This window comes from Actinoallomurus liliacearum (genome assembly GCF_039542035.1).
In the GTDB taxonomy this organism is placed as follows: Bacteria; Actinomycetota; Actinomycetes; order Streptosporangiales; family Streptosporangiaceae; genus Actinoallomurus; species Actinoallomurus liliacearum.
On record NZ_BAABHJ010000040.1, the window covers coordinates 57,672 to 115,342 of the forward strand.

Consider the following 57,671-nt stretch of genomic DNA (forward strand, 5'->3'; position numbering starts at 1 on the left):
CAGGTGGCCCGGACCCCGGACGCGATCGCGCTGGTGTACGAGGGCGCCGCACTGACCTATGCGGAGTTCGACGCGCGGGCGAACCGGCTCGCGCACTACCTCCTCGAGTGCGGCATCGGCCCGGACACCCGCGTTGCCCTGGCCCTGCCCCGCTCCCTCGACCTGCTCGTCGCCATGTACGCCGTCGTCAAGGCCGGCGCGGCGTACGTGCCGGTCGACCCCGACCACCCCGCCGACCGCATCGCGTACGTGCTCACCGACACCCGGCCCGCCGTCGTCATCACCACGACCGGGATCGCGGGCCGGCTGCCGGGCGAGACGCCGCTGCTGATCCTCGACGACCCGGAGGTGGACGAGGAACTGGCCGGGTTCGCCGACACCGCCCCGGCCCGTACGACGACCCCGGACGACGCCGCGTACGTGATCTACACGTCGGGCTCCACCGGACGGCCCAAAGGAGTCGTCATCCCGCACGCGGGGATCGTCAACCGACTGCTGTGGGCGCAGAGCGAGTACGGGCTGGGACCTGGTGACCGGGTGGTGCAGAAGACCCCGGCGACGTTCGACGTGTCGGTGTGGGAGTTCTTCTGGCCACTGCAGACAGGCGCCACGCTCGTCATCGCCCGGCCCGACGGCCATCGCGACGCGCGCTACCTCGCCCGGCTGCTCCACGACGAGCAGGTCACAACGGCACACTTCGTGCCGTCGTTGCTGGCCGCGTTCCTGACCGAACCGGAGGCCGCGGACTGTACGGGGCTGCGCCGGGTGCTGTGCAGCGGCGAAGCGCTGCCACCGGAACTGGCCGCACGGTTCCACGAACTGCTCCCCGACGTGGAGCTGCACAACCTGTACGGGCCGACCGAGGCATCCGTGGACGTCACCTCATGGCGCTACGAACCGGGCTCCGAGAGCGTGCCGATCGGGCGGCCGGTCTGGAACACCCGCGCCTACGTCCTCGACGCAGCCCTACGGCCCGTCCCGCCCGGCGTACCCGGAGAGCTGTACCTCGCCGGGGACCAACTCGCCCGCGGCTACCACGACCGCCCCGCCCTGACCGCCGAACGGTTCATCGCCAACCCCTACGGGACCGGACAGCGGATGTACCGCACCGGAGACCTCGCACGCTGGAACCACCACGGCCACCTCGAATACCTCGGACGCACCGACCACCAGGTCAAAATCCGCGGCGTCCGCATCGAACTCGGCGAGATCGAGAACATCCTCGCCGGTCACGAGGACGTCGCCCACTGCGCCGTCGCCGCCCGGCCGTACGGCACGGACGGGGTCCGGCTGGTCGGGTACGTCGTGGCGCGGGCGGCCGAGACCGATCCCGCCCGGCTGAGAGCGGACCTGCGTGCGCATGCCGCTCGCAGCCTTCCCGAGGCCATGGTCCCGGCCGCGCTCGTGGTCCTCGACGAGTTGCCGCTGACCCCCAGTGGCAAGCTGGATCGCCGGGCCCTGCCCGAGCCCGAGTTCTCCGCCTCCTCCTCGCGGGCGCCCCGGACGGCGACCGAGGAGATCCTGTGCGGGCTGTTCGCCGAACTGCTGACGGTGGACCGCGTCGGCCCGGAGGACGACTTCTTCGCCCTCGGCGGCGACTCGCTCCTGGCGATCCGCATGGTCAGCCGGATCCGTGCCGTGCTCGACGTCGAGGTCGGCGTGCGGACCCTCTTCGACGCCCCGACCGTCGCCGCGCTGGCCGAGCGGCTCGACGATGCCCGCCACGGCTCGCAGCCGAAGCTCGGGCCCGCGTCCCGGCCGGATCGGCTTCCGCTGTCGTACGCGCAGCAGCGACTGTGGTTCCTCGACCAACTGGAGGGCCGCAGCGCAACGTACGCGATGCCGCTGGCGCTCCGGCTGACCGGCGAGGTGGACGTCGACGCGCTACGGTCGGCACTGGCCGACGTGGTCGCCCGGCACGAGGTGTTGCGGACCGTCTATCGGCAGGTCGACGGCGAACCCTGCCAGGTGATCCTTGATGACGTGCGGCCCGGGCTACGGGTCGCCGAGGTCGATGGCCTGTCGGCCGCGCCGGTCCGGGACGCGGCCGCAGGCTTCGATCTGTCGGCGGAGATCCCGATCCGCGCGCATCTGTACGCGGCCGGACCCGGTGAGCAGGTGCTGCTGCTGGTGCTGCACCACATCGCCGCCGACGGCTGGTCCTTCGCGCCCCTGGCCCACGACCTGATCACCGCCTACGCCGCCCGCACCGAAGGACGACCACCCACCTGGCAACCGCTGCCCGTGCAGTACGCCGACTACGCCCTCTGGCAGCGGAACCTCCTCGGCTCCGAAGACGACCCCGACAGCCTCATCTCCCGGCAGATCACCTACTGGCGCGACACCCTCGCCGACCTCCCCGACCAGCTCGACCTGCCCACCGACCGTCCCCGCCCCGCCCAGGCCTCCTACCAGGGCGGAAGGGTTCCGGTGGACATCGATCCGGAGGTCCGCGCCGGGATCGCCGCGTTGGCCCGGAGCGCGCACTGCAGCGTGTTCATGGTCGTGCAGGCCGCCCTCGCCGCACTGCTCACCCGCCTCGGGGCCGGGACCGACGTCCCCATCGGCACGCCCATCGCCGGGCGCACCGACCAGGCCCTCGACGACCTCGTCGGCATGTTCGTCAACACCCTCGTCCTGCGCACCGACACCGCCGGAAACCCGACCTTCCGGGAACTCGTCGACCGCGTCCGCGACACCGACCTGGCCGCCTACCAACACCAGGACCTGCCCTTCGAACGCCTCGTGGAGATCCTCAACCCACCCCGCAGCATGGCCCGCCACCCGCTCTTCCAGGTCATGCTCGCCTTCCAGAACAACCCGCGCGCGCGGCTCGACCTCCCCGGACTCGCCGCCGAACCCCTGCACGCGGACACCGCGACCGCCAAGTTCGACCTGCACTTCGTGCTGGAGGACGGTGACGGGCTGAGCGGGGTGCTGGAGTACGCGACCGACCTGTTCGACGAGGCGACCGCCGAGACGATCGTCACGCGGTTCGTCCGGCTGCTCCGCGCGGTCGTCGCGGATCCGGACGTCGCGCTGCGCGACCTCGACGTCCTCGACGAACGCGAACGGCATCGGGTCCTGGAGGAGTGGAACGCCACGGCCCGTCCGGTCCCCGACGTCACGCCCGTCGAACTCTTCGAGGCGCAGGTGGCCCGGACGCCGGACGCCCCGGCCCTGGTCGCGGGCACGCTCGACGACCCGGCCGCCCCGGTGACGTTCACGTACGCGCGACTGAACGAGGAGGCGGACCGGCTGGCCCGCCACCTGGTCGAGGAGCACGGCGCGGGCCCCGAACGGCTCGTCGCCCTGGCCCTGCCGCGTACCGCCGAGCTCGTCGTCGCGCTGCTCGCCGTGCACAAGACGGGCGCGGCCTACCTGCCGATCGACACGCGCTTCCCCGCCGACCGCATCGCGATGATGATCGAGGACGCTCGGCCGGTCGCGGCGGTGACCTGCGAGGCGACGGCGCACGTACTCCCCGGCGGGCTGAGCGAGGTCCGGCTGCCGCTGCGACCCGACGCGCCCGCCGGGCCCGTAGCCGCGTGGGACTCGCGGCCGGACCACCCTGCGTACGTGATCTACACGTCCGGGTCGACCGGGCGGCCGAAGGGCGTCGTCGTGCCGCACGGCACCGTCACGAACCTCCTGCTCACGATGGCCGAGCAGGTTCCGCTCACGCCGGACGACACGCTCGTCGCGGTGACCACGGTCGGCTTCGACATCTCGGTGCCGGAGATCTACTCGCCGCTGCTGGCCGGGGCCCGGATCCGGCTCGCGCGCGAGGAGGAGGTCGCTGAGCCTGCGCGGCTCGGCCGGCTCCTCGCGGACGCCACCATCATGCAGGCCACGCCGACCCTCTGGCAGGAGCTCACCGAGCTTCCCGAGCCTCCCGACCTCGGCGGGCTCCGGGTGCTCGTGGGCGGGGAGGCGCTGCCCGCCGGGCTCGCCCGCGCCCTGGTCGAGCGCGGCTGCTCGGTCCGCAACCTGTACGGCCCGACCGAGACGACGATCTGGTCCACCGGCGTGGAGATCGACGAGGCTTCGGCGGCCCGGCCGCCGATCGGGCGTCCCCTCGCGAACACACGGGTCTACATCCTCGACGCCGCGCTGCGGCCGGTGCCGCCGGGCGTCCCCGGCGAGCTGTACATCGCCGGGGCGGGGCTGGCTCGCGGGTACCTCGGCCGCCCGGACCTGACGGCCGAACGGTTCACGGCCGACCCGTACGGGCCCGGCCGCATGTACCGCACCGGCGACCTGGCGCGATATCGCGCCGACGGGCGGATCGAGTACCTCGGCCGGGTCGACCACCAGGTGAAGGTCCGGGGGTTCCGCATCGAGCTGGGCGAGATCGAGACCGTGCTGACCGCGCACGAGTCCGTCTCGCAGGCCGTCGCCGTCGTGCGGGAGGACCGGCCCGGCGACCGGCGCGTCACCGCGTACGTCGTCGGGGCGGCCGACCCGGCCGAGCTGCGGAAGTTCGCGGGGCAGAGCCTGCCGGACTACATGCTGCCGTCCTCGATCGTGGTCCTGGAGGCGCTGCCGCTGACGCCCAACGGCAAGCTCGACCGCCGGGCGCTGCCCGCGCCGGAGGTCGGGTCGTCGTCGCGCGGTCCCCGGACGCCGGTCGAGGAGGTGTTGTGCGGGGTCTTCGCCGAGGTGCTGGGCACGCCGGTCGTCGGGGTCGACGACGGGTTCTTCGAACTGGGCGGGGACTCACTGCTGGCCACCCGCGTCGTCGCCCGCGTCCGCGCCGTCCTCGGCGTCGAGATCCCGGTCCGGGCGCTGTTCGAGACGCCCACCGTCGCCGGCCTCGCCGAGGTCGCCGAGGGGGCGGACACGGGCCGACCGCCGCTCACGCCATCTCCCCGTGCGGCGGCCGCCCCACCGCTGTCGTACGCGCAGCGACGCCTCTGGTACCTGGCCCGGCTCGAGGGCCGCAGCGCAACGTACGCGATGCCGCTGGCGCTCCGGCTGACCGGCGAGGTGGACGTCGACGCGCTGCGGGCGGCACTGGCCGACGTGGTCGCCCGGCACGAGGCGCTACGAACGATCTTCCCGGAGTCGGACGGCGCCCCGTACCAGGTGATCCTGGAGGACGAGCGGCCCGAGCTCCGGGTCGAGGAGACCGACGATGTCGCGGCGGCCCTGGCGCGGGACGCGGCGTACGGCTTCGACCTCGCGGTGGAGATCCCGATCCGCGCCCGCCTGTACGTGACCGGGCCCGGTGAGCAGGTGCTGCTGCTGGTGCTGCACCACATCGCCGCCGACGGCTGGTCGTTCGCGCCCCTGGCACGGGACCTGATCACCGCCTACACCGCCCGCGCCGAACGACGACCACCCACCTGGCAACCGCTGCCCGTGCAGTACGCCGACTACGCCCTCTGGCAGCGGAACCTCCTCGGCTCCGAAGACGACCCCGACAGCCTCATCTCCCGGCAGATCGCCCACTGGCGTGACACCCTCGCCGACCTGCCCGACCAGCTCGACCTGCCCACCGACCGTCCCCGCCCCGCCCAGGCGTCCCACCAGGGCGGACAGGTGCCTGTACGGCTCGACGCCGAGCGGGTCAGGGCGCTGGCCCGGCGGACGAACGCCAGCGTGTTCATGGTCGTGCAGGCGGCCCTCGCCGCACTGCTCACCCGCCTCGGCGTCGGGACCGACGTGCCCATCGGCACGCCCATCGCCGGGCGCACCGACCAGGCCCTCGACGACCTCGTCGGCATGTTCGTCAACACCCTCGTCCTGCGCACCGACACCGCAGGAAACCCGACCTTCCGGGAACTCGTCGACCGGGTCCGCGACACCGACCTGGCCGCCTACCAGCACCAGGACCTGCCCTTCGAACGCCTCGTGGAGATCCTCAACCCACCCCGCAGCATGGCCCGCCACCCGCTCTTCCAGGTCATGCTCGCCTTCCAGAACAACCCCTCGGCCGAACTCCGGCTCTCCGGCGGCGGCACCGCCGAGCCGCTGCCGCTGCACGCCGGAGTCGCCAAGTTCGACCTGACGCTGAGCCTGGAGGAGAGCCTCGAGGGGGTGCTGGAGTACGCGACCGACCTGTTCGACGAGGCGACCGCCGAGGCCATCGCCGCGCGCCTGGACCGTCTCCTGACCGCCGTCGCCGCCGACCCCGACACCCGCATCGGCGCGATCGACCTGCTGGACGAGCCCGAACGCCACCGGATGCTGGCGGAGTTCAACGACACCGCTCGGCCGGTGCCGGACGCGACGCTGGCCGAGCTGTTCCGGGCGCAGGCGGCCGCGACGCCGGACGCGACGGCGGTCGTCTTCGAGGACGAGGAGCTGACGTACGCCGACCTGGCCGCGCGGGCGGAGGAGCTCGCGGACCGGCTCGCCGAGCTGGGCGCCGGGCCGGAGCGGATCGTGGCGATCGCCCTGCCCCGGTCCGTCGGCCTCGTCGTGACGGAGCTGGCCGTCGCCATGACCGGCGCGGCGTACCTGCCGATCGACATCACCTATCCGCCGGACCGCGTCGCGTACCTGCTGGCGGACGCCGGCCCGGTGTGCGTGGTCACCGAGGAGGGCGTCGAGACACCCGACGGCCCGCCGAACGCCGTGCTCTCCCGGAGCGGTCGGGTCGACGGCGCGGCGTACGTGATCTACACGTCCGGGTCGACGGGACGGCCGAAGGGGGTCGTCGTCACCCACCGGGGGATCGCGAGTCTGGCGGCGACGCAGCGCGAACGTCTGGGGATCGGCCCGGGGAGCCGGGTGCTGCAGTTCGCGTCGCCGGGCTTCGACGCGGCGTTCTGGGAGCTCGTCGCGCTCCTGTCCGGGGCGACTCTCGTGCCGGCGCCGGCCGACCGTCTCGTCCCCGGCGCGCCGCTGGCCGAGCTGGCCGCCGAGCGGCGCGTCACGCACGCGACGCTGCCGCCGGCCGCGCTCCCCACCCTCGACGGACTGCCGCCGGGACTGACGCTGGTCGTCGCCGGTGAGGCGTGCCCGCCCGAGCTCGTGGAGCGCTGGTCGCGCGACCACCGCATGATCAACGCGTACGGGCCCACGGAGACGACGGTGGCCACCACCGTCAGCGCGCCGCTTTCCGGCCGGATCGTCCCGCCGATGGGCACCCCGGTGGCGAACACCCGCGTGTACGTGCTCGACGAGTACCTGCGGCCGGTCCCGCCCGGCGTGCCCGGCGAGCTGTACGCCACCGGTCTCAGCCTGGCCCGCGGCTACCTCGGCCGGCCGGGCCTCACGGCGGAACGCTTCGTCGCCGACCCGTACGGCGCGCCGGGCGAGCGGATGTACCGCACCGGCGACCTCGTCCGGCACCGCGCCGACGGGCGGCTGGAGTACCTCGGCCGTACGGACCACCAGATCAAGATCCGCGGCTTCCGGGTGGAACCGGGTGAGGTCGAGTCCGCGCTGACCGGACACGAGGCCGTGTCCCAGGCCGCCGTGCTCATCCGGGAGGACCCGCCCGGCGGGCGGCGCCTCGTCGCGTACGTCGTGGGCGACGCCGACCCGGCCGAGCTGCGGGCGTTCGTCCGCGACCGGCTGCCGGAGTACATGGTCCCGGCGGCCGTCGTCCCGCTGCCCGATCTGCCGCTCACCGCCAGCGGGAAGCTCGACCGCGCGGCGCTGCCCGCGCCCGAGTTCCGCGCGTCGGGCCGCGCGCCGCGCACGCCGGAGGAGGAGCTGCTCTGCCGGCTGTTCGCCGAGGTCCTCGGCCTGGACGGCCCGGTCGGCGCCGACGACGGCTTCTTCGACCTGGGCGGGGACAGCATCGTCGCGATCCAGCTCGTCGCGCGGGCCCGGCGCGAGGGCCTCGTCGTCACGGCGCGGGAGGTGTTCCGGCACCGGACGCCGGGGGCGCTGGCGGCGGTCGCGCGGCCCGCCGGCCGGGACGGCACGGCACCGGAACCGGAAGGGGCGGGCGTCGGGCCGGTGCCGCTCACACCGATCATGAGCTGGTTCGCCGGGCTGGGCGGCTCACTGCACCAGTCGGCGCTGCTCACCGTGCCGCCCGGCCTGGGCCTGGACCGGCTGACGCGGGCGGTCGAGACGCTCGTGGACCACCACGACGCGCTGCGCCTGCGGTTCGACGGGCGGCACGCCGAGATCACGCCGCCCGGTACGGGGCGGCCGCACGTCATCCGGGTCGAGGGCCTGGACGGCATCGCGGAGCACGTGGACGCGGCGCGGCGGGCCCTGGACCCGGCGACGGGCGCGACGGTGCGGGTGGTCTGGTTCGACGCGGGCGACGCGCCGGGCCGGCTGCTGCTGACGCTGCACCACCTCGTGGTCGACGGCGTCTCGTGGCGGATCCTGCTCCCCGACCTCGTGCTGGCTCTGGAGGATCATCCGCTCGACCCGGTCCCGGCATCGTTCCGCGGGTGGGCGCGGCGGCTCGTCGCGGCGGCGAACGATCCACAGCTTGTGGACGAACTCCCGCACTGGGCCGCGCTGGAAGACGATCCGCCGCTGGCCCGCCGGGCGCTGGACCCGGCGCGGGACACCGCCGAGACCGTACGGCACGTGCGGGCGAGCCTGCCGCCCGAGGTCACCGAACCGCTGCTGACGACCGTTCCGGCGGCCTTCCACGGCACCGTGAACGACGTCCTGCTCACCGCGCTGGCCCTGGCCGTGCGCCGCCGGCACGGGCGCGACGGGCTGCTCGTCGACCTGGAGGGCCACGGCCGCGCCGACCTGGGCGCGGACCTGTCCCGCACGGTCGGGTGGTTCACCGCCCTCTACCCGGTGCGGCTGGCCCCCGGCACCGACGAACCGGGCCCTGCCCTGAAACGCGTCAAGGAACAGCTGCGCGCCGTCCCCGGCGAGGGCCTCGGGTACGGGCTCCTGCGCCACCTCACCCCGGCGACGCGCGGCACGCTCACCGTGACGCCGCAGCTCGGCTTCAACTACCAGGGCCGGGTGAACCCCGGACAGGGCGACTGGTCCACCGCACCGGAGTCCGACCTGCTCGGCATGGGCCACGGTCCGGGCACGCCGCTGCCGCACGGCATCGACGTCAACGCGGTCACCCACGACCTGCCGGACGGTCCGCACCTGAAGGTGACCTGGTCGTACGCGTCCGGCCTGTACGACGAGGACGACGTGCGGGCGCTCGCCGAGGCGTGGTCGGCGGCGCTGCGGGAGCTGGCCGTCACGGAGGACGGCGGGCACACGCCGTCCGACCTCCCCCTGGTCGACCTCGGCCAGGACGAGATCGACGAGTTCGAGGCGGAGCTGGAGGAGCTGTGACCACCGGACGCGGGCGGCTGGAGGACGTCCTGCCGCTGTCCCCCCTCCAGCAGGGGCTGTACTTCCACGCCGCGCTGGACGACCGGGACCTGTACGCGACGCAGCTCGTGCTCGACCTGGCGGGCCCCCTGGACGTCGGGGCGCTGAAGGGCGCCGCGTCCGCGCTGCTCGCCCGGCACGCGAACCTGCGGTGCGGCTTCCGGCAGCGCAAGAACGGCGAGCCGGTCCAGCTCGTGCACCGCGAGGTGCCGCTGCCCTGGGAGGAGGCGACCGGCGACCCCGACGTGGTCGCCGAGCGCGAGCGGACCCGGCCGTTCGACCTGGCGCGGCCGCCGCTGCTGCGGTTCACCCTCGTGCCGGAGGGGCCGGAGCGGAACCGGCTCATCGTCACGAGTCATCACATCCTCCTGGACGGCTGGTCGATGCCGGTCCTGGCGGAGGAGTTCTTCACGCTGTACCTCGGCGGCGAGCCCGCTCCCGTCACGCCGTACAAGCGGTACCTCGAGTGGCTGGCCGGCCGGGACCGTACGGCGGCCCGCGAGGCATGGGGGAAGGCCCTCGACGGGGTGGCGGAGCCGACGCTGGTCGCCCCCGCGACGGCGGCCGGGCCGCCGCTGCCGCCGCGGCGGGTCACCACGGAGGTCGACCTGGACCTGTCCGCCGTCCGGCGGCACGGCCTCACGGCGAACACGCTCGTCCAGGGCGCGTGGGGATTGCTGCTGTCCCGGCTGACCGGCCGCGACGACGTCGTGTTCGGCGCGGCGGTGTCCGGGCGGCCACCGGAGATCCCCGGCGTCGAGCGGATGGTCGGGCTGTTCGTCAACGCCGTTCCCGTGCGGGTCCGGATCGAGGAGGAGCGGTCGGTCGCGGCCCTGCTGACCCGCCTGCAGGAGGAGCAGGCCGAGCTGTTCCCGCACCAGCACGCCGGGTTGACCGAGGTCAGCCGGACGCCGCTGTTCGACACGATGACCGCGTTCGAGAACTATCCCCAGCCTGGGGATATCACACTCGGCGACGTACGGCTGACCCGCGTGGACCTCTTCGACGCGACGCACTACCCCCTCGCGCTGGTCGCCGCGCCGCTCGGCGGCGACCGGCTGTGGCTGCGCCTCGACCACCGGCCCGACGCGTACGACGACGCGGAGGCCGGGCTGCTGCTCGCCCGCGTCGAACGGCTGCTGCGCGCGATGGCCGCGCGGCCCGACGCCCCCGTCGCGGACCTGGACGTCCTCCTCCCGGGCGAACGCGCCCGGATCCTGGGCGGCTGGGCGGCCGGCCCGCCCGCCGCACCGCCCCGTACGCTCCCGGAACTGGTCGAGACCTGGGTCGAGCAGACCCCCGACGCCCCCGCCGTCACGACCGTCGGGGGCTCCGAGACGCTCACGTACGCGGAGCTGTGGGCGCGGGCCGGGGCGCTCGCCGGCGAGCTGGCCGGGCTCGGTGCCGGCCCGGAGACGGTCGTGGCGATCGCGCTGCGGCGATCGGCGGAGTTCGTCGTCTCGGCCCTCGCCGTCAGCCGGGCGGGCGGCGCGTACCTGCCGATCGACCCCGGCTATCCGCCGGACCGCGTCGCGTACATGCTGGACGACGCCCGCCCCGCCTGCGTGATCGCCCACCCCGGCGTGCCGCTCCCGTACGACGGACCGCGCCTGCCGCCGCCGATGACCGGACGCGACGTCACCACCAGACCGGTACGGCCGGAGAACGCGGCGTACGTCATCTACACCTCCGGGTCGACCGGGCGGCCGAAGGGCGTCGTCGTCACGCACGCGGGCCTGGCAAGCCTCGCCGCGACCGAGATCGCGGGGTTCGGCCTGGCGCCGGGCGACCGGACGCTGCACTTCTCCTCGCCGAGCTTCGACGCGTCGGTGTTCGAGCTGCTCATGGGCCTCGCCTCGGGCGGGACGGTGACGATCGTGCCCCCGGACGTGTACGGCGGCGAGGCGCTCCGCGACGCGCTGCGGCAGGTGACGCACGGCTTCGTCGCCCCGGCCGTACTCGCCGGCGTCGACCCGGAGGGCCTGGCGAACCCGCGCACCCTCGTCGTCGGCGGTGAGGCGTGCCCGCCCGGCCTCGTCGAACGCTGGGCGCCCGGCCGCCGGATGATCAACGCGTACGGGCCGACGGAGACGACCGTGGCGGCGACGATGAGCGCGCCGCTCACCGACGACGCCTCGACGATCGGGCTGCCGATCACCGGCGCGCGGGTGTACGTCCTGGACACCAGGCTGCGGCCCGTGCCGCCCGGCGTGCCCGGTGAGCTGTACGTCGCCGGGATCGGCCTGGCCCGCGGCTACCTGAACCGGCCCGCACTGACCGCCGAACGCTTCGTGGCCGACCCGTTCGGGCCGGGCCGCATGTACCGGACCGGGGACCTCGTCCGGCGGCGGGCCGACGGGCGCCTGGAGTACCTCGGCCGTACGGACGCGCAGGTCAAGGTGCGCGGCTTCCGGATCGAACCGGGCGAGATCGAGGCGGTGCTCACCGAGCGGGAGGCCGTCCGGCAGGCCGCGGTCGTCGTCCGCGAGGACCGACCGGGCGATCGCCGTCTCGTCGCGTACGTCACCGGCGACGCCGACCCGGCCGAGCTGCGGGAGGCGGCGGCGCGGACCCTGCCCGGCCACCTGGTGCCCTCCGCCGTCGTCGTTCTGGACGCCCTCCCGCTCAGCCCGAGCGGCAAGCTCGACCGCGCGGCGCTGCCCGCGCCGGAGCTGGCCGGGTCCTCGCGGCCGCCGCTGGGTCCGCTGGAGGAGGTCCTGTGCGGCCTGTTCGCGGAGGTGCTGGGCCTCGACCGGGTCGGGGTCGACGACGGGTTCTTCGAGCTCGGCGGGGACTCCCTGCTCGCCACCCGCCTGACCGGCCGGGTCCGCGCCGAGCTGGGGGTCGGCCTGCCGGTCCGCGCGCTGTTCGAGGCCCCGACGGTCGCGGCGCTCGCCCACCGCCTCGACACGGCGGACGCCCGGGCAGCCGACGGGACGGCCGCGGTCGCCGGCGGGACGGCACCGCTCGACGTGCTGCTGCCGCTGCGCGCGGGGGGCGACCGGCCGCCGCTGTTCTGCGTGCACCCGGCGGTCGGCGTGGCCTGGTCGTACGCGGGCCTGCTGCGCCACCTTCCGGGCCGCCCGGTGTACGGCCTGCAGGCGCGCGGCATCGCCCGCGACGAGGAACTGCCCGGATCGATGGAGGAGATGGCCGCCGACTACGTCGCCGTCGTCCGCACCGTCCAGCCGACCGGGCCGTACCACCTGCTGGGCTGGTCGCTCGGCGGCCTGATCGCGCACGCCATGGCCGTACGGCTGCGGGCGGACGGCGAACAGGTCGCGCTGCTCGCGCTGATGGACTCCTACCCTCTCGACGGGGACCCGGACGCCGACGTGCCCCTCCCCGACCTGCTCCGCGACCTCGGGTTCGACGTCGCCGACGACGTGACGGCGGAGGACGTCGCCGCCCTCCTGGAGGGCAGCGCGCTCGGCGGGATCGACGGCCGCCGCCTGGAGGGCCTGTACCGCGCCTACCTGAACGCCCTGCGCAACGGGCGGCGGTTCGTCCCCGGCCGGTTCGACGGGGACCTGTTGTTGTTCACCGCCGCGCGCAACACCGAGGCGCCGCCCGCCGACGTCTGGACCCCGCACGCCGCCCGCGTCGAGCGGCACCCGGTCGACTGCGCGCACACCGAGATGGCCGATCCCGGCCCGCTGGCCCGAATCGCCGCGAAGTTGAAGGAGAACCTGGAGACATGACCAACCCGTTCGAAGACCCCGACGGTCGTTACCTCGTCCTCGTCAACGAGGAGGGGCAGCACTCCCTGTGGCCGACGTTCGCGGACGTGCCCGCGGGATGGACCGTCGCGCACGGCGAGGACACCCGGCAGGCCTGCCTCGACTACGTCAACGAGCACTGGACCGACATGCGCCCGAAGAGCCTCATCGCGGCCATGGAACAGGACGAGAGGGCCTGACGTGCCGGGCTGGCTCCGCTGCTTCCAGGCCCGGCCGGCCGCGGCGACGCGGCTGATCTGCTTTCCCCACGCGGGCGGCTCGGCTGCGTTCTACCGCCCGTTGGCCATGGCGGCCACGGAGGTCGAGGTCCACATCGCGGAGTACCCCGGCCGGGCGGACCGGCTGTTCGAGCCCCTCGTCGACGACGCGGGGCGAATCGCCCGTGCCGTCACCGAGGCGCTCGGTCCGCTGCTGGACCGACCGGTCGCGCTGTTCGGGCACAGCATGGGGGCGACCATCGCCCACGAGACCGCCCGCCTGCTGACCGCGCGCGGGGTCCCGCCGACGCACCTGTTCGTCTCCGCGTCCCGCGCCTCCCACGACCGGCCGGGCGGCCCGGCCGATGAGGTCCTCCACGACAAGGACGACGACGCCTTCGTCGCCGAGCTGGTCCGGCTCGGCGGCACGGACGCGCGGGCCCTCGCCGACCCGCAGCTGCGCGAGCTCGTCCTCCCGTACGTGCGGAGTGACTTCCGGCTGATCGAGACGTACCGGCACGAGCCCGGCCCGCGCCTCGACCTCCCGATCACCGCGTTCTCCGGGAACGCCGACCCGATCGTCACCATCGCGCAGGCCGAACGCTGGGCCGAACTGACCACCGGTGAGTTCACGCTGCGGGTCTTCCCCGGTGACCACTTCTACGTGGTCCCGCACCGGGACGCCGTCCTGGCGGCGATCCAGGAGGCCGTCGCCTCGGACGGCGGTGGCCGCCATGCCGGACCGAAGGCTCGGCGAGCCACGGATGACGCGCCCAGCGTGTCCAGATAGGCGGTGACCTTACGGGGGCCGGGCGTCCGTTGACCGAGCGTTCGTCACGGCCCGTTCTCTCCGCTGCCCCTGTGGTTCCGGGACCTGACGACCACGGCCCTGTCCTCGGGGACGACTGTCGGCGTCGCCGAGGACAGGGCCGGGCTGGTCAGCGTCGGCCAGGGGCGCTGACGACGGCCACGTGATCGCGGTAGAAGGAGTTGATGACGGTACCCGCGGGCAGGGCCGGGGAGTTCCAGGGGTACTTCTTCGGGTCGTGGGCCATTTGGCGCGCTTCGGCGGCGTTGGACGGTTTAGGAGCGGGCGGGCGGTGGCCGTCGCTGACGCTCGCCCAGCCGATCATCTGGTAGCTGGTCGGGTCGAGCAGGATCGCGCTGGTGGGAAGGTGGAAGACGGCGATGGCCGTACGCCTGGGCGCGTACTGGAAGTCGCGCTTGACCTGGATGCCGGGCAGTTGCGCCAGCGCCCGGTAGAGCGCTCCTTGGACGCGCGGCGGAGCGCCCGCCGGCGAGTTCCACAGCAACTGCTGAATGTTCTCGAACGCCAGCTCCTGCTTGCTCTGACCGCCGCCACGCGGTTCGGATCCGACCTTGGCGTACAGCGTGGCGAGGAGAGCGTGCGGGTCGGTGGGCAGCGAGGCCAGCAGCCGATAGGCGCCCAGCGGTGTGCCCTCCGCGGACTCGGCCGTCGAGTGCCGCGTGACCACGAGCTTTCCACCCACCATGGAGGCATCCTGCATCCCGTCCATCCGGATCCAGGATTGGTCGGTCTCGCCGCCGGCGGCGTGATGGTACGCGGTGAAGCGGTAGTAGAGCCACTGGTGCGGTTCGAGCTTCGGCGCCGGCCGGGACTCGACGGTCCGCGCGGCCTTGTCCAGCACCTCGGTGGCCGCCGCCAGCTGGATGGAGGACGGCCGGGGACCGACATGGCCCTCCTGCCGCCCCGATCCGCCGACCGTGACGACGACGGCTGTGGCCGCCGCCGCGAGTGCCAGGCCACCAGCGATGATCGCCGGACGTCGGATCAGCGCGGGGCGGGACCGTGCCGAGGCGGCGGGGGAACCGAACGCCGATCGCAGACGGTCACGGCCGGCCGCCAGCTGGCCGGCCGAGGGCTCCGGAGCGTCGGCACGCATCTCACGCACCAGGTCGAGGTCGTTCATCGGTCGAGCTCCTCCATGCTGGAAGTGGGATTGTGTCCGCCGAGCGCCTCGCGGACCTTCTTTCGGGCCCGGTGCAGCCGTGACCGTACGGTGCCGACCGAGATGCCCAGCGCCTCGGCGGTCTCCTCGTAGGACAGGTCGGCCCAGGCGATGAGCAGGAGCACCTCGCGGTACTTCGGCGACAACGCGGCCAGCGCGCGAGCGATGGGCCGCCCGGCGGCGGAGGCCGCCACCCGGTCGTCGACGCCGTCCCCGTAGCTTTGCGCGACCGGGTCGGATCCCGTCTTCGCGAGCGCCTGCAGCATCCGTATCTCCGAACGCCGGCGCTTGCCGATGATGTTCGCGGCGATGCCGTACAGCCACGGCCGGGCATCCGTCCGGTCGAAGTGGTACCTGCGGCGCTGCCGGAACGCGTCCAGAAAGGTGTCGGCCACCACGTCGTCCGCGGCATCCGCTCCGAGCCGGCGGGTCACGTAGCGGTGAATGTGCGCGGCATGGCGGTCGTACACCTGCGCGAACGCCTCGGGCTCTCGTAGGGACTGCTGTATCAACGCGGCGTCGTCCATGCTCTCCCGCGCCGTCGAAGCCACATACGGCTGTGTTCTCATCCGGTCTCCGATTTCCGGTCTCGTGCGGAACGGACCATGTGCGACCGGTTTTCACCCGGACGGCCCGGATGAGTTCCCAATCGGATTCACTCGCCTCGGGCCCGACCCATGTGCGGCGGCAGAGGCCAGGCCGGGCCGCGGTGGGAACCACCGTGGCGACATCGGGTGATCAGGAGTCGACCGTCGTTCTTCGAAAGGACTCTTGATGACCTTCATTCCTCGGCGAGGCCGCGGCGCGGCCCGGCTCGGCGCTCTCGCGGCGGCGGTTTCGGCCACCGCGCTCGCCATCGGCGCTCCCGCGGCCTCGGCGGAGCCCGTCAAGCCCGGTCCCGGCTGGCACCGGTCCGCGATCCCCGTCAAGGGCCAGGCCAACCTGACGAGCGTGGTCACCACCGGACGCACGGACGCCTGGGCGGGCGGGTTCAAGGTCAGCAGCATCGTCGGCCATCCCTCGGCCGCCGCGCGGGGCGGCCTCGCCGGCACGGCCGCGGGGCGAGCGGACGCGCCCCCGGACATCTGCCAGATGGAGAAGGAGATGTTCCCGACCCTGATGCTGCGCTGGAACGGGCGCTCCTGGTCCTCGGTGACCATGCCCGCCGTCGGCCGCATCAACTTCCTCACCGCCACGGGCCGCAACGACGTGTGGGCCAGCGCGGACTGCGCGATGCTGCACTGGGACGGGCGACGCTGGACCCCGATGAGCTACCCGGCCTTCCCCGGCGCGCAACAGTCGTCCGGGACCCTCGTCGCCGCCGGCGGGCCGAAGGACGCGTGGCTCATCGGGGGCGTCTACGACTCCCGCACCCGGGTCGCACAGGGGTACGTCCAGCGGTGGAACGGCCGCCAGTGGCGGCCCATGGCGCTGCCCGGCATCGGCGACAACTGGCTGCTGTCCGGCATGGCCGTCCGGAATTCCCACGACGTCTGGGCCGCCGGCACCGACTTCGGCGACTCTCAAGGCCGCGAGCACCTGGTGCTCCTGCATTGGAACGGCCGCGCCTGGAAACGGCTGAAGGAACCCGCGATCAGCAACCGGTGGACCAGGCGCGTGGCGGCGGTCCGGGCGCTGTCGGCCAACGACGTCTGGGTGGTCGGCGCCGGGCAGGCCGGCTCCCGCGGCGGAAGCCGTCTCCCGATCATGCTGCACTGGAACGGCCACAAGTGGTCCAGCACCCCTGTGCCCGACGGTTCCGGAGAGATCAACGACGTGGTGAAGAACGGACGGAGCGTGTGGGCGGTCGGGGACACGGATCTCCCCTACCACATGTACACGCTGCGCTGGGACGGAAAGCGCTGGTCGCGCGGCTCGATCCCGCAGGCCGGAGACGGGGGCGTCAATGGCGCCGCCGCCATTCCGGGGGGCGGGCTGTGGGCCGTCGGCGGCACCGGTGACTCCGAGAAGAGCGGCGGCCCGTATCCCTTCCTCGCACACCACGCGTAACTTCAGCCGGCACGGATCGCCGGACGGGACCACTCCGTCCGGCGATCGTGGCTGATCAGGTGAGGCCGCGTCCGGTCGAGGAGGACGACCTTCGGAGCACTGTCGTGATCGGCGGCGTGGCAGCGCAGCGGTAGCGCGGGCTGCCGCCCGCTGTCGCCGTCACAGCGCGATGGGGCCGAGATCGACGGCGATCTGGGCCAGCGCGCGGATGGCGGGGCTGTCGGCGGTGGAGCGCCAGGTCAGGGCCCATTGAAGGTCAGGGGCATCGCGCATGGGCAGGAAGACGATGTCGGGAGGGTTGTTGTAGCGGGCGGCTATCTCGCCCAGCGGGTGGACGCACTGTCCGGCGGCGACCAGGGAAAGGACCTCATGGAAGGTCCGCGCGGCGGGCCCGCGCGGGATACGGCGACCGCTCGGCGTACGCATGGGGACCATGGCGGCGACCCAGTACTCGGGGGCGTCGGGGCCGAGGTCGGCGACGTGGTCGTCGGCGAGGTCCTCCAGGGAGGCGGAGCCGCGTTCGGCGAGCGGATGGTCGGCCGACACCGCCAGCACGCGGCTTCCGGTCAGCACGGTGGGGCCCACGGTGAGATCCGCTTCGACGACGGGCAGCCACAGCACATTGATGTCGTTCACTCCGGCGCGCAGGGAGGCGAACGCGTCGCTGCCGGTGATCTCGTTGAACTGGACATCGCTGCCAGGGTGACGGGTGCGGAACATGTCGACGAGTGGGCGTAGTTCGTGTCCGGCATGGCCGAAGACACCCAGCCGCAGAGTCCGGCCCCCGCTCAGGCCGGCTGCTTCGGCGCGGGCGAGTCCCTCCTGGAGGAGGTCGAGGGCTTGTTGCAGATCCTCGCGGAGGCGCCGGCCGACCGGGGTCAGGCTCACGCGGCGGCTGGTGCGATCGAACAGGGCCACGCCGAGGCGCCGCTCTTGTCTGCTGATGACCTGGCTCACGCGGGCCTGGGACACATGGAGCCGTTCCGCGGTGCGGCCGAAGTGCAGTTCCTCGGCCAACGTCAGGAAGATCTCGATGTCCCGAAGCTCCATTGATAACTCCAGAATTATGGATCTCCGCACGAAGCGTACATTGTTCCGCCGCTGACCTGCCTCGATGCTGGAGATACACCGTCTGACAGGCAACACCCGCCTGGTCGGCACCTCGATAAGGCAGGCTCTGGAGCGACCCGTATGACCATCACGCCCACGCTCGGTGAGCTGAGCGGCGACTACGCCCTCGATACCGCCCACACCCGGATCGGCTTCGTCGCCCGGCACACGATCGGTCCCAAGGTGCGCGGGCGATTCGAGGAATTCGAAGGCGGGGGCCGCTTGGACGGCGACGATCCGTCGAAGTCGCACCTCCGGCTCACCATCCAGGCCGGCAGCATCCAGACCGGCAACGCCAAACGCGACGACCTGCTGCGCGGCAGATTCCTGAACCTCCACGACCATCCGACCATCACTTTCACCTCGACCGGGGCGCGGCAGGTCGGCGAGACCGCTTTCGAGCTCACCGGTGACCTGACCATCCGCGGCGTGACCAAGCCGGTCACCGTTGCCCTTGAGCAGACCGGCACCGAACACGACCCGCGGGGCAAGGTCCGCATTCGCTTCAAGGGCAACACCGTGATCAACCGGGCGGACTGGGGTGTGAACTGGACCGCCGCCGCGGGCCTGGTCGGCAAGAAGGTGACGCTGGAGTTCGACGTCACCGCTGTCCGGCGGACCTAGTGCCGCGTCAAACAACCCTGTTCGTGTAACCAGCCATTGTTCGGAATCGTCCGATGGCCCGGTGGCCCGGCAAACCTGGAGGGCCGGATTTTGTCGTAGGCACTTGGTGTAATCACCTCGTGCCTCGACGTGTTGGCCCTGAAGCCGTCCGGACGGTGTTGCGCACCGCCCGGGTCGGCCTGCGCGTCACGCCAGCGCAGCGGCGGCGCTGCTTCGGTCTGCTGCTCGCGGCCGGGGACGTGTGGGCGTGTGCGCTCGACATGAACCGGTGGCGACGCCAACGCGGCCTGGCACCCATCACCAACTTCCAGCAGCTGTGCCGGGAGCTGCACAAGGCCGGGCCGGGGGCCTTCGGTGATCTGAACTCCCCCTGCGCTGAAGGGGTGTTGCGTCGCTACAGCGATGCCTGGTTCGCCACCGCCAAACGCCGCGCCGACGGCGATGCCTCCGCTCGGTTCCCGCGCCGTAAACGCCGCTTGCTGCCGGTGCGGTTCCGCTACGGCAGCTTCGCCATCGACGGGCAGCGCCTGCGGTTGGCGGTCGCCCGTGGCCGCCTGCCCCTGTGGGTGCGCCTGGACCGGGAACTGCCCTATCCGGTCGGGCAAATCCGGTCGGTCACCCTGCTCAACGAGGGCGCTCGGTTGTTCGTCGAGGTGACCGCCGAGGTTCCCGTCGCCACCTACGCGCCCGGGACCGAACCCGACCCCGGCCGTGTGGCGGGCGTGGATCTAGGAGTGATCCACCCCTATGCGGTCGCCGGACCGGAGGGGGAAGGGCTGCTGGTTTCGGGGCGGGCGATGCGCGCCGAGGCCCACCTGCACCTCAAAGACACCAAACACCGGCGTCGCGCCGTCGCCCAGCGGGCACCCAAACCGGGGCAGGCAGGTTCGCGGCGGTGGCGCAAGTACCGGGCCCGCCAGCGCAAGCTCGAGGCCCGCCACAAACGCCGGATCAAACAGGCCCAGCACGAAGCCGCCGAACAGGTCGTCCAATGGGCCGTGGAACGGCGGGTCGGGACGCTACGGGTCGGTGACCCGCGCGGTGTCCTGGAGTTGAAGGCCGGGCGGCGGCACAACCAGCGGCTCCGTGACTGGCGGCCCGGCTATCTGATCCGCTGCCTCAAAGACAAAGCCGAACAAGCCGGGATCCGCGTCGAGCTGGTCGACGAACGCGGGACCTCCTCCACCTGCCCGTCCTGCGGGCGGCGGGTCCCCAAACCCGCCGGCCGCCGCTTCACCTGCATGCATTGTGGTTTCAGCGGGCACCGCGACCTGGTCGGCGGCGCCAACATCGCCCGGCGTGACCCGGGCGGACCCATCACCACCATGAAAAGGAACCCGTTCCCGGTGGTGATCACGCACCGTCGAGCCGGACGGCACCTCCCCGGTGCCGGACCGTCCCGGCGTGACCCCCGACGACGCCCCCATCACGGCACCGCACAAGGGTCCCCTGGCCGGCCGAGGCCCGCCCCACCACCCCAGTGGGGAGTCGCTCGCCCCGAGGCGAGGATCAACCAACACGGTCGTCCCACGACCAACGTTGCTTGACACGGCACTAGCACTCGCCCCCGGCAGGAACACCACTCGACGCGGAATCTCCGCCGTACCGTAGGGCGCGACCCGCCGGCGCGAGAAGCGCCGGCGGGTCGCGCCCGGTCGGTCAGTTGTAGAAGGTCGCGCTGTGGACGTCCACCGGGTTGGCGGTGTCGCCGGTGGTCACGCCGTACACGGCCACGAAGGCCGAGCCGGTCGAGACCAGGCCGGTGTAGTCACCGATCATCCGGCCGGAGCTCGTCAACGGCGCCTTCCGCGCGTCGAACGAGCCCTCGATGTGCCGCTCGCGCCACGATGCGGACGTCGTGCAGTCCGCCGAGCAGGTCACGGCCCAGAAGTCGGTGGGCAGGGTGGCCGCGGACGTGTTCTTCCGGAAGTCGTAGTACGTGACCGCCACGGTGCCGCCGGGGGACACGGCGATCGCCGGTACCGCGGCCGAACCGGTGGGCGTCTTGTCCACGCGAACCGGGCTGGACCAGGTCTTCCCGTCGTCCGTGGACCGCGCGTACGCGACGTGGAAGGTGCCGTCGGCGTCCTGGCTCTGCCAGACCGCGTTCACCACCTTGCTGTTCGGCTGGACCGCCAGCAGCGGCTCTGTGGCGTTGCGCACCGGGTCACCCGAGTTGTCGGGGTCCGGAATCTTGGTGGCCACAGTGAACGGGGCCGCCGCGTTCAGCGTCGGCGTCGACCACGTGTCGCCGCCGTCGGTCGAGCGGACGACCTGGGTGGCGGCGGTGGTGTCGGTCTCCACGTGCATGCCCATCAACAGCGTCCCGTCCGCCAACGGTTCCACGACGGCACCGATGGCGCCGCTGTTGGTGGGGAAGTCGTACACCTTCTTGCTGGTCCAGGTCTTCCCGTCGTCGGTCGACTTCGCCAGGTAGACCGGCTGTCCCCATTCGCCGTTCGACTCGCTGTAGGACCGGTCCCACACCGCGTAGACCACGCCCGGGTGGTACGGGTCGGCGGTGATCGACGGGCGGTCGTTGAAGAACTCCGGGTCGTCGTCCCGCTGCAGAGTCACCGGGGCGTCCCAGTGCTCGCCGCCGTCGGCGGACCGCGACACCAGCATCGCCGTGACCTGACCGGTACGCGACAGCGAGAACGACGCGGCCACCGCCGTGCCGGACGGTGTGATCGTGATCCAGTGGTCCGTCGTGACGTCGTAGTCGCCGCCGTTGGCGGCGGTACCGCCGTTGCACCGGGAAAACGCGGGCTGCGTCGCCGACCGATGCCAGGTCGCGCCGTAGTCATTGGACACGGCGGTGACGGCTCCGTTGCTGCCGTACCGGTTCCACCGGTCCTGCTGGTACACCGCGACGAGATGCCCCGGCCGCTTCGGATCCCGCGCGACCATGGGCTGAACCTCGGTGTTCGGGTTCAGCACGTAACCGTCGCCCTCGGGCAGCCCACAACCCGCCGGCAGCGCACTGGTACCCGAAATAGGCACCACGCCGGCAGGGTCAGAACCATCCGCGAAGGCGGGCTGAGCCGAAACGGTGCAGGCGGCCACGGCGGCCGCCACGGCCAGCACTGACCTTGAACGTCGTTTCAACGGTGCCTTCCTCATCCTCGATGGGGGTGTCTCCACAGGGAACGCTGCCGCCTAGCCGGGCAGCGTGTTCCCAGCAGACGCCGAACGGCACGACCGACGCTACAGCTTCAAGATCATCTTTGTCCCCCCTCTTGACTCACCGTGACCGAGCACTTCACTGCGTCAACCTCCTTGGGTCAGACGCGCTCAGCGCGGATGGCGGGACGAACGCGAGCGCTGAGGTAAGTACTCAGCGCTCGGTGATCTGTTCTGTGGCTTCGACGACCCATGGGTTCGTGGGCCACTTGGCGGCAATGCGCGCGTGTACTCGGGCGATCTCTCCGAGGGTCTTGCTGCCTCCGGTCACCGAGGCGATCGCGTGAGCGCGCCGCAACTCGGCCGATGCGGCATCGGGTTCACCGCTGGCGGCGAAGGCCGCAGCAGCTCGAACGCGGTATGAGGCGACCCATTCGGAGTCGCGTACGGCAGAGGGCAGGGCCGCGAGGGCGTCCAGAATCGTGTTCGCCGCACGAAGGTAGGCGGTCAGACTGTCCGCCAGGTAGGTGAGGATGATGCCGCGCTGCCTCGTGAGGAGCTCTGGACCGTAGAAATAGAGAGAGTCCGGGTCATCGCCGGATTTCCCGCCGGTGAGGGCCTGTTCGGCCTCGCCGATGGCATGGAGTGCGCCGTCCTTGTCGCCCATGATCGCGAGTGCGCGGCCTCCTTGCTGAATCGCCATCGCCCGAGTACCGACGGCCGTGGCCATCTCTGCGGCTGCATTCGATAGGGCGGCCATCGAGCCGATATCGCCCGTCACCCATGCCAGGTGGCCTCGCATGGACAGGGCCGTGGCCGCCAGATCCGCCTCGTCCGCCTGAATGCCGAGCCGTAGTGCCTGGTCGTACAGGGTGCCGGCGGCGTCGTGGCGACCGGTTGCGGTATGGAGCCAGCCATTGAACTGCGAGGCTCCGGACGCGGTCGCGGCCAGATCATCGACCGCAGAACCGCGTGCTTCGCGGAGGAGCCGAACGGTCAGGTGAACGACGGATCACGCGCCCAGCGCATCCGGATAAATGGTGAATCGCCCGAGGGTCCGGCGCCCGTTGACCGAGCTTTTCTCACGCCCCTCGGGGCGGCGAGCGATGTTCCGATCGTGGTGGGGCCTGATGTCTGCGTACGGAACGCAGCACGCCGAGGACGCTCACGGTGCCCAGCAGCCCGGCTGCGCAGATCACCAGGTAGGGCGGGACCACGGCGGCGACGGCGCCGCCGACGGCCATGCCGAGGCCCTGCAGGGTCATGATGCCGGCGCCCAGCAGGGACATGGCCCGGCCTCGCATCTCTTCGGGTACCGCGTGGACGAACCACCTGTCCATGCCGAGCGTGTACGCGGCGGACAGTCCGGTGAGCAGCATTAATCCGATCGCGAGCGGCAGCGGCGGGTGGACCGCGAATGCGGCCAGTGGCAGCAGCGATACGGCCGCGAGCGGCAGCGTGAGGCGCTCACGGGCGGCGGGGCTGAGCAGGGTGCCGACCAGCGCCTCGCTCACCACGGTGCCGGCGGGCATCGCGGCCAGGAACAGGCCGAAGCCGGTGGAACCCGCCCCAGAGGCGTCGGCGAAGGGGGCGGCGACCCCTTCGGCGACCACGAAGAACATCGGTGGGACCCACCACATCAGCAGCAGCGCGCGGATGCGGGCGTCGCCGAGCAACCGGCCGACCGAGGCGATGGAATCGCGTGCCATCGCGCCGCTTCCTGTTGTCCGGGCGGGCCGGTCACGGGTGCCCAGACGTAGCAGCAGAGCGGACGCGAGGAACGTGAGGATGGTGACGCGAAGCGCGGTGCGGGGCGATACCCACGCCAGCGCCAGGCCGCCCAGCCCGTAGCCGATGACCTGGGAACTCTGCGAGACGATCCGGATCAGCGAGCGGCCCAGGACGTACCGGTCGCCCTGCAGGATGTCCGCGAGGCTCGCCGCCCGGGTGCCGGTGAACAGCGGCGAGATCATCGCGACGGCGAGACGGAGCAGGAACAGGGCCGCGAACGGGGTCGCCGGGACGGCCATCAGGGCCACGCAACCCGCCGACAGCAGGTCGCAGGCGACCAGCACACGGCGGGGCGGATACCGGTCGGCGATGCCGGACAGCGTGATCCCGCTGAGCGCGTAGGGCAGGAAGCCGAGAGCGAAGACGAGGCCCGTCAACAGCGCCGAGTGGGTCTGCCGGAAGACCAGGACGGCCAGCGAGACCTCGGCGAGGACGCCGCCCAGCACCGAAAGGACATGGGCCACGAAGACGGCCCGGAATTCCTTGACCGCGAATACGGCACCGTATCCGGTCCTGGCGCTTTCGTCGCTCCGCGGGCCGGTGAGCGCCTTGTCCGATTCGGCGGGCGAAGAGGAATTCGCCACCATGCGAAGGATGCTCGCTTTCTCTGGTCCTGACGCCGGTGCACCGCGCAGGTCGCGACGGTGAGAGAGGTCGTCCGCGCGAGAGACAGCGGATCATCGGCGCATGGCCCATCCGCCGGTCCGGGGGTGGCGCATAGGGGGGAACCGGGGCCCGCCCCGGGCCGGCATCGGATCTCAGGACATAGCGGCTGAGATCAGCTTCTCAGGCGCCCGCCTGGTCAGCGGGGAACCCAGTTCTTCGGGACCCAGTTCTCGGTGTCGGCCATGTCGTCTCACTCCTCTCGATGCGTCCTCACGCATGGAGTCGCGTGCCGCGCGGGTCATTCGCACGGCGCCCTGACAAACCCGAGACGACCGTGACGCGATTCCTGTGACACCGCGGCGATGTGACGTGCGTCACTGCTCACGAATGTCACGCAGCGGTCGGGAGCAACGTCTCGTACACGGCAAGCCGGTCGCCGGACAGGCGTACGTCGAGCAACTCGGCAACTGGCGATAGCGGCCGACGACGGAACCGCAGACCGGCCGCAACAGTCCTGATTCCGTTCATCCGAAACTGACAGGAGACCCGAGAACGTGAATTTCCGTACCAAGACGGCTGCGGCGCTGGCCGCCGTCGGAATCGCCGCCGGAGCCCTGATGTCCATGGCGTCAGGAGCCGACGCGGCCAGTGCCCCCTGCTCGGGGTACACGTACCGTTCGAAGGCGGCCGTCAATGTTCCCCTTGTAGGCGGCACGAGGGTCACCGTCGGTTACACGTACTGGTATCAGAAGTCCTACGCGCACTCGCCCACGCGGATGTGCGCCGTCACCCGGCCGGCGAGCGCGTACGCCGGCAAGACGAACTGGCTCTATGTCGCCCTGGAGAGCAACGCCGGCATTGACCGCGACGGCGGGAACTACCGGTATTACGCCGGCCCGGTCACCGTGGCCAGGAGCGGGCGCGTGTCCCTATACGCGGAAGTCGGCCTCAAGACCGGGAAGAAGTACTCGGCCACGCTCGACAGCATCTGACGCCAAGGCCTGAACTGCCTCTTCGGGTTCCTTCCGCTGTCGGCGGGAGGAGCCCGAAGATCGTTGGAACGAGGTCTCCTCAGGCCGCGTCCTCGCAGCGCCGGGCCGGCGTTTCTCAAGCCCTGAGCCGGCGGCCGGGGTCGGTCAGGACCGACTGTGGCCGTCCGATTCCACGGCGCAACCATCCGGTCGTAGGTTGAAGGCACCTTTCCCCCACATGTCTGGAGGATCCGACATGATGCAGCAACCACCCCCAGGGTGGGATCCGGCCAAGTGTCAGGGCGGCGGGACGCCGACCTTCACCGGGGCGGACGTCATCACCGAGTTGGGGAACAACCACGCGCAGCCGCTCTTCATCTCGATGCACGACGCCGATGCCGGCAACCAGAACTGGGATCACACCTTCGTGCTCCCCTACCGGGTCACCTTTAGGAACTGGGTCGTGGTCGTCATCGCCCACGTGCACGTCAAGAGGCAGACCGACGGCAGCTACCACCAGTTCCCGGGCAACGCCTACATCCCGGGCTATGCCAACTGGGGCTGCCCCACTCCCCAGTTCGTCTTAACTGACGCGCCCCAGTTCAACCCGGCCGTGCACACGTACAACCGGGCCGTGAGGAACGCGCACTGGGCCAGCGACACCAACGCGGACGTCGCTCTCTTCTCAGGGAGGACCCGCTACCCACGACCCACGTAGAGCCGCAAGCCAGGCGCGGCCCGGCCGGCCGGATGACCGCCGAGGGTTCCGGCGGCGGTCATTCGGCGGGCCGGGAGGGGTCAGACGCGCTTGGCGCCGATGGCGGCCATCAGCTTGGGCCAGGCGGTGTGCATCTCGCGCGTCCACGCGGGCCAGGAGTGCCGGCCATCGCCGTAGATGTGCGAGGTGATCGGGACGCCGAGCTGCTGGGCCTTCTGTAGGAAGGTCACGTTCGTGGCGCCGACCATCCGCTCGCTGAGCAGGCCGATGTCCCACGGCGCGGTCTTGGGGTTGTCGCCGGGGCCGGGCTTGCCGGTGGTGCCCGAGGAGATGTAGACGCCGGTGCCCTTGAGGCGCGTGATCAGGTAGAGCGGGTCGTGCTGGCGCCAGTTGACGTCGTCGGCGACCGGTACGCCCCAGATGCGAAACGGGTCCGTGCCGTCGCCGGCACCGACGATCGTGAACATCAGCAGCGCCGGCACACCCGGTGACCGCAGTGACAGCACGCCGCTGAACGAGGCGGCGTACCGGTACAGGCCGGGGTAGCGCTCGGCGTACGTGATCGCGCCCTCGCCGCCGGAGGAGTTGCCCATGACGGCCCGCGCGGTCCCGGCGTGGTAGGCGCGCTCCACGATCTCCCGGACCTCGAAGTTGTGGAAGGTCTCCCACTGCGGGCTGCCGTACTTGCCGTAGTTGTACCAGTTCGTATATGACCCGTTCACGCCGCCTTCCGGCATGACGACCATGACGTTGTACTTGTACGCATAGGTCTCGATGTCGGTGCTGCGGGTCCACGACTGGTAGTGGTCGCGGCCGCCGTGCAGGGCGTACAGCACCGGGTACCGCTTGGTCGTCGAGGTCTTCCAGCCCTTCGGCACCAGGATCCGCACCTTCACCGACTGGCCGAGCGCGACGGACTTGACCGTCAGGTCGACCTCGTGGCTGGTCAGCCACTTCTGCGAGGTGACGCGCGCCCCGTCGCTCGCCTTGGCGGTACTGGGGACCTTGTTGCTCGGTTTGCTCGCTGCGGCGGCGGGCGACGCGCCCGCCATGGCGACGGCCAGGGCTGCGCCCATGGTCGACGCGACGGCGCGGCGGAGCGGAGTACCTGGCATGCTCATTCCTCCGGTGCTTTCCAGTGCCACCCGGGTCCGCCCGGGTTGGGAACGATCTCTCGCTGCGGACGCGGGGCGCTGCGACCGTCGCCCGCCTCCTCGCGTGTCTGACGGGATACCGGGGCGCGGCCGTTGACGGCCGCCACCCGGCGCAGGATCTCGTCGGCGAGCGTGGGCTCGCCGGTGGCGCCGTGCTCGACAACGGCCTCGAACTCCCCGGTCGGGCCGTGCTCGAGGACGGCCTCGGGCTCTCCGGTGACGGCGTCGGTGGCCGGGCCCGCGTCATCGCGACGGCCGGGGCCGCGCCCGTGGCCGACGAGTTCGGCGGCGGCCGTACGGTCCGGGACGGTCCGCAGCGCCCGCCGCTCCGCCCTGAGTTCGGCCAGCCGCTGCGCCTGCCGCCGTGCCCTGGGGGCGGGCGCGGTCTCGACGAGCACGTCCTCCAGGGCCGGAACGCTCTCCGGGACTCGTGCGGGCTCCTCCTCCACCGGGGTGCCCTCCGCGGGCGGGGCGGCGCTCCCCGCGGCCGGGACGGTGCTCTCCTCAGGCGGGGCGGCGCTCTCCGGGGGCGGGGGTTCGTCGTGTTCGCCGAGGTCGAGGTGGGAGTGGAGGGCGCGCAGCGGGCGGGGCAGCCACCAGTTCGCCGGGCCGAGGAAGCGCATCGTCGCCGGGACCAGCAGCATCCGGACCAGGGAGGCGTCCACGACGATCGCCACGAACATTCCGACGCCGATGAGCTTGACCAGGGTGATCTCCGCGGTGGAGAACACCGCGATCACCACGAGGAACAGCAGGGCCGCGCTGGAGATGATGCCGCCGGTGCGCTGCAGCCCGACGGCGACGGACCGGACGTTGTCCCGCGTGCGGTCCCACTCCTCGCGGACGCGGCTGAGCAGGAAGACCTCGTAGTCCATCGACAGGCCGAAGACGGTGAGCAGGACGAGGATGATGGTCGTCGGCTCGGTCGTACCGGTCGGGGTGAAGCGCAGCAGGCCCGCGAGGTGGCCGTCCTGGAAGCCCCACACGATCGCGCCGAAGGACGCGCCGAGGGACAGCAGGTTCATGGTGACGGCCTTGAGCGGCAGCACGATCGACCCGAACGCCATGAACAGCAGCAGGAACGTGACCAGCCCGATCACCGCGCCGACCATGGGCAGGCCGCGCCGCAGGCTGTCCATCATGTCCATCTGAGCGGCCGTGGAGCCGCCGACGTCGGCGTACAGGGCCTCCCGCTGCGGCGGGACCGCGCGGATGCGGCGGACGAGGTCACGGGCCTGGTCGGTCATCGCGCCGTACTCGTGGCGGACCGAGATGCGGACCGCGGCGTACTTGTCGGCGTACCCGGTGATCTCCACGCTGGTGACGCCGGGCAGGCGTCGCAGCCGGCCCTCGTAGTCGGTGATGAACGACGGCACCGGCCGCTTCTTCGACGGCACGAAGTTCTTCGGGATGAGGTCGCCGGACAGGACGACGTCGATCGGGTCCTTCGAGCCGGTGGGGAACTCCCGCTGGAACGCCTCGTAGAGCTGGCGGTTCGGGCTGCTCGTCGGCAGTACGCGCACGTCCGTCGTGCCGAACCGTACGTGCAGGAACGGTGTGGTCAGCACGCCGAGGACCGCCATGACGGCGACGAAGTACAGGATCGGGTGGCGCATGACACTGGTCGCCAGGCGGTACCACGGGCCGCCCTCGCGCCGGTCCTTCCGGGTCCGGCGGCGCCACGGCATCCGGCCGAACTCCACGCGATGGCCGAGCAGGGCGAGCAGCGCGGGCAGCAGGATGAGCGCGCCTACGATCGCGACGGCGACGACCGCCATGCCGCCGAGGCCGACCGAGCGCAGGAACATCTGCGGGAACAGCAGCAGCCCGCTGAGCGCGGTCGTCACCGTGATGCCGGAGAACGCGATCGTGCGGCCCGCGGTCGCCATCGTGTTCGCCAGGGCGGTCGGCCGGTCGGCGCCGCGCGCCAGCTCCTCCCGGAACCGGTTGACGATGAACAGCGAGTAGTCGATCGCCAGGCCGAGGCCCATCATCGTGATGACCTCGGCGCTGAAGGACGAGACGTCGGTGACCATCGTCAGCAGCCGCAGCACGGTGAACGCCCCGACGATGGAGAAGGCGCCGACGACGAGCGGCAGCCAGAACGATCCGAGGCTGCCGAACACCAGCAGCATCAGGACCAGCAGCACCGGGAAGGAGATCGTCTCCGCGCGGGCCAGGTCGCCCTGCGTCTGGGTGTTGAACTCCTTGGCGAGCGGCACGCCACCGCCGACCCGCACGCTGAGGCCGGGCGCGGCGAACATGTCCTTGATGGCGTCGTACGCCGCGGCCTTGGCCGAGTCGTCGCCGGCGAGCTGCACGGCCGCGAACGTCGCGTGCCGGTCCTTGGACGCCAGCTCGGCGACGCGCGGCGTCTGGCTCCAGTACGTCAGGACGTTGCGGATCCGGTCCTGCGGCAGGCGGGCGAGGGTCGTGACGACCGCGCCGCGGAAGCGGGGGTCGTCGATGCTCAGCCGGTCGCTGCGGTAGATGACGAAGACGTCGGGCGTGGAGTTGCTGAAGTACTGCGCGGACAGCTTGGCGACGAGCGAGGACGAGGAGTGCGGGTCGTCGAAGCCGCCGCTCTTCAGCCGCGCGACCGCGCCCGAGCCCCACATCCCGGACAGGACCGCGAACGCCAGGCACAGGGCGAGACAGCTCAGCCGTCGTCGATGGACGAGACGTCCCAGACCGGCGAACATCGCTGCCTTTCGTCTACCGGATCACGGGCAGCGTCCCGGCGAGATACCGCTCGCGGCAGGCGCTGCGGGCGATCTTGCCGCTGGACGTGCGCGGGACCCCGCCCGGCTCCACGAGCACGAAGTCGTGCAGCCGCAGCTCGTGGGCGGCGCTCACGGCGCTCCGTACGGCGCGGGCGACGTCCTCCACGGGGACGCCCTGGCCGCGCCGGCCGCGCTCGGCGACGACCACGACCCGTTCGCCGTCCTCGCCCGCGAGCGCGAACGCCGCCACGTGATCGCGCCTGATCCCCTCGTGCGCCTCCTGCGCGCTGACTTCCACATCCTGTGGATAGTGGTTGCGGCCGTCGACGATGATGAGGTCCTTGATCCGGCCGGTGACGTACAGCTCGCCGTCGTGGACGACGCCGAGGTCGCCGGTGCGCAGCCAGCCCTCGGCGGGCAGCCCGTCGGCCGGGTCCTCCAGTACGGCGCCGAACACCTCGGCGGTCTTGTCCGGGTTGCGCCAGTAGCCGGGTGAGACGTTCGGCCCGTTGACCCAGATCTCGCCGACCCGCCCGTCCGGCAGCTCGACCCGCGACTCCGGGTCGACGATGGCCACATGCTGGCCGGTCGGCGTACCGCAGGACACGAGGACGGTGTCGCCGCCGGGCCGTGCCTCGCCCTCGGCCAGCGCCACCCGGTCGAAGGCCGTGAACCGCGGCTCGCCGCGCGTCTTACTGGAGACGTACACGGTGGCCTCGGCCAGGCCGTACCCCGGGGACTGCGCCTCGGACCGCAGCCCCGCCGACCCGAACGCCGCGGCGAAGCCGCGCACCGTGTCCGGCCGGATCGGCTCCGCGCCGTTCAGCGCGACCCGTACGCCGCCGAGCCGCAGCCGGGCCTTCTCCTCCTCGGTGACCCGGGAGGCGCAGTACTCGTACGCGAAGTTCGGCCCCGCCGTGATCACGTCGTCGTGCTCGGACAGCAGCTCCAGCCAGCGCAGCGGCTCCATCACGAACGCCACCGGGTCGGTCAGAACGAGGTGGTTGCCGTGCACCAGCGGCAGGGCCAGCGCCAGGATCAGCCCCATGTCGTGGAACAGCGGCAGCCAGCTCACGCCGACCGTCTCCCGTGGCCGCGCCTCGTAGCCGGTCCACACCTGCAGCGCGTTGGCGGTGATGTTCCGGTGGGTGATCTGCACGCCGGCCGGCGCGCGGGTCGACCCGGAGGTGTACTGCAGGTACGCGACGTCGTCCAGGCCGAGCTCCTCGCCCGGCCAGGAGGCGGCGAGCGAGACGTCGACCGTGTCGGCGAGCACGATGTCCTTGGGCCGGGGCGCGCTCTGCTCGTCGATGAAGCGTTCGACCTGCGGGAGCGCGGAGGCGACGGTCACGACCACGGACGGGTCCGCGTCGCCGTACGAGCGGATCAGCCGCTCGGCGTGGCCTGGCAGGTCCGGGGAGAACAGCGGCACGGCGATGACCCGGGCGTACATCGCGCCGACCATCGTGGTGAGGTACTCCAGGCTCTGCGGCATGAGCAGCGCGACGCGCTCACCGGGTTCGGCGACCTCGCGCAGCCGGGCGGCGATCGCCCGTGCCCGCCGGTGCAGCTGTCCCCAGGTCAGGTCGCGGCGTTCGCCCGCCGGATCGGCGGCGTAGTCCACGAACGTCAGGGCCGGCGCGGACGGCATCTCGGCCGCCCTGCGGGCCACCGACGCGATGAGCGGCTCGTCGAGGGACCCGGGTTCGAGACGACGACCGCTCAGTGCCATGTCCGCACTCCCTGCCTCGCCACGGCCGCAAGGCCGACACCACCCGTGATCATCGTGACCGCGTGAAGCTATCGCAGGGCCCGAACCCGCTGCTTCCCTCCCGAACCACATTCGCCGCCCCGTCCTTGTCACCTCGGTGACAACCGGGCGAGCTGCATTACGGTGCAAGACGTGAGAAAGCCCCGGCTGCCGCGCGGGCAGCGCGCCGACGTCCTGCTCGCCGCGGTCGTCGGCGCGGTCGTCGCCTTCAGCACGGTGTGGCACGCCGGGGGCTTCCGCCCCGTCCACCCGCGGGCGTACGCCATGATGGCCGTCGGTGTCGCCGCGCTCGCCATCCGTCGCCGGGCGCCGGTCCTCGCGGTCACCGTCGTCGGGGTGTCGACCGCGTACTACTACATCGGCCCGTTCCCCGACGGTGGGGAGATGCTCACGTTCGCGGTCGCCTCGTACCTGGCGGCGGCGCAGGGGCAGCGGGTCGCCGCGTACGTCGGGACCGCGGCGGGGCTGGCGGTGTTCGGCTGGGCGGAGTTCGCCGTCGGGCCGCCGCACGGCGGGCGGTTCCTCGGCGTCCTCGCCTGGGTGCTGGTCGTCGTCATCGCCGGTGAGGTGACGCGCTACCACCGGGCGTACCTGAACGAGGCCCGGCGACGCGTCGCCGAGGCCGAGCGCACCCGCGAGGAGGAGGCCCGCCGGCACGTCACCGAGGAACGGCTGCGCATCGCCCGCGAACTGCACGACGTCCTCGCCCACAAGATCTCGCTGATCAACGTGCAGGCCGGAGCCGCCCTGCACCGGCGCGACCCCGAGCAGGCGTACGCCGCGCTGAGCGCCATCAAGGACGCGAGCAAGGAGACCCTCCGGGAGCTGCGCACGACGCTCGGCGTGCTCCGCCAGGTCGACGAGGCGCAGCCGCTCGCCCCCGCGCCGTCGCTCGACCACCTAGACGAGCTGATCGCCCAGACGAAGAACGCCGGGCTGCCCGTCGACCTCACCGTCTCCGGCGAACGCGCGCCACTGCCGTCACCGGTCGACCTGGCCGCCTACCGCATTGTCCAGGAGGCCCTCACCAACGCCGTACGCCACGCCGGCCCGGCGACCGCGACCGTCCTGGTGCGGTACGACCCGGCCCAGGTGACGGTGGAGATCGCCGACGACGGGCGCGGCTCCGCCACCACCGAGGGCAACGGCATCCGCGGCATGCGCGAACGCGCCACCGCCGTCGGCGGCACCCTGACGACGACCAACCGCCCCGGCGGCGGCTTCCTGATCCACGCGACCCTCCCCCTAGCCCCCGCCTGACGATCCCGTTCTTGATCCCTGGCGCCTGCTGCTCCCTATGCACACCGATCGCCAGCGGATCCGCGGTACGGAGTCGGCTCTATCGCCGGCCCACCGGTGAATCGAAGAGGACGAACTCGGCGCGTACCGTCTTGCCGTTCGGACCGGGGTGGATGGTGACGCGAGCGAGTTCTTCGGCGATCCACAGGCCGAAGTGTCCGACCTCACCAGGGAGATCCTGCACGGGGAGTACGGGCGAGGCGTCCGTGACGTCGAGGATGACGGTGGGCTCGGGTTCCGTCCGTACCGTGATGGCCAGCGTTACGGGGGCCGAGCCGTGGGCGAGGGCGTTGGTCACCAACTCGCTGGTCACCAGGATCGCGTCTTCGACGAGATCCGCGTCCCACCCGGCCAGGACGGTGCCCGTCAGCGCCCGGGCGGTGATCACGGCTTCGGGGTCCTGATCCAATCGGCACACCCACTGCCGCTGTTCGTAAGGGACCTGCGTCTCGCCGTCGGTGACCATGTACGACCTCCATCGATCGTGGCTGGTGTCAGTGGGTCGGACTGAGGACCTGGATGATGCGGGCGGCCGCGATGTCGAGGTTGTCGACGTGAGCGATCCGTACACCGAATGACCACCGGAACCACCACAGCCCGGCTCCGTCCGGCCCGACGGTGATGTCATCGTTCAAGGGCGGGGTCGTCGGGTTGACCACCCGTACGGACGGGGCCTTGCAGGAGCCCATGACGCGGGCGTACCAACCCTCCGCGCGCAGTCTCTCGGCGAGCATAGTGAGATGGGTGATCGGCTTGCCGCCCGGACTTGACGGTATTTCGCCATTAGGCACGCTTTTCACTTCCCCTCTGTAGCTAGGTCGTCGCTTCGCGTGTTCCGCCCCCTCAGGTCACATCGGCGCGTCGAGGTGCAGAAGTCGTCGAACGCGTGAAGACCGTGATGGCTGGCGACACCCGGTGAATGTCGTGAACCCGCTGCACTACAGGAAGGACGCAACCTAAATTTCTAGGTGAATGAGTGACCGGAGGTAAGGCATGGCATCGACTGGCAGCCCTCTCGCCACCTACCTGCAGCGAGCGCACTGGAAACCTCGCGACTTAGGTCGCGCCATCAGCGCCTGGCTGGACTCTCGGGGCCGCGTTAGCGAACGAATCCATCCCACAACGCCGTACTCCTGGACGAAACGCGACTATTGCCCATATGAGCCGTACCCGCAGATCGCTGCCGACGTTCTCTCGGCTCGACTTTGCGAGATGGTCACTCCGGAAGCGCTGTGGCCTGGCCGCAGGGTAGCGAGTTCATCGCTGAGATCGACTGATGACAATCTAGGAATGTCCTGGTCGGTCGATGACGTGATCCGGCAAATGGACGAGTTGATCGGTCACGGAACCGTCCGATACGTCGCAGCGTCGGGGAGTCGGCTCATAATCCCGGCGCTTGATGGCTTTCGAGGGCGCCCGCGACCGATCGGCGGCCTGCGCACCGACCACGTCGAGCCGCCGCTCGTGGAGCTGATCACTCGGCATATCGCCGACCTCCGCCGCCTTGACGACCGTGCCGGAGGCGGAGCACTCAGCCTCCGCTATGTGGACAACGAACTCCACGCGGTGCTGGATCTCCTGCGCAACGCCGTATGTCGCGCGGACGTGCATGATCGACTGCTCCTCGCCGCAGGTGATCTCGCCCAACTCTCCGGCTGGATGCACTGTGACGCCGGCGATCACGGCGCCGGACAGCGATATCTCCTGCTGGCCACTCGTGCCGCGCGTACGGTGTCCGACTCACCCGACTCCAGGATTCGCGCACTCGCTCAGGAGAGCGCGGCCAACATGGTCGGGATGCTCGCGTATCAATCGGCATGGCTGCTATCTCGTGCAGGCGCATCTGCTGAACCATGACCTTGAGACTGCCACGAGGGCAACGCGGGCAGCTCTGTCACGGTTGCCGGAAGTGCAATCCGGGCGCTGCCGTGTGCTCTTGCGCGGACTCCGGCAGGCGTTCGGACGCCGTGCCCGTAATCCCTACGTCGCCGACCTGCTTCCGGAATTGGATGCCGCGCTCCGCACTGCGTGACCATGGAGACATGACTCGCGCAATCCGACCCGAGGGGATTCTCATCCGGCCTCGTCCCTACGATCACCCTGATGCCGAACAGCTCGTACGCTCCCTGTACGCCGAGCAACTCAAGCTGTACGGATTCGCCGACCCTCCCGAAGCCGACCCGGAAACCTTCACCCCGCCGGAGGGTCTTTTCCTCGTCGCCTATGTCGAGGAAGCTCCTGTGGCTTGCGGTGGAATGCGGGCCCACGAACCCAGTGTCACGGAGATCAAAAAGATGTACGTCCGGCCGCCCCACCGCGGGCACGGCCTCGGTCGGCGAATCCTCGCCGAGCTGGAGAAGGCGGCCAAGGAAGCCGGAGCGACGCGCGCCATCCTCGAAACCGACGCCCGCAATCTCGAGGCGCTCGCCCTCTACTCCGGAGTCGGCTACGAAGCGATCGCCTCTTACCGGGACCGCGACGCTCGCATCAATCGTGCACTGGCGAAAGCGTTGCGCTGAGTCGTAATCGACGGAGAGGCAGGTCTCGTCCCGCTCCGCGTCATAGATCTCCGCGACGGAACCTGACCCCCCGCGAACGGCCCCGATGGCGGCTTCCCCGTCCACGCCGTGCCCGACTTGACGTGTGGTGCCATGCCACCCGTTCTTGATCCCTGGCGCCTGCTGCTCCCTATGCACACCGATCGCCAGCGATCACGCCGCGATCCCAGGTTCGTACGGTGAGGCCTGACCTAAGATCAGCCTGGCTTGTCCGGGATTCGCCCGGAAAGTGATGGTCAGTCACTGTGTCGAGGGGGTCTTGGATGACGATCGGGGAAGTCGACGAACGGGTCCCGTCGGCCCCGGAGAGCACGCCGGCGCCGGGGCACACGCCCGAGCGGTTGGCGATGTTCACCGACGCCATCTTCGCGATCGCGATGACGCTCCTCGTGATCGAGATCAAGCGTCCCGAGGGCAAGGCGCTGAAGGACACCGCGAGTCTCTGGCGGTTCCTGACGCATGAATGGGAGTCCTTCTTCGTCTTCGTCCTGGCCTTCGTCCTGCTGTGGACCGTCTGGCGCAGGCACCACGTGCTGATGGACCAGGTCGTCCGCCTGAATCGCGCGTTCACGGCCTGGCACGCGCCGTTGCTGCTGCTCGTCGCCTTCCTGCCGTTCCCGACGGCACTGATCGGAGAGGCCTTCGACAACCCGCTGGCGATCTGCGTGTTCGCATTGTCGGAGGCCGCGGTGCTCATCTGCGAAGGGGCGCTGAAGGAGATCGCGCACCGTACCCCGGTGCTGTCCGAGCACGCGGATCGGGCACAGGTACGGCGTGGCGCGAACAGCTCCTGGGCGGTCGGCGCGTTCTTCGTGGTGATGGGCGCGCTCGCCTGGTCGGTGCCCGGCATCCCCGTCGCCTGGCTGCTCGCCCCCTTCGCCGCCGCCTACGGGGGCGCGCTGATCGAACGGCTGCGCCGGCAGCTCTGAGCGGCCGCGAAGACTCAGCGGCACTTCTGTGTGGAGCAGATTCGTTGGGCGATTATCTCCTGCAGAATCCGCTGCACGTCCGATGAGTCCGTCGCGTGATACGCGGCGCCGTTGGTCTCCTCGGCGATGCTCTGCATCGTCTTCATGTCGACGGACGGGCCGAAGCCGATGGCCAGGACCGGGATCGGCCTGTCGGGATCGTTCTCCTTCTCGAGCGCGCGCCGCAGTTCGCTGAGGGAGATGCCGGAAGGGTCGTCGTTCTTGCCGTCGGTGAGCAGGAGGACGTTGTTGTAATAGCCCTGCTTGTAGGTTTTCCGCAGCGAGCGGACCGCCGCGAGCACGGTGTCGTACAGACCGGTGTCGCCGTCCGGCTTCGGTCGTACCCGGCCGAGCACGCCGAGGATCGCCTGACGGCGTGTGCTCGATCCCGCCCGGGTCGAGAGCGGCCCGATCGGCACGTCGACGCGATAGTCCCGGTTGCCGACCATGCGAGTGGAGAACGTCCACAGGCCGACATCGGTGTCGTCGGGCAGGGTGGCCAGTGCGCCGGTTCCTATCTTGGCGGTCGCCTGCAAGCGGCTCATCCCGCCGCGGACCGGCTCGGCCATCGACCCCGACACGTCGAGAACGCACAGCGCGCGGGCGCGCAATGACAGTTTGCTCCATACCTGCATCGTCTGCGTCACGTCGTCGGCCGACGGGGTCGGCAGCGCCCGCGGGATCTGGGTGTTCAGCCCGCCGGCGGCGAAGTCCTTACCCGGACGGCCGTCCGGGGTGCGGAAACCGAGTGCCTGGACGGCGGCCCGCGCCTGTCCGGTGTTCATCGCCTGCGCCAGCAGGGCCGTGGCGCTGACGCGGGTACGGTCGCCGGTGGTCACCGCGAACGGGTAGTCGAGGCTGAGCTGGCCCTCGCGGGGATAGAGCACGGCCGCCGGGTCGGTCGTGGCGTGGTTGTACTTCCACACCGCCTGCTCGGGAGCGATCAGCACGGGAGCCTTGCCGTCCTGCTTCCGGGACATGCCGGCGAGCAGGGCCTGTGTGGTCGGCGAGACGTTCTTCCGCACGTCCTGGACGAGTCGGCTGAAGATCGGGAGGGCGTTCGGGTCGCGCTGAAGCAGGACGCGGGTCATGGCGATCGTGCCGATGCCGGCCGCCTGACTCGCCGGGTCGAGGATCTGCAGCCGGACGGACTTCGCCGAGACGGCGGCCTTGTCACCGGCACCGGAGGAGGGCGCCGCCACCGACTTGAGCAGCGTCTCCCAGCTCAGCGGAACCTTCTGCCCGGACATCGCGGTGGCGAGCGAGCGCGTCGTCGCGACGACGACCGGTGTCCTGGCCACGGAGAGCGGAGCCGGACCGCCCTCGGCCGCGCCCGAGGAGACGTGGGCCATGGCGAGCCAGATGGAGGAGTCGGGGATCCAGACATCCGGCCTGGCCGTCCCCGGTGCCGAGACCGCGCCGGAGAGCATTCTGGCCACTCCGGCCGGGTCCGCCGCCTGCACGCCGGCCTGGACGCACCTGCCGTCGATGGAGTGGTGTTCCTTGTTGAACGCTCGGGTGATTTCGACGATGGCCGGTGCGACCTCCGGCGCCGCAGCGACGTTCAGCGCCACCGGGCCGCCGCCGCACTCCGGCTTGCCGGACAGCGCGTACACGGCCACCCCGACCAGGAGCACCACGACGGTGCCCCCCGCGAGCAGACCGGTCAGCGCCCGGATCTTACGGCGCCGCGCGGCGCGATCGTGTGTCACGTGGCCGGGACCGATGTCCCAGGGATCCGGAGGGCGGATTCCGGCACCGGTCGCGCCCAACCCGGCGGAGACCGCCGGGCGCTCGCGGGGTCCTGTGGTGGAGCGCTCGACGCCGCCGGCGGCGTCGTCGTGCCCGAACAGGTCGGGGCGAGTCACCTCCGAGGGCGTCGCAGGGGGCCCACCGTCGTCATTCTCAGCGGGATACGAGGGAGTCACCGGGGCGTACGGAAGCCAGTCGGCAGGCCCCCCGCTGCGAGGTCCGCCTGTGGGCGCCTGGTCGTACGGCTCGTTCCGCCGGTCGCTTACAGGCGCGTGGTCGCTGCTCGGCGCTCCGTACCCGTCCGCAGGCGGTGAGGTGGACGTGTCACGGTCGTGAGGCGCCTCACCGCCGACCGGTGTCGATTCCTCGAACCCCACATATTCCGACATACCGCCACGACCCGGCCTCTTGCGGCGGTTTCCGCGCACGACTGTCCTCATCTCGACCGTCGGAGATACGACGCGGAACTGTAGCGCCTGGTACAAGTGTGGCAAAACGGGCTAAAGGAATAATCAGCGCTGAGTGACGAGGCATAACACTCGGGAAAGGGGCGCGCCGCCGGGTGGGTTCCTCCCGATACGGAGCTGATTCCGGCGGCTTCACCGAGTAATTACGCCGGCAGCCGCCCTACCGCTCGTAGCGCTTCAGGGCGTCCGGGGTGGCGGGCGCGAAGAAGTTGACCAGGTTGCCGTCGGGGTCGCGGAACAGCAGTGACCGGTTGCCCCAGGGCTGAGTGACGGGCTCGGTCACGAAGTCGACCTCGAACCGCCGGAGGTTCTCGTACTCCGCGTCGACGTCCTCGACGCGGAACTCGATGATCACGCTCTGGTCGGCCGCCGGCCGGGGCGCGTTCGCGCCGAGCCCCTGCACCGTGCGGGTGCTCGCGATGGCGAGCGTCCCGGCCGGGGTGATGATCTCGGCGAAGTCGTCCGTGGACCGCTTGGCCGCCTGGCCCGTGGCCTTCTCGTAGAACTCGACGAGCCGGGCGACGTCCTCGGTGATGACGCGGATCGAAGCGAAGTGCATGGCACGCTCCCAGTGGGTTCTGACCTGTGATGATGCGACGGTAGAGCGAATACCGGACAGAAGCCGCCCGGTATTCGCCGGGACCTTTCCGTGACATGTGTGACATGCCGCGAAGTTTGAGGGTGACTGTCCGGGTAGGCGCGCTCAGAGACCTCTGAGCATCGATGGAGGGAGCGTCCACGTGAAGGCAGTCGTCTACCGCGGTTCGAAGAAGGGTCGACCGGGTCAGGGTGGGCGACCGGGTGTGCCTGCCGTTCAACATCGCCTGCGGGTTCTGCAAGAACTGCGAGCGCGGGTTCACCGCCTTCTGCCTGTCGGTCAACCCCGGCTTCGCCGGCGGCGCGCCCGGTGACTCCGTGGTCGTCTACGGCGCCGGTCCGGTCGGCCTGATGGCGGCGTACTCCGCGCAGCTCATCGGCGCGAGCAGGGTCATGGTCGTCGACCACCAGAGCGACCGGCTCGCGCTCGCCGAGAAGATCGGCGCGATCCCGGTCGACCCCCGCAAGGGCTCACCCGTCGAGCAGGTGCTGGAGCTGACCGGCGGGGAGGGCGCCGACAAGGGCTGCGAGTGCGTGGGCTGGCAGGCGCACGAACCCCAGGGCGACGAGCACCCCGAGGTGACGATGAACGATCTCGTCGCCGGTCGTCCTCAAGCCCGCCGCCTGACCCGCGAGCCACCGGGGTCCCCTCCGTGAGGGGACCCCGGTGGATGCACGCACCGTCGACCCGCCTCAGGACACGCCGTCGCCCGGGCGGGATTCGCACAGGGCCGTGGTGACGGCGGTGTGCATGTCGGTGCTTTGGGCGTTGCTGCCGCCCGGGTCGAGATTCGCCATCACGGTCACCGCTCGGCCGTCGGGGGTGACACCGCCCATCGTCTTGAACCCGACGATGTCACCGTCGTGTCCCCAGTACAGGCCGCCGCAGGGCAGCGGCATGCTCTGCAGGCCCAGGCCGTAGGCGCGCCCGGACGAGTCGCCGGTCGGCCGGGTGGTCATCATGGCCCGCAGCTCCGCCGGGCGCAGCAGACGCCCCTTCACCAGTGCGCCGAGGAACCGGTCGAGGTCGGCTCCGCTGGAGATCATCGCTCCGGAGGCGCCGGCGATCGAGGGGTTGAACTCGGTCACGTCGAGGAGGCCGGAGGGTCCGGGCTTGACGTATCCCCGTGGGTGCGTGCCGGGGATGCCCGTCTCGTCGCCGGGAACGGAGGTGTCGCGCAGGCCGAGCCGGCGGATGATGCGCCGGTCGATCTCCTGGCCGTAGGGGTGGCCGGTGACCTTCTCGATGAGCATTCCGGCCAGCAGGTAGTTGGTGTTGGAGTACTTCCAGTCGGTCCCGGGCGAGAACAGCGGCGGGTGGGCGAGGGCGATGTCCACGAGTTCCTGCGGGTCGTGGTGGGCGAGGGGATCGTCCAGGATCTGCTGCAGGGACAGGTACTCCAGATAGTTCGGCACGCCGCTGGTGTGCTGGAGGAGCTGCCGCACCGTGATGTCACGGCCGTCGTTCCCGTTTCCCCTGATCACGCCGGGCAGGTACCGCTCGACCGGTGCGTCGAGCTCCACTCTGTGCTCACCGACGAGTTGCAGCACCACGGTGGCGACGAACGTCTTCGTCATGCTGCCGATGCGAAACCGGCTGTCGCCGGCGATCGGCGCGTGGGTGCCGGTGTCCGCGACGCCGCTCGTCATCACCGTCCGGCCGCGCGCGTCACTCACCACGGCCAGCGCTCCCGGCGCCCCGTCGGCGGTGGTCAACCGCTGCAGGATCCCGCGCACATCGGCGTACGGCGCCGCTGCCGACACGGCGGCGCCGGCCCGCGCGGCCCCGGTGGTGGAGCCGGTGGTCTGCGCCGCGCTCGCCGATCCGTACGTGCTCATCGTCAGTGCCGCCGCAGCGGCGAACGTCGCGCCGACCATTCGGGCGTACCTGGGCATCTCTTCTCCTCAGTCTTGATCAACTTCACGCTAAGGCGTCCTTGACCAGGCACGAGTCACCCGCAAGACCCAACCCTCGCTCCTCCTCAAGTGCCGCACAGACCCCGGTGTCCCCTAGGGACTCAGCCGTGGTCCATCAGGGTGCGGCCGGCCGCGCGGCGGGCCGGCCGACCCGGTCCGGGTCACCTCCCGCGGCGCGGACCTGCAGATTCCCGGCAGCCCCCGGATCGTCCGACCGCCCCTGGCCGGACGGCGGAAACGATCAGGGTCATGAGCAGGAACCCGCGCCCGGCCCGTCGGTGTGATGATGGGGCGCGTGCGCTCCCCCATCAGGGTCGTCCTGGCCGACGACCAGACGCTCGTACGGGCCGGGTTCCGCTCGATCCTCGACCACGAGGACGACATCAGCGTGATCGCCGAGGCCGGTGACGGATCCGAGGCGGTACGGCTCGCGGCGGCCGAGCGGCCCGACGTCGTCCTGATGGACATCCGGATGCCCGTCCTCGACGGGCTGGAGGCCACCCGGCGGATCGTCGCCGACGAACGCCTCCGGGACGTCAAGGTCGTGATCCTGACGACGTTCGACCTGGACGACTACGTCTACGGCGCGCTCAAGGCCGGGGCCAGCGGCTTCATGGTGAAGGACACCGAGCCGACCGAGCTGATCCACGCCGTACGCGTCGCGGCCCGCGGCGACGCGCTGCTCGCCCCGTCGGTGACCCGCCGTCTGATCGCGGAGTTCGCCGCGCGCATCAAGGAGCCGCCGCCGTCCGTCGAGCTGAACGCCCTGACCGACCGCGAGCGCGAGGTCCTCGGACTCGTCGCGTCCGGGCTGTCCAACGACGAGATCGCCGAGCGGCTGGTCGTCAGCCCGGCGACCGCGAAGACCCACGTGAGCCGGGTCCTGACGAAGCTGCGCGCCCGCGACCGGGCACAACTCGTCGTCCTGGCCTACGAGTCCGGTCTGGTGCGGCCCGGCTGGCTCGGCTGACCCGCCCGGCCCGGGGGCGGACCGCCACGCTCCCTTCTGGCTCGGCTGACCTCTCCTTCTTTCGGAGGAGGGTCTACCGCGCGGGCGGTAGGGCGTTGACCAGGCTTGCATCGCGAGGTGTACGGCGAATGTCGCGTGCAGCAGGACGCCGGACGGCCACCTGATCGACTTTGCTTGCAGGGTGCCTGGCCCGGGGAGCTTCCACGGGCCCCGTCGCATGAAAACCGCGGCCGGACCTGGAGGACCGTTGAGCACCCTGTCGCTCGCCCGATCGTTGTTCGCCCTCACCGCGGGCACGCATTTCCTGTTCGTCGCGCTGACGCTCGGCCTCGCGACGCTCGTCGCGATCGTCCAGACGAGGGCGGTGTTCGGGGGCGATGCCGTCCACCTGCGGATGGTGCGGTTCTGGGGTCAGCTGTACGTCATCAACTACGCGGTGGGGATCGTCACCGGGCTGCTGATGGAGTTCCAGTTCGGGCTGTGCTGGCCGGGTCTGACGGATCGTGCCCGGGACGTCTTCGGGGCGCCGCTCGCCATGGAGACGCTGGTCGCGTTCTTCGTCGAGGCGACGTTCCTCGGGTTGTGGATCTTCGGGTGGGACCGGCTCAACCGCCACGCCCACCTGGCGCTGATCTGGATCGTCACGCTGACCGCGTACGCGTCGGCGTACTTCATCCTCGTCGCGAACGGCTTCCTGAACCATCCCGTCGGATACGTGCGGTCCGGTGGTGAGCTGCGCGTCGACTCCGCCGGCGCCCTCTTCACCAATCCGGCGGCGCTGCTGCCGCTCGGGCACGTCCTCTCCGGGGCGTTCCTGACCGCCGGATTCTTCATGGCCGCGGTGAGCTCCTGGCACCTGCTGCGCTCCCGCGAACCGGAGTTCTACCGCCGGTCGCTGCGGATCGGCCTCGTCTCGGTCCTGCTCGCCGTCCTGCCGACGGCGGCGTTCGGCGGCGTCCAGTTCCCCTACGTGCACGACGACGGGGGTGTGCGGCCCCTGAGCGGGCTCAGCGCGGACGTGATGATGGCCGCCTGGGCATGGATGTTCGTCGTCGCCCTCATGGCGCTGGTGAAGCTGCCGTTCACCGGTTGGCTGCTGCGGGGGCGGATCTTTCTGCGCGTCGTGACGGTGACGCTGCCCCTGCCGTACGTGGCCATGCTCGCCGGCTGGATCTACCGCGAGACCGGGCGCCAGCCCTGGCTGATCTACGGCGTGCTGCGCACCGAGGACGCCGTACGCCCGATGGGCCACGGAGCGATGCTCGCGGCGATCACCGGGGTGACGGTCCTGTTCGCGGCCCTCGTCGTGGTGAACATCGCGCTGCTCCGGCAGTACGCGCGCCGCGGCCCGGATGCCGCCGCGCTCGGCCGGTCCGAGATCGCCGCCCCGTCCGAGCCCGTCCCCTCCTTCTGATCCGGAGCGCATCGTGGACACCTTCGCGTTCTTCCTGCTCGGCTTCTTCGTCGTCGGGTACTTCGTGCTGGCCGGCGCCGACATCGGCGTGGGCATGCTGCTGCCGTTCCTCGGCCGCGACCGGCGGCTGACCCTCGCGGCGATCGCTCCGTTCTTCCTCGGGAACGAGGTGTGGCTGGTCGCCTCCGCCGGTCTGCTGACCGCGCTGTTCCCCGTCCTGGAGGCCGACCTGTTCGGCCGGGTCTGGGGCGCGCTGGTCGTCCTCGTCTGCGCCTGGATGCTCCGGGACATGGGGCTGTGGCTGCGAGGACGCCGCGAGGGACCGGTCTGGCGGAAGATCTGGGACGCGGCGATCGTCGCGGGCAGTTGGGGTGTCGCCGCGTCCTGGGGTGTGGCGATCGGCGTGCTGCTGGGCGGCGGCGGACCGCTGTTCGCGGTGACGACGTGCGGCCTGTTCGCGCTGCACGGCGCCGTCTTCGCCGTCGTACGGCTCGGCGGCGAGGCACCGCGCGCGATGGCGCGGTGGGTCGTCCGGATCACGCTCCTCGCGGGCGTGCCCTGCGCCGTCGGCGCCGGGGCCGGCGAGCTCGGGAGGACGGCGCCCCTCGCGGTCGCGCTCGCCGCGGTGCTGGCCGCCGTGTGGGGCGTGCTCGCACGGCCCGGCGGTACGGGAGGCCGGGCGCGGGACGGGTGGGCGCTCGCCGCCTCCGCGCTGGCGATCACGGCGGTGCCGCTTCTCGGCGGGCTGAACCTGCCGGACGTCTCCCTGACGGGCGGCGCCACGCTGACGCTCGCGGTCACCGGTCCGCTGGTCCCGGTCCTGGTCGCGGCCCAGGCGTGGGTGTGGTGGATCTTCCGCGGCCGGGTCGAACGGCCGTCGTACCTGTGATGGCCTACATCCTCTTCGCGCTCGCGCAGGGCGTGCTCGTGGCGGCCCAGGCCGACCTGCTGTCCCGGGTGCTGGCCGGGAGCGCGACGCTGCTGCCCCTGGCCGTGGTCGTGGCCGGCCGCGCCGTCCTCCTCGCCGGACAGGGCAGCGTGTTCCGGCGGGTGGCGGCCCGGCGCAAGGATGAGCTACGCCACCGGCTCCTGCGAGCCGGGACCGGCCCCGCCGGCCGGGGGCCGGCCGTGGACGTCACGCTGCTCGGTCGCGGCCTCGACGCACTCGACGCCTTCTACGCCGGCTACCTCCCCCAGCGCTACGCCGCCGCGATCGTCCCGGTCGTCGTGCTCGTACGGCTTGCGGTCGCCGACTGGCCGTCGGCGCTGGTCATCGCGGTGACGCTGCCACTCATCCCGGTGTTCGGCGCACTCGTGGGGTGGCGGACCAAGGAGGCGACCCGGCGGCAGTGGGGCTCGTTGCACCGGCTGGGCGGGCACTTTCTCGACGTCGTCGCCGGGCTGCCGACGCTCCGGGCGTACGGCCGCGACGAGGCGCAGACGAAGGTGGTCCGCGCCATGGCCGACGGCCATCGGCGGGCGACCGTGCGCACGCTCCGCATCGCCTTCCTGTCCTCCTTCGTACTGGAGGTCGTCGGCACGCTGTCGGTGGCGCTCGTGGCCGTGCCCGCCGGGCTCCGGCTGCTGGACGGCTCGATCGACCTGCGGACGGCGCTGCTGGTCCTGTTGCTGGCACCAGAGGCGTACCTGCCCCTGCGGCTCCTCGGGACCCGGTTCCACGCCGCCGCCGAGGGACGTGCCGTCCTCGACCAGGTGACGGAGACCCTCGCCGAACCAGGCGGCGGTCCGCGCTCGTTCCCAACGAGGGAGCAGACCGAATCGGCGGCGAAGCCGACCGGCCCGGCGACGGAACGGAAGTCCACGACGGAGCAGGCCCCGTGGGCAACGGAACCGGCCCGGACGGCGACGGAACGGGTCCGAACGGTGGCGGAGCGACGGGCGGCGCGGATCGAGGTCGAGGACCTGGTCGTGCGCTACCCCGGGGCCGACGCACCGGTCCTCGACCGCCTGTCACTGACCGTCGAGCCGGGCGAACGGGTCGCGCTCGCCGGTCCGAGCGGTGCCGGCAAGACAACTCTGCTGCGGACGGTGCTCGGCTTCCTCGACCCCGAGGGAGGCCGGATCCGCGTCGACGGCGTCGGCCTCGACGAGCTCGACCTGACCGCGTGGCGTGGCCGCGTCGCGTACGTGCCGCAGCGCCCGCACCTGTTCGCCGGCACGGTCGCCGACAACATCCGCCTCGGCCGTCCCGACGCGGGGGACGACGTCGTACGGGCCGCCGCTGAGGCCGCCGCCGCCCACGAGTTCATCGCCGAGCTGCCGGGCGGATACGACGCGCCGCTCGGCGAGCGCGGTCTCGGCCTGTCCGCCGGGCAGCGGCAGCGCATCGCGATCGCCCGCGCCTACCTGATGGACGCGCCGATCGTGGTGCTGGACGAGCCGACCGCGCGACTCGACCTGGCCGCCGAGGCGGCGGTCGCGGACGCGGCCGCCCGGCTGCTCGACGGGCGTACCGCGCTGCTGGTCGCGCACCGTCCGGCGCTGTTGTCCATCGCCGACCGCGTGGTCCACCTGACCGGGCGGGAGGTGTACGCGTGATCGGCGTGCGGGCACGGCGGGACGGACAGGCGCGGAAGATGCCCCAGCCCATCGAGGACCGGAAGGGACGCGGGCCGATCCGGGACCGCGAGGGGAACAAGCCGACCAAAGCACCGGAGCGGCGCGGGTTGCGCAAGGACCGGAAGGGACGCAGCCCGATCGAGAACCGCGAGGGGAACGCGCCGGCCAGAGCACGGAAGCGACTCGGACTGCTCGAGAGCCGAAAAGGACACCGACTATTCGAGGGCCGGAAGGTACACCGACTGCTCGAGGACGGGCAGGGACGCGGGTCGGCCGCGAGCGGGGAGGGAAGCCTGCTGGTCAAAGCCCGGGAAGTGGGCGGGCTGATCGAGAGCCGGGAGGTGCCTCGCCTGGCCGGGGCGGTGGCCGCCGGGACGAGCGCCGAGTTGTGCGCGGTCGCGCTGACCGCGACCGCCGCCTGGCTCATCGCGCGGGCGGGACAGCACCCGGCACTGTCCGCGCTCGCCCTGGCGATCGTGGGTGTACGGGCGTTCGCGCTGTTCCGGGGCGTCCTTCGGTACGCCGAACGACTCGTCGGTCACGACGCCGCCCTCCGCGTCCTCGCCGGGCTGCGCGTCCGCGTCTACGAGGCGCTGCGCCGCTCCACCGACCCGGCCGGGGCGGCACCCCGGCCGGCACCACGGGACGCGGACGCGGTGCAGCGGATGGTCGCCGACGTCGAGGCCGTCCAGGATCTGCTGCTGCGCTGCGTGCTGCCCGCCTCGGTGTCGTGGCTCACGGGTCTGGCGGCGATCGCGATGACGGCGCTACTGCTGCCCGCGGCCGGCGCGGTGCTGGCCGCCGGTGTCGTGCTCGCCGGTGCGGCGCTGCCCGCCCTCGCCGCCCGCACCGCACGGTCCGACGCCCGCCGGGCCGCCGAGGCCCGCGCCGACCTCGCGGTCCACGGCCTCGACCTGGATCGCGGTGCGGTGGACCTCGCGGCGTTCGGCGCGACCGAGCGATTCGTCGCCCGTGCCGAGGCCGCCGCCGCTCGGCTGGCCCGGCTGGAGCGGCGGGCCGGGACGGTCGAAGCGGTGGTCGCGGCGCTCGGCGCGGCCCTTCAGGGCGCGACCGTGCTCGCCGTGCTCTGGACGGCGCGGCGGAACGGCGCGGACGGTGTTCTCGTCACCGTACTGACGCTGACCGCCTTGGCCGCGGTCGACGCGGTGCTGCCCGTCGCCGACGCCGCCCGGCGGCTGTCCGAGGTCCGGCCCGCCGCCCGCCGCGTGCTCGACCTGCTGCGGGCCGGTGACCGACCGCACCCACGCCCGGTGATCGCCCCGGCCCCGCTCGCGGCCCCCGCCCCCGACCCGACCCCGGTCTCGGCTTCCGTCCCGGTTCCGGTCATCGAACTGCGCGGGGTCCGGGTGGCGTACGGATCCGTGCCGGCGCTGGGCGGAGTCGACCTGCGCGTCCCGGCCGGGCGGAAGATCGCCGTGGTCGGAGCGAGCGGCGCGGGCAAGAGCACCCTGCTCGGTGTCCTGACCGGTGAGGTGCGCTCCGAGGGCGCGGTCCTGCTGGGCGACGCGCCGCTGAGCTCCCACGACCCGCGCGACGTACGGGCGACCGTCCGCGGCCTCACGCAGGACACGCACGTCTTCAACGCCTCGATCCGGGCCAACGTGACGCTGGCCCGGCCCGGTGCCACCGAGGCCGAGGCAGCCGACGCCGCGCGCCGGGCCGGGCTGCTCGACTGGATCGCGGCGCTGCCCGAGGGCTGGGACACCCCGGTCGGCGGCACCCGGCTTTCCGGCGGGCAGCGGCAGCGGCTGCTGCTCGCCCGCGCGCTGCTGGCCGATCCGCCGGTGCTCGTCCTGGACGAGCCCACCGAGGGCCTCGACCTCGTGACCGCGGACCGGATCGTCGCCGACCTGCTCACCGACCAGCGCACGGTCGTGCTCGTCACCCACCGGCTAGCGCCCCTCGCGGCCGCCGATGAGATCGTCGTGCTCGACCGGGGCCGGATCGTTCAGCGCGGCACCCACCGCCACCTCGCGAAAAGGCCCGGCCCTTATCGGGATCTATGGGAGGCCGAAAACCATCCGATCATCAGCAGCGCTATTCCACCGGCGTGAAGATCTGGTGCATGATCCCCCGCCGGTGCCGACCGTGGTAGGACCCGGCGGCGTCGGTGTCCGCGTCGAGATTGGCCAGGTAGTCGCTCTCGGCGTCGATCAGTCGATCCAGCTCCCCGCGGTCCAGGAAGACGCCGTGACAGCCGACGCATTCCTCGATCATCACCCCATTGCGTTCCCGAGCGTCCCACTCGCCGGAACACTTCGGACACGTCATCCCCGTCACAGCCATTGCGGCTCCCCTGTGAACGAATTCGGCGATCAGCAAGACTAATAACGATCGCCGTAAGAGGGAACGTTTTTCGCGCGACGCCTATACGATCATGAGGTTTTCGGAAGGATGGCTTCAGCGGGTCGGTCCCAGCGTCTTCGGCCGGACCGGCCCCGCCGGATCCGGCCCGGCTCCCGTTCCCGGTCTCCGTTCCCGGCTCGGTCTCCAGAGCGGCAGCGTGATCTGAGCCCGCCGCACGATCACCAGACCGGCGAGCCACAGCAGGAGCGCCTCCGTGACCACGGCGACGCCGAGTACGGCCGTCCAGGACCGCCGCCCCTCCCGGAGCGAACCGGTCGGTGTGACGGCCGTCAGCTCGGACGTCCCCTCGGACCGGGGGGCCATCGCCGTCGGGGTCAGCGCGACACTCGGCAGCACCGGCGTCGTGGGGCCGGCGGACGGCCGCCCGCCGGCGCCCGCCACCGGAGCGGCGGGAGCAGCCGGCCCGCCCTGGGGCCCGACTCCGGCCCCCGCGCCCGCCGCGCCGATCGGACCGCCGAGTTCGGCCGGTCGAGCCGGCGGAACCACGGGCCCGCCCGCCGTAGGCGGCTGCGCGTGCTTGGCGGACGAACCGCCCTTGGTGGACGGCCGCGCCGCTCCGCCTGCGGCCGGCTCGCCCTGAGGCCGGCCGGGGACCGGTACGGAAGCCGGGGTCCGAGCCTGACCGGGGACCAAGGCGGAAGCCGGGGTTCGAGCCTGGCCTGGGGCCGGAGGCCGGGCCGGGGATGGGCCGGTCGCGGATCCTTCGGCGCCATGGGCTCCGGCCGGCGTACCGGGCCCGGGACGTGCTCCATGTCGAAGCCCCGCGCCGGAGAGACGTGGTGTCCGCCCTGGCGCCGTCTTGGGCACGGCGTTCCGTGTCCCCGTGCCGGTCGGCCGGGGAGCGCCCGGAACGCCGGACGGCCCGGCGGTGCCCGGCCCGGCCGGTGACCCGGCGGTCATCGAGGCTCCAGGTGATGCGGCGATCGACGGGGCTCCCGGGCCGGACGCCAAGCCAGAGGAGGGTGATCCGGAAGGCGCGGTCCACGGGGACGCGGACGGCGAGGCGGTCGCCGGGGTCCGTACGGACGGCGTGGTGCCCGCCTTGGTCGGCGTCGGCGGTGACGACACGCCCGCCATGCCGGGTGGCCCGGCCTGCTTCCCTGGCGGCACGGGTGTGGTGCCCGCCTTGGCCGGTGCCGGCGGTGACATCACGCCGGCCATGCCGGGTGACGCGGCCTGCCGTGGCGACACGTCGGGAGACGCCGCGATCGCGGTCCCGTCGGCCGGCGGGGCCGCGGAGGCCGATCCGGCACCGAGGGCGTACGGGCTCGCTGCCGGCGCGGCACTGGACGAGACCACCGGGGCCGGCCGGGTACGGCCGGACGGCAGGACGGTCCGCAGCAAGGTCACCGACCGTTGCGAGGCATTGCTCGCGCTCACCTCGGCGGTGACGGGCGGCTCTCCCCGAGAGGACTCGCCCGTCCGTACCCGCACGCGGAGCGTTCGCGCCGTGGTCAGGTCGCCGAGGTCGCAGCGGAGCACGGTCGTCGACCCACTCGCCGCGCAGGACGGCGCGGGCGGCTCCCAGCTCGCGGGCGCCTCGGTCGTCAGCACCAGCCGCACTCCGAGCGCCGGACCGCCGATCGGCCTGACCAGCACGGTGTACTCCACCATTCCGGGCGTCACCGCGGCGACCGCGACGGAGGCGTCGACCCGTACGTCCCGCACCGGCGCCGCCGACGCACTCAGCGCCGCGGGTCCGAGCAGGGCGGAGGCGGGCACGGCCGACTCCGGGAGCGGGACCTGCCACGCGACCACCGGAACGGTCAGCGCGGCCGTACCGACGGCGGTAAGCACCGTCCTGGACACCGCCTTCACAGCTGTACCCCCACAAACGCCTGTCGGCCTCCGGGGGGACGGGCCGGGAGCCCGTGAGGCGATCTCCCCACTACTACCGCACGATCGCGGAGCGTAACCACGGCCGGTGAGCGTTTCGGCGAAGCGGAACGTTCTTTCTACACTTCCGTCAGGTGTCGAGAGGAGTCCGCGTGGCGACCGAGGAGCCGGTAGTGCCGTCCGCTCACCCGCCGACCGCGCTCCCCGAAGGGGAACCGCCGGTGGAGCGATCCACGTCGGGCGTGCGCTCGCTGGAGCGCGCGTTCGAACTGCTCGAGCATCTGGCCGACGCGGGCGGTCAGCTGGCCCTCACCGAGCTCGCCGAGGTGTCCGGGCTGCCGATGCCGACCATCTACCGGCTGATGCGGACGCTGGTGAACCGCGGGTACGTCCGGCAGGAGCCGTCGAAGCGGTACGCGCTCGGTCCGCGGTTGATCCGGCTCGGGGAGACCTCGGAGCGCCTGCTCGGCTCGTGGGCCCGCCCGGCGCTCGCGCAACTGGTCGACGAGGTCGGCGAGACGGCCAACATGGCGCTGCTGGAGGGCGATGAGGCGGTGTACGTCGCGCAGGTACCGTCGCGGCACTCGATGCGGATGTTCACCGAGGTCGGCCGGCGGGTCCTGCCGCACTGCACCGGGGTGGGCAAGGCCCTGCTGGCGCAGTTGCCCGAGCCGGTGGTCCGGGAGATCATCGCCCGTACCGGCATGCCCGCGTACACGCCGCACACCATCACCGATCCGGCGGCGCTGCTGGAGGAGCTGGTGCGCATCCGGCAGCGCGGTTACGCCCTCGACGAGCAGGAGCAGGAGATCGGGGTGCGCTGCGTCGCCGTACCGGTGACGGACACGCCCACCCTGGCCGCCATCTCGGTGTCCGGGCCGCACGGCCGCCTCACCCACGAGGTGATCGAGGACGTCGTGCCCATCATGCGGCGTACCGCCGGGCAGCTCGCCCGGCGCCTCTCCCCCTGAAGCCCCCTATAACGCAGTGGTCGGAAATGCCGGGCCGACTCGGATCGCGCGCCACGGCCCGGGTAGAGGAGACGCCATGGACAATCTCACCGTCGCCGTACTCGGAACCGGAATCATGGGCGAGCCGATCGCCCGCAACCTGCTGGGCGCCGGACACGCCGTACGCGTGTGGAACCGCACCCGGGCCAAGGCGGAGCCGCTCGCCGCCGACGGCGCCCGCGTGTGCGACGAGCCCGCCGAGGCCGCCGACGGCGCGGACGTCGTCGTCACGATGCTGCACGACGGCGAGGCCGTCGAGAACGTCATGGCCGGCGTGCTTCCGGCGATGGAGGAGGACGCGGTCTGGGCGCAGCTGAGCACGGTCGGGGCCGAGGCCGCCGACCGTCTCGCGGCCCTGGCCCACCGGCGCGAGGTGAAGTTCATCGACTGCCCGGTGCTCGGCACCCGCAAGCCCGCCGAGGACGCGGCGCTCATCGTCCTGGCCGCCGGTCCCCGGGACGAGCGCGCGGAGCGGGTCTTCGACGCGATCGGCTCCCGTACGGTCTGGGTGGGCGAGGGCACCGAGGCGTCCCGGCTGAAGCTGGTGCTCAACAGCTGGGTGCTCGCGCTGACCACGGCCACCGGCGAGGCGATCGCCCTGGCGGAGGCGTTCGGCCTGGATCCGCGGCTCTTCCTCGAGACGATCGCGGGCGGATCGCTCGACTCGCAGTACGCGCAGATGAAGGGCAAGGCGATCCTGTCCGGAGAGCTCCAGCCGAGTTTCAAGGCGGCCGGCGCCGCCAAGGACGCCGGTCTGGTCGCGTCGGCCGGGCGGGCCGCGGGCGCGGAGCCTCGTCTGGCCGAGGCCGTACGCGATCAGCTGCGGCGGACGGTCGAGCTCGGCCACGGGAACGAGGACATGGCCGCCGTCTACTACGCCGCTCGTCCCTCCGATTCGGAGTGAATATCGGGCGATGACCTTCACGGGGCCTGCTTTACGTGCTACCAACAAATGTAAAGCCGATCCCCCTCGGGTCCCTCGGGAGGTTCCCCCGATGACGATGCGCGACCGCTACACGATCCCCGTTCCCGACGGCACCTGGGACGTACCCGCCGCAGGCGCGGCGCGGTTCACCTGGGAGTACGACGACGGCCGGGACCGCCTGCTCGCCCTGTACCAGAAGGGCAAGGACAAGCAGTGGGACGCCCAGAAGCGCATCGACTGGGACGTCCCCGTCGACGTCGACAACGTCGCCGGGTTCCCCGAGGAGTTCAATCCGCTCGTCGGCTCCGACGTCTGGGAGCGCATGCCGCAGGAGGCCCGCGACGAGTTCGGCCGGCACCAGGGCGCGTGGCTGTTCAGCCAGTTCCTGCACGGTGAGCAGGGCGCGCTGACGGTCTCGGCGCGGATCGTCGAGTCCGTGCCCGATCTGGACTCCAAGTTCTACGCCGCGACGCAGGTCATGGACGAGGCCCGGCACGTCGAGCTGTACAAGAAGTTCGTCGACGAGAAGCTCGGCATGTACTACCCGATCAACCAGGACCTGGCCAGGCTCCTGGAGGAGTCGCTCACCGACGGCCGCTGGGACCTGCCCTACCTCGGCATGCAGGTGCTGATCGAGGGCCTGGCCCTGGCGTCCTTCGGCCTCTACCGCGACATGTCGACCAACCCGCTGGTCAAGCAGCTCCTCGCGTACGTCATGCAGGACGAGGCGCGGCACGTCGCGTTCGGCCGACTCGCGCTGAAGGACTACTACTCCGAGCTCACCGAGAAGGAGCGGGCCGAGCGCGAGGAGTTCGTCGTCGAGGGCTGCTACCTGATGCGCGACCGCTTCAAGGGCAAGGAGATCTTCGAGACGCTCGGCATGCCGGTGAAGGAGTGCATGGACTACGTCGACAACGGCTCGGTGTACCAGCTCTACCAGTCGCTGCTGTTCAGCCGGATCGTCCCGTGCGTCCGCGACATCGGCCTGTGGGGCGACAAGGTGCAGAAGGCGTACGCCGACATGGGCGTGCTCGACGCCGCCAAGCGCGACCTCGTCCAGCTCATGAAGCAGGACGAGCAGATCGCCGAGGACCTGGACCGGGCCAAGCACGAACAGGAGCTGGCCGAACGCCACGCCGAGGTGCACGCGGCGATCGCCGAGGGCGCCGCGACCGACTAGGACGTGTCCGGTGGATCACGTATCGGTCGATCTGTGACGGCAAGGAATGCGTGCGGCTCCGGCCGGTCCGCCTGCCTGCCTGCCTGCCATAGAACGCCACAAGATCCACCGGACAGGTCCTAGGGCGGTAGAACACCCACCGAAAACGGCGAGTTACGCGCGGTCACGGTCCGTCGCCCCCTATCGTCGGGGACTTGCGCGTGGGACCTCGGTGTCCCGCGCCGTCCGGGCGCCGGCCGGAACTCCGGTCGGCGCCCGATGTCCTGTCCCCTAGCGAAGGACGTTCCGTGGGTGGTTCCGGCCGACATCGCCAGACTCGCCGATCCGCACACCTCCGTACCGGCCTGCTCGCGGCCGCCGGGCTGGCCGCCGCGACGCTCGCCGCGACCATCGCGGCCCTGATCGGGTCCGGCCGATCCGCGCCTCGGGCGGACGTCGGCGCGGCGGCCGTCCCCGCGGCCCCGCCGCAGGCCCCCGGACGGGTGAGCCGGGCCCTGCGCCGCGGCCCGGTCCGGTCCCGGCCCGCGCGGCACCGGGCGGTTCGGAAGCGGACCCGCCGCGCGCCGCGGCCCATGGTCCTGGACCGCGGTAGCTGCGAGGCGTCGTTCTACGGAGCGGGCACGGCGACCGCGAGCGGCGCGCCGTACGACCCGGAGGCCCTCACGGCGGCGCACCGCACGCTGCCGATGGGAGCGCGGGTCCGAGTGGTCAACCTGAGCAACGCCCGGTCCGTCATCGTGCGGATCAACGACCGGGGGCCCTTCGTCCCGGGTCGGTGCCTGGACCTGTCCACGGCGGCGATGCGCGCGATCGGCGGGGTCCTCTCCGGAGTGATCCCGGTCCGGTACGAGGTGCTGGCGAGCGTCTGACGGACCCTGGAACGAGCGCCGGCGGGCTCCTCCGACGGGGGCCGGCGGGCCGTGGCGGAACCTGGGACGAGGGGCCGGCGAGCCCTGCGGAGCCTGGGATGGAGGCCGACGGGCCCTGGGAATGAGTGAACGCCCGCGACCGGCCCCTTCCCCCAAAGAAGCACAGCTCGCGGGCGTTCACCTTCGCAGCCTGGACGGGTACAGATCCAAGGCCTGCGGATCCGGCCGTCGCGTCGTGTCCCCCGTTGAATCCCCCAATTCATCACGACGCGTCGGCCGTTTAAGGTGGTCCGTGTTCTCGCAGTAGCTACGCTATGTGAGAGGGACAGGGCATTCCGTCCACCCTTGGTTGACACTTCCGCGTACACCCCCGGTTGACCTGCGGCTTTGCCGTTTTTTGGGGTTGCCGAGACAAGTATCGACCGATGATCGGAATGTGGCTGTGAGGGGCTCCACCGTGCGGGCCGGGAGATTCGTGACTCCGGCCGACGTCATCCTGTCGGTCGGGATCTTCGCTGTGTCGATTCTGTTCATTTACGGAAACAGGGATCTGAGGATCCAGGTACCGCTGAGCGCGGCCAACGCGACCATGCTGCTGGCGAAGAAACGCCTCCCCCTGGTGACACTCGCCGGCGTCCTGCTGTTCACCGCGATACTCGCGCTCCTGCTGCGGGGGACGTACCCGATGACCCCGGCGGCCTTCATCGCACTGTACGCGGTCGGCCGCTACTGCTCGCGCGGCATGGCGCTGGCCGCGGCGGTCGGCACGATCCTCATCGGCTTCTTCGTCTCCGAGATGGTCAGTGCCATCCCCTCGTACACCCTGCACAACGTCCGGGATCTCGGCTGGGTGGTGTTCGCGGTCCTCGCCGGGGCCTGGGTGCGGACCCAGAAGCTGTACGTCCGCGACGTCGAGGAGCGGGCCGAACGCGCCGAGCGGGAACGCGAGGAGGAGGCGCGGCGCAGGGCCGCGGAGGAACGCGTGCGCATCGCCCGGGAGTTGCACGACATCGTCGGCCACGCGCTGATGTCGATCAACGTGCTGTCGTCGGTGAGTTCCCGGATCATCGACCGGGACCCGTCCACGGGCCGCGACTCCCTGAAGCAGATCAGCGGGATCAGCAACTCGGCCCTGCGGGAGATCCGCAGCACGTTGAACCTGCTCCGCGAGGGCACCGCGCCGCTCAAGAACCCCGAACACGGCATCGGGGACCTCGAGCCGCTCATCGAGCAGTCCAAACTCAGCGGCCTGCCGGTGACGTACAAGTGCCACGCATGTGACCGGCAGATCCCGACGATCATCGGCTTCACGGTGTACCGGATCGTCCAGGAGAGCCTGACCAACATCAGCCGGCATGCGAAGGACGTCACCAAGGTCGTCGTCGCGGTCGCCTGTTCGAACGATCACCTGGACGTCTCCGTCGTCAACGACGGGGCTCCGGTCACGCCCGGCGAGGGCGGCGGAATCGGCATTCAGGGCATGCGCGAACGCGTCACCGCCACCGGCGGCCGCCTGGACACCACGGCGCTGCCCGGCGGCGGTTTCCGCGTGCACGCGCGTCTGCCGCTGAAGGAGGCATCCGCATGACGATTCGCGTCCTGCTGGCCGACGACCAGACGACCGTACGGGCCGGGTTCCGCATGCTGATCGACTCGACCGAGGACATGCACGTCGTGGCCGAGGCGGCCAACGGCACCCAGGCCGTCGAGTTGGCCCGCGCCACCGTGCCGGACGTCGCCCTCATGGACATCCGGATGCCCGGCATGGACGGTATCGAGGCCACCCGCCGGATCACGTCCGACCCCACGCTGCCGAACGTGCACGTCCTGATCCTCACGACGTTCCAGCACGACGAGTACATCTTCGGCGCCCTGCGGGCGGGAGCCGGCGGGTTCCTCCTCAAGGACACCGACCCGGACGACCTCCTGGAGGCGATCCGGGTGGTCGCCTCGGGAGAGGCGCTGCTGGGCCGGGGCCTGACCAGCCGGGTGATCAAGGAGTTCGTCGCGCAGCCGCAGCAGCCGGAGCCGGGCGGCAAGGATCTCGAGGTGCTGAGCGAGCGGGAGCGGGAGGTCCTGCTGCAGATCGCGTACGGCCTCACCAACGAGGAGATCGCCGCCAAGCTGCACCTCAGCCCGGCCACCGCGAAGACCTACGTCCATCGGATCATGACGAAGCTGCACGCGCGCGACCGGGTGCAGTTGGTGATCTTCGCCTACGACCAGGGGCTCGTACGGCCCCGGCCCTGAACCGGCGATGACAAATGTCATCGTGAAGCCAGGATCGAGCACACTAGGGCGCTGACCGGCGCGAATCTAACGTTCTTGACATGAACGCCATCGCCTTCACCGGGGTCGCCAAGAGCTACGGATCGGTCCGCGCCGTCGAGGCGCTGGACCTCACGATCGAGGCCGGCAGCACCGTCGCGCTACTCGGCCCGAACGGAGCCGGCAAGTCCACCTCCATCGGAATGCTGCTCGGTCTCGTACGGCCGTCGGCGGGCGAGATCCGCGTCTTCGGCGACGAGCCCGACGCCGCGGTCAAGCGCGGCCGGGTCGGCGCGATGCTGCAGGACGGCGACCTCGTCCCCGGACTGACCGTCCGCGAGGTCGTCTCCTTCGTCCGCGGCCTGTACCCCGACCCGATGCCACTGGAGGAGATCCTCACGCTGGCGAACCTGACCGACCTCGCCGGGCGCCGGGCCGACCGGCTCTCCGGCGGACAGGCGCAGCGGGTGCGCTTCGCGATCGCCGTCGCCGGCGCGCCCCGGCTCCTGGTCCTGGACGAGCCCACCGCGGCGATGGACGTCGAGTCCCGCCGGTCGTTCTGGGCGAGCATGCGGGAGTACGCCGCCACCGGCCGGACCGTCCTGTTCGCCACCCACTACCTGGAAGAGGCGGACGAGAACGCCGACCGGGTCATCGTCATCGCCCGGGGCCGGGTCGTCGCGGACGGCAGCCCGCAGGAGATCAAGGCGGCGGTCGGGACCGGCACCGTCCGGTTCACGATCGGCGACCAGCCCACGGCCGGCCTGGACGCGCTACCGGGCGTCAGCGCGATCGACGTGCGCGGGCCGGTCGCCTGGCTGCGCACCACCGACCCGGACGCGACCGTCCAGGCGCTGTACGCCACGGGCCT

The 57,671-nt window shown here is 71.6% G+C and carries 42 protein-coding genes and 1 pseudogene (2 of these 43 cut by a window edge); 27 read left to right on the forward strand and 16 right to left on the reverse strand.

All coding sequences use genetic code 11. The annotated features are described in order from the left end of the window. The 4 genes in view from ABD978_RS38780 to ABD978_RS38795 are tightly spaced (at most 1 nt apart) and all read left to right on the forward strand, a layout consistent with a single transcriptional unit that may run on beyond the window. Nucleotides 1-9,234, forward strand: the 3' portion of a protein-coding gene (locus ABD978_RS38780) for an amino acid adenylation domain-containing protein (RefSeq protein ID WP_345365793.1). The gene continues 1,377 nt to the left of window position 1, outside the view; 9,234 of the gene's 10,611 nt are visible here — the last part of the coding sequence; the start codon falls outside the window, past its left edge; the stop codon is at nucleotides 9,232-9,234. Beyond that, complete coding sequence (locus ABD978_RS38785; protein WP_345365795.1) at nucleotides 9,231-12,974, forward strand: amino acid adenylation domain-containing protein; 3,744 nt, start codon at nucleotides 9,231-9,233, stop codon at nucleotides 12,972-12,974. Before ABD978_RS38780 ends, ABD978_RS38785 begins: the two co-directional genes overlap by 4 nt. After that, nucleotides 12,971-13,192: an MbtH family protein gene (locus tag ABD978_RS38790; protein ID WP_345365797.1), complete on the forward strand. Its 222-nt coding sequence runs from the start codon at nucleotides 12,971-12,973 to the stop codon at nucleotides 13,190-13,192. Before ABD978_RS38785 ends, ABD978_RS38790 begins: the two co-directional genes overlap by 4 nt. Before the next feature lies 1 nt (nucleotide 13,193). Further along, the gene (locus tag ABD978_RS38795) at nucleotides 13,194-14,000 is read left to right on the forward strand and encodes a thioesterase II family protein (protein ID WP_345365799.1); all 807 of its coding nucleotides are present in this window, start codon (nucleotides 13,194-13,196) and stop codon (nucleotides 13,998-14,000) included. Nucleotides 14,001-14,148: 148 nt separating this feature from the next. Here the strand turns inward: ABD978_RS38795 and ABD978_RS38800 are convergent, their stop codons facing one another. Next, nucleotides 14,149-15,162, reverse strand: a complete 1,014-nt coding sequence (locus tag ABD978_RS38800; protein WP_345365801.1) for a CU044_5270 family protein — start codon at nucleotides 15,160-15,162, stop codon at nucleotides 14,149-14,151. Then, nucleotides 15,159-15,770 carry an RNA polymerase sigma factor gene (locus tag ABD978_RS38805; RefSeq protein ID WP_345365803.1) on the reverse strand — a complete coding sequence of 204 codons (612 nt, stop codon included), beginning with the start codon at nucleotides 15,768-15,770 and terminating at the stop codon, nucleotides 15,159-15,161. Before ABD978_RS38805 ends, ABD978_RS38800 begins: the two co-directional genes overlap by 4 nt. Nucleotides 15,771-15,975: 205 nt before the next feature. On the opposite strand from ABD978_RS38805, the gene ABD978_RS38810 reads away from it, so the two are divergent. Continuing rightward, nucleotides 15,976-17,211: a hypothetical protein gene (locus ABD978_RS38810; protein ID WP_345365805.1), complete on the forward strand. Its 1,236-nt coding sequence runs from the start codon at nucleotides 15,976-15,978 to the stop codon at nucleotides 17,209-17,211. 159 nt (nucleotides 17,212-17,370) lie between these two features. Here the strand turns inward: ABD978_RS38810 and ABD978_RS38815 are convergent, their stop codons facing one another. Continuing rightward, the gene (locus ABD978_RS38815) at nucleotides 17,371-18,261 is read right to left on the reverse strand and encodes a LysR family transcriptional regulator (RefSeq protein WP_345365807.1); all 891 of its coding nucleotides are present in this window, start codon (nucleotides 18,259-18,261) and stop codon (nucleotides 17,371-17,373) included. A 141-nt stretch (nucleotides 18,262-18,402) separates the two neighbouring features. Here ABD978_RS38815 and ABD978_RS38820 point away from each other — a divergent pair, with 141 nt between their 5' ends. Next, nucleotides 18,403-18,945, forward strand: a complete 543-nt coding sequence (locus tag ABD978_RS38820) for a YceI family protein (RefSeq protein ID WP_345365809.1) — start codon at nucleotides 18,403-18,405, stop codon at nucleotides 18,943-18,945. Between the two features lie 119 nt (nucleotides 18,946-19,064). After that, a complete protein-coding gene (locus ABD978_RS38825; RefSeq protein ID WP_345365811.1) occupies nucleotides 19,065-20,492 on the forward strand; it encodes an RNA-guided endonuclease InsQ/TnpB family protein in 1,428 nt (475 codons plus the stop codon). 112 nt (nucleotides 20,493-20,604) lie between these two features. Here the strand turns inward: ABD978_RS38825 and ABD978_RS38830 are convergent, their stop codons facing one another. The 3 genes from ABD978_RS38830 to ABD978_RS38840 all read right to left on the reverse strand — a co-directional run bounded on the left by ABD978_RS38830 (nucleotide 20,605) and on the right by ABD978_RS38840 (nucleotide 24,446). Then, complete coding sequence (locus tag ABD978_RS38830) at nucleotides 20,605-21,951, reverse strand: exo-alpha-sialidase (RefSeq protein ID WP_345365813.1); 1,347 nt, start codon at nucleotides 21,949-21,951, stop codon at nucleotides 20,605-20,607. Nucleotides 21,952-22,282: 331 nt separating this feature from the next. Next, nucleotides 22,283-23,068 carry an NsdA family TPR-like regulatory protein gene (locus tag ABD978_RS38835; protein ID WP_486303917.1) on the reverse strand — a complete coding sequence of 262 codons (786 nt, stop codon included), beginning with the start codon at nucleotides 23,066-23,068 and terminating at the stop codon, nucleotides 22,283-22,285. Between the two features lie 82 nt (nucleotides 23,069-23,150). Next, nucleotides 23,151-24,446, reverse strand: a complete 1,296-nt coding sequence (locus ABD978_RS38840) for an MFS transporter (protein ID WP_345365817.1) — start codon at nucleotides 24,444-24,446, stop codon at nucleotides 23,151-23,153. A 573-nt stretch (nucleotides 24,447-25,019) separates the two neighbouring features. Here ABD978_RS38840 and ABD978_RS38845 point away from each other — a divergent pair. Continuing rightward, nucleotides 25,020-25,457: a hypothetical protein gene (locus ABD978_RS38845; RefSeq protein WP_345365819.1), complete on the forward strand. Its 438-nt coding sequence runs from the start codon at nucleotides 25,020-25,022 to the stop codon at nucleotides 25,455-25,457. A gap of 235 nt (nucleotides 25,458-25,692) precedes the next feature. Then, nucleotides 25,693-26,154 (forward strand): hypothetical protein, encoded by a 462-nt coding sequence (locus ABD978_RS38850; protein WP_345365821.1) that lies wholly within the window; start codon nucleotides 25,693-25,695, stop codon nucleotides 26,152-26,154. An 80-nt stretch (nucleotides 26,155-26,234) separates the two neighbouring features. Here the strand turns inward: ABD978_RS38850 and ABD978_RS38855 are convergent, their stop codons facing one another. From ABD978_RS38855 to ABD978_RS38865, 3 genes are read right to left on the reverse strand one after another with little or no spacing between them, the layout of a single operon-like run. Further along, on the reverse strand, nucleotides 26,235-27,269 hold the full coding sequence (locus ABD978_RS38855; protein ID WP_345365823.1) for an alpha/beta hydrolase: 1,035 nt from the start codon (nucleotides 27,267-27,269) through the stop codon (nucleotides 26,235-26,237). Nucleotides 27,270-27,271: 2 nt separating this feature from the next. After that, nucleotides 27,272-30,010, reverse strand: coding sequence for an MMPL family transporter (locus ABD978_RS38860; protein WP_345365825.1), 2,739 nt, complete (start codon nucleotides 30,008-30,010; stop codon nucleotides 27,272-27,274). Nucleotides 30,011-30,023: 13 nt separating this feature from the next. Continuing rightward, a complete protein-coding gene (locus ABD978_RS38865) occupies nucleotides 30,024-31,763 on the reverse strand; it encodes a fatty acyl-AMP ligase (protein ID WP_345365827.1) in 1,740 nt (579 codons plus the stop codon). A 171-nt stretch (nucleotides 31,764-31,934) separates the two neighbouring features. On the opposite strand from ABD978_RS38865, the gene ABD978_RS38870 reads away from it, so the two are divergent. After that, a complete protein-coding gene (locus ABD978_RS38870; RefSeq protein ID WP_345365829.1) occupies nucleotides 31,935-33,062 on the forward strand; it encodes a sensor histidine kinase in 1,128 nt (375 codons plus the stop codon). 79 nt (nucleotides 33,063-33,141) lie between these two features. Here ABD978_RS38870 and ABD978_RS38875 read toward each other — a convergent pair whose 3' ends face one another. Together ABD978_RS38875 and ABD978_RS38880 are read right to left on the reverse strand one after the other, a co-directional pair. Then, nucleotides 33,142-33,567 carry an ATP-binding protein gene (locus tag ABD978_RS38875; protein WP_345365830.1) on the reverse strand — a complete coding sequence of 142 codons (426 nt, stop codon included), beginning with the start codon at nucleotides 33,565-33,567 and terminating at the stop codon, nucleotides 33,142-33,144. A gap of 28 nt (nucleotides 33,568-33,595) precedes the next feature. Then, nucleotides 33,596-33,835, reverse strand: a complete 240-nt coding sequence (locus tag ABD978_RS38880; protein ID WP_345365833.1) for a hypothetical protein — start codon at nucleotides 33,833-33,835, stop codon at nucleotides 33,596-33,598. 259 nt (nucleotides 33,836-34,094) lie between these two features. Between ABD978_RS38880 and ABD978_RS38885 the strand changes: the two genes are divergently transcribed. The 3 genes from ABD978_RS38885 to ABD978_RS38895 all read left to right on the forward strand — a co-directional run bounded on the left by ABD978_RS38885 (nucleotide 34,095) and on the right by ABD978_RS38895 (nucleotide 36,588). Beyond that, entirely contained in the window at nucleotides 34,095-34,958 is an 864-nt protein-coding gene (locus ABD978_RS38885; protein WP_486303916.1) for an NsdA family TPR-like regulatory protein, read from the forward strand. 185 nt (nucleotides 34,959-35,143) lie between these two features. After that, nucleotides 35,144-35,620, forward strand: a complete 477-nt coding sequence (locus ABD978_RS38890; protein ID WP_345365837.1) for a GNAT family N-acetyltransferase — start codon at nucleotides 35,144-35,146, stop codon at nucleotides 35,618-35,620. Between the two features lie 302 nt (nucleotides 35,621-35,922). Further along, nucleotides 35,923-36,588 carry a TMEM175 family protein gene (locus tag ABD978_RS38895; protein ID WP_345365839.1) on the forward strand — a complete coding sequence of 222 codons (666 nt, stop codon included), beginning with the start codon at nucleotides 35,923-35,925 and terminating at the stop codon, nucleotides 36,586-36,588. A 14-nt stretch (nucleotides 36,589-36,602) separates the two neighbouring features. On the opposite strand, the gene ABD978_RS38900 is transcribed toward ABD978_RS38895, so the two are convergent. After that, entirely contained in the window at nucleotides 36,603-38,495 is a 1,893-nt protein-coding gene (locus tag ABD978_RS38900) for a substrate-binding domain-containing protein (protein WP_345365841.1), read from the reverse strand. A 511-nt stretch (nucleotides 38,496-39,006) separates the two neighbouring features. After that, nucleotides 39,007-39,405 (reverse strand): VOC family protein, encoded by a 399-nt coding sequence (locus tag ABD978_RS38905; protein WP_345365843.1) that lies wholly within the window; start codon nucleotides 39,403-39,405, stop codon nucleotides 39,007-39,009. Between the two features lie 212 nt (nucleotides 39,406-39,617). Here ABD978_RS38905 and ABD978_RS38910 point away from each other — a divergent pair. After that, a pseudogene (locus ABD978_RS38910) lies at nucleotides 39,618-40,100 on the forward strand (zinc-binding dehydrogenase); the annotation flags it as partial. A gap of 36 nt (nucleotides 40,101-40,136) precedes the next feature. Here ABD978_RS38910 and ABD978_RS38915 read toward each other — a convergent pair. Then, nucleotides 40,137-41,339: a serine hydrolase domain-containing protein gene (locus tag ABD978_RS38915; protein WP_345365845.1), complete on the reverse strand. Its 1,203-nt coding sequence runs from the start codon at nucleotides 41,337-41,339 to the stop codon at nucleotides 40,137-40,139. A gap of 316 nt (nucleotides 41,340-41,655) precedes the next feature. Here ABD978_RS38915 and ABD978_RS38920 point away from each other — a divergent pair, with 316 nt between their 5' ends. The 5 genes from ABD978_RS38920 to cydC all read left to right on the forward strand — a co-directional run bounded on the left by ABD978_RS38920 (nucleotide 41,656) and on the right by cydC (nucleotide 48,399). Then, nucleotides 41,656-42,330, forward strand: coding sequence for a response regulator (locus tag ABD978_RS38920; RefSeq protein ID WP_345365847.1), 675 nt, complete (start codon nucleotides 41,656-41,658; stop codon nucleotides 42,328-42,330). A gap of 247 nt (nucleotides 42,331-42,577) precedes the next feature. After that, complete coding sequence (locus ABD978_RS38925) at nucleotides 42,578-43,744, forward strand: cytochrome ubiquinol oxidase subunit I (RefSeq protein WP_345365849.1); 1,167 nt, start codon at nucleotides 42,578-42,580, stop codon at nucleotides 43,742-43,744. A gap of 13 nt (nucleotides 43,745-43,757) precedes the next feature. Further along, complete coding sequence (locus ABD978_RS38930; protein ID WP_345365851.1) at nucleotides 43,758-44,633, forward strand: cytochrome d ubiquinol oxidase subunit II; 876 nt, start codon at nucleotides 43,758-43,760, stop codon at nucleotides 44,631-44,633. After that, complete coding sequence (gene cydD / locus ABD978_RS38935) at nucleotides 44,633-46,303, forward strand: thiol reductant ABC exporter subunit CydD (RefSeq protein WP_345365853.1); 1,671 nt, start codon at nucleotides 44,633-44,635, stop codon at nucleotides 46,301-46,303. The genes ABD978_RS38930 and cydD overlap by 1 nt, the downstream gene beginning before the upstream one ends. After that, entirely contained in the window at nucleotides 46,300-48,399 is a 2,100-nt protein-coding gene (cydC, locus tag ABD978_RS38940; protein WP_345365855.1) for a thiol reductant ABC exporter subunit CydC, read from the forward strand. Before cydD ends, cydC begins: the two co-directional genes overlap by 4 nt. Here cydC and ABD978_RS38945 read toward each other — a convergent pair. After that, on the reverse strand, nucleotides 48,383-48,631 hold the full coding sequence (locus tag ABD978_RS38945) for a TFIIB-type zinc ribbon-containing protein (protein WP_345367398.1): 249 nt from the start codon (nucleotides 48,629-48,631) through the stop codon (nucleotides 48,383-48,385). The two genes, cydC and ABD978_RS38945, sit on opposite strands and share 17 nt — an antisense overlap. A gap of 114 nt (nucleotides 48,632-48,745) precedes the next feature. Further along, nucleotides 48,746-49,198 carry a hypothetical protein gene (locus tag ABD978_RS38950; RefSeq protein ID WP_345365858.1) on the reverse strand — a complete coding sequence of 151 codons (453 nt, stop codon included), beginning with the start codon at nucleotides 49,196-49,198 and terminating at the stop codon, nucleotides 48,746-48,748. Between the two features lie 313 nt (nucleotides 49,199-49,511). Here ABD978_RS38950 and ABD978_RS38955 point away from each other — a divergent pair, with 313 nt between their 5' ends. The 8 genes from ABD978_RS38955 to ABD978_RS38990 form a co-directional block, all read left to right on the forward strand. Next, nucleotides 49,512-50,627: a hypothetical protein gene (locus ABD978_RS38955; RefSeq protein ID WP_345365860.1), complete on the forward strand. Its 1,116-nt coding sequence runs from the start codon at nucleotides 49,512-49,514 to the stop codon at nucleotides 50,625-50,627. A gap of 163 nt (nucleotides 50,628-50,790) precedes the next feature. Beyond that, nucleotides 50,791-51,519 carry an IclR family transcriptional regulator gene (locus ABD978_RS38960; protein WP_425550826.1) on the forward strand — a complete coding sequence of 243 codons (729 nt, stop codon included), beginning with the start codon at nucleotides 50,791-50,793 and terminating at the stop codon, nucleotides 51,517-51,519. Between the two features lie 76 nt (nucleotides 51,520-51,595). Continuing rightward, nucleotides 51,596-52,462: an NAD(P)-dependent oxidoreductase gene (locus ABD978_RS38965; RefSeq protein WP_345365862.1), complete on the forward strand. Its 867-nt coding sequence runs from the start codon at nucleotides 51,596-51,598 to the stop codon at nucleotides 52,460-52,462. Nucleotides 52,463-52,553: 91 nt separating this feature from the next. Continuing rightward, the gene (locus tag ABD978_RS38970) at nucleotides 52,554-53,663 is read left to right on the forward strand and encodes a ferritin-like domain-containing protein (RefSeq protein ID WP_345365864.1); all 1,110 of its coding nucleotides are present in this window, start codon (nucleotides 52,554-52,556) and stop codon (nucleotides 53,661-53,663) included. Nucleotides 53,664-53,950: 287 nt separating this feature from the next. Beyond that, nucleotides 53,951-54,532 carry a septal ring lytic transglycosylase RlpA family protein gene (locus ABD978_RS38975; protein WP_345365866.1) on the forward strand — a complete coding sequence of 194 codons (582 nt, stop codon included), beginning with the start codon at nucleotides 53,951-53,953 and terminating at the stop codon, nucleotides 54,530-54,532. A gap of 475 nt (nucleotides 54,533-55,007) precedes the next feature. After that, a complete protein-coding gene (locus ABD978_RS38980) occupies nucleotides 55,008-56,120 on the forward strand; it encodes a sensor histidine kinase (protein ID WP_345365868.1) in 1,113 nt (370 codons plus the stop codon). After that, complete coding sequence (locus tag ABD978_RS38985) at nucleotides 56,117-56,782, forward strand: response regulator transcription factor (RefSeq protein ID WP_345365870.1); 666 nt, start codon at nucleotides 56,117-56,119, stop codon at nucleotides 56,780-56,782. The genes ABD978_RS38980 and ABD978_RS38985 overlap by 4 nt, the downstream gene beginning before the upstream one ends. Nucleotides 56,783-56,862: 80 nt before the next feature. Then, a protein-coding gene (locus tag ABD978_RS38990) for an ABC transporter ATP-binding protein (RefSeq protein ID WP_345365872.1) crosses the window boundary here: on the forward strand, nucleotides 56,863-57,671 show its 5' portion. 73 nt of this gene lie beyond the right edge of the window; 809 of the gene's 882 nt are visible here — the first part of the coding sequence; it begins with the start codon at nucleotides 56,863-56,865; the stop codon falls past the right edge of the window.

Excerpts from the sequence above, each read along its gene's own strand:
- ABD978_RS38790 (WP_345365797.1), top strand. The coding sequence starts at position 12,971 with ATGACCAACCCGTTCGAAGACCCCGACGGTCGTTACCTCGTCCTCGTC.
- ABD978_RS38800 (WP_345365801.1), bottom strand. The coding sequence starts at position 15,162 with ATGAACGACCTCGACCTGGTGCGTGAGATGCGTGCCGACGCTCCGGAG.
- ABD978_RS38805 (WP_345365803.1), bottom strand. The coding sequence starts at position 15,770 with ATGAGAACACAGCCGTATGTGGCTTCGACGGCGCGGGAGAGCATGGAC.
- ABD978_RS38810 (WP_345365805.1), top strand. The coding sequence starts at position 15,976 with ATGACCTTCATTCCTCGGCGAGGCCGCGGCGCGGCCCGGCTCGGCGCT.
- ABD978_RS38815 (WP_345365807.1), bottom strand. The coding sequence starts at position 18,261 with ATGGAGCTTCGGGACATCGAGATCTTCCTGACGTTGGCCGAGGAACTG.
- ABD978_RS38820 (WP_345365809.1), top strand. The coding sequence starts at position 18,403 with ATGACCATCACGCCCACGCTCGGTGAGCTGAGCGGCGACTACGCCCTC.
- ABD978_RS38840 (WP_345365817.1), bottom strand. The coding sequence starts at position 24,446 with ATGGTGGCGAATTCCTCTTCGCCCGCCGAATCGGACAAGGCGCTCACC.
- ABD978_RS38850 (WP_345365821.1), top strand. The coding sequence starts at position 25,693 with ATGATGCAGCAACCACCCCCAGGGTGGGATCCGGCCAAGTGTCAGGGC.
- ABD978_RS38855 (WP_345365823.1), bottom strand. The coding sequence starts at position 27,269 with ATGCCAGGTACTCCGCTCCGCCGCGCCGTCGCGTCGACCATGGGCGCA.
- ABD978_RS38860 (WP_345365825.1), bottom strand. The coding sequence starts at position 30,010 with ATGTTCGCCGGTCTGGGACGTCTCGTCCATCGACGACGGCTGAGCTGT.
- ABD978_RS38865 (WP_345365827.1), bottom strand. The coding sequence starts at position 31,763 with ATGGCACTGAGCGGTCGTCGTCTCGAACCCGGGTCCCTCGACGAGCCG.
- ABD978_RS38875 (WP_345365830.1), bottom strand. The coding sequence starts at position 33,567 with ATGGTCACCGACGGCGAGACGCAGGTCCCTTACGAACAGCGGCAGTGG.
- ABD978_RS38880 (WP_345365833.1), bottom strand. The coding sequence starts at position 33,835 with ATGCTCGCCGAGAGACTGCGCGCGGAGGGTTGGTACGCCCGCGTCATG.
- ABD978_RS38885 (WP_486303916.1), top strand. The coding sequence starts at position 34,095 with ATGGCATCGACTGGCAGCCCTCTCGCCACCTACCTGCAGCGAGCGCAC.
- ABD978_RS38890 (WP_345365837.1), top strand. The coding sequence starts at position 35,144 with ATGACTCGCGCAATCCGACCCGAGGGGATTCTCATCCGGCCTCGTCCC.
- ABD978_RS38895 (WP_345365839.1), top strand. The coding sequence starts at position 35,923 with ATGACGATCGGGGAAGTCGACGAACGGGTCCCGTCGGCCCCGGAGAGC.
- ABD978_RS38905 (WP_345365843.1), bottom strand. The coding sequence starts at position 39,405 with ATGCACTTCGCTTCGATCCGCGTCATCACCGAGGACGTCGCCCGGCTC.
- ABD978_RS38915 (WP_345365845.1), bottom strand. The coding sequence starts at position 41,339 with ATGCCCAGGTACGCCCGAATGGTCGGCGCGACGTTCGCCGCTGCGGCG.
- cydD (WP_345365853.1), top strand. The coding sequence starts at position 44,633 with ATGGCCTACATCCTCTTCGCGCTCGCGCAGGGCGTGCTCGTGGCGGCC.
- ABD978_RS38945 (WP_345367398.1), bottom strand. The coding sequence starts at position 48,631 with ATGGCTGTGACGGGGATGACGTGTCCGAAGTGTTCCGGCGAGTGGGAC.
- ABD978_RS38965 (WP_345365862.1), top strand. The coding sequence starts at position 51,596 with ATGGACAATCTCACCGTCGCCGTACTCGGAACCGGAATCATGGGCGAG.
- ABD978_RS38970 (WP_345365864.1), top strand. The coding sequence starts at position 52,554 with ATGACGATGCGCGACCGCTACACGATCCCCGTTCCCGACGGCACCTGG.
- ABD978_RS38985 (WP_345365870.1), top strand. The coding sequence starts at position 56,117 with ATGACGATTCGCGTCCTGCTGGCCGACGACCAGACGACCGTACGGGCC.